Annotated in this window: 55 protein-coding genes; 27 read left to right on the top strand and 28 right to left on the bottom strand. The window is 71.2% G+C overall.

Going from position 1 to position 49,773, the window contains the following annotated elements; translation table 11 throughout:
• Positions 1–1,975, top strand: a 1,975-nt coding sequence (gene sucB / locus Q7T52_RS00200; RefSeq protein WP_304798279.1) for a 2-oxoglutarate dehydrogenase, E2 component, dihydrolipoamide succinyltransferase, incomplete at its 5' end; no start/stop codon positions are given.
• Positions 1,976–2,220: 245 nt separating this feature from the next.
• Here sucB and Q7T52_RS00205 read toward each other — a convergent pair.
• Positions 2,221–2,676, bottom strand: coding sequence for a tellurite resistance TerB family protein (locus Q7T52_RS00205; RefSeq protein WP_304798282.1), 456 nt, complete (start codon positions 2,674–2,676; stop codon positions 2,221–2,223).
• 134 nt (positions 2,677–2,810) lie between these two features.
• On the opposite strand from Q7T52_RS00205, the gene Q7T52_RS00210 reads away from it, so the two are divergent.
• Positions 2,811–3,716: a TIGR01777 family oxidoreductase gene (locus Q7T52_RS00210; RefSeq protein ID WP_304798284.1), complete on the top strand. Its 906-nt coding sequence runs from the start codon at positions 2,811–2,813 to the stop codon at positions 3,714–3,716.
• Here the strand turns inward: Q7T52_RS00210 and Q7T52_RS00215 are convergent.
• Complete coding sequence (locus tag Q7T52_RS00215) at positions 3,694–4,227, bottom strand: hypothetical protein (RefSeq protein WP_304798286.1); 534 nt, start codon at positions 4,225–4,227, stop codon at positions 3,694–3,696. The two genes, Q7T52_RS00210 and Q7T52_RS00215, sit on opposite strands and share 23 nt — an antisense overlap.
• Before the next feature lie 366 nt (positions 4,228–4,593).
• On the opposite strand from Q7T52_RS00215, the gene Q7T52_RS00220 reads away from it, so the two are divergent.
• Positions 4,594–5,442: an esterase family protein gene (locus tag Q7T52_RS00220; RefSeq protein WP_304798289.1), complete on the top strand. Its 849-nt coding sequence runs from the start codon at positions 4,594–4,596 to the stop codon at positions 5,440–5,442.
• 7 nt (positions 5,443–5,449) lie between these two features.
• On the opposite strand, the gene Q7T52_RS00225 is transcribed toward Q7T52_RS00220, so the two are convergent.
• Complete coding sequence (locus tag Q7T52_RS00225) at positions 5,450–5,668, bottom strand: hypothetical protein (protein WP_304798292.1); 219 nt, start codon at positions 5,666–5,668, stop codon at positions 5,450–5,452.
• 76 nt (positions 5,669–5,744) lie between these two features.
• On the opposite strand from Q7T52_RS00225, the gene Q7T52_RS00230 reads away from it, so the two are divergent.
• From Q7T52_RS00230 to Q7T52_RS00260, 7 genes are all read left to right on the top strand, one after another.
• Positions 5,745–6,650 carry an esterase family protein gene (locus tag Q7T52_RS00230; protein ID WP_304798295.1) on the top strand — a complete coding sequence of 302 codons (906 nt, stop codon included), beginning with the start codon at positions 5,745–5,747 and terminating at the stop codon, positions 6,648–6,650.
• Positions 6,647–7,378, top strand: a complete 732-nt coding sequence (gene lipB / locus Q7T52_RS00235; protein ID WP_304798298.1) for a lipoyl(octanoyl) transferase LipB — start codon at positions 6,647–6,649, stop codon at positions 7,376–7,378. Before Q7T52_RS00230 ends, lipB begins: the two co-directional genes overlap by 4 nt.
• 94 nt (positions 7,379–7,472) lie before the next feature.
• The gene (locus Q7T52_RS00240; RefSeq protein WP_304798300.1) at positions 7,473–8,408 is read left to right on the top strand and encodes an ABC transporter ATP-binding protein; all 936 of its coding nucleotides are present in this window, start codon (positions 7,473–7,475) and stop codon (positions 8,406–8,408) included.
• On the top strand, positions 8,405–9,412 hold the full coding sequence (locus Q7T52_RS00245; protein WP_304798302.1) for a hypothetical protein: 1,008 nt from the start codon (positions 8,405–8,407) through the stop codon (positions 9,410–9,412). The genes Q7T52_RS00240 and Q7T52_RS00245 overlap by 4 nt, the downstream gene beginning before the upstream one ends.
• A 33-nt stretch (positions 9,413–9,445) precedes the next feature.
• Positions 9,446–10,315 (top strand): NAD(P)H-binding protein, encoded by an 870-nt coding sequence (locus tag Q7T52_RS00250; protein WP_304798304.1) that lies wholly within the window; start codon positions 9,446–9,448, stop codon positions 10,313–10,315.
• A 29-nt stretch (positions 10,316–10,344) separates the two neighbouring features.
• Positions 10,345–11,298 carry a lipoyl synthase gene (lipA, locus tag Q7T52_RS00255; RefSeq protein WP_304798306.1) on the top strand — a complete coding sequence of 318 codons (954 nt, stop codon included), beginning with the start codon at positions 10,345–10,347 and terminating at the stop codon, positions 11,296–11,298.
• A gap of 50 nt (positions 11,299–11,348) precedes the next feature.
• Positions 11,349–12,089: a DUF4191 domain-containing protein gene (locus Q7T52_RS00260; protein ID WP_304798308.1), complete on the top strand. Its 741-nt coding sequence runs from the start codon at positions 11,349–11,351 to the stop codon at positions 12,087–12,089.
• 100 nt (positions 12,090–12,189) lie between these two features.
• On the opposite strand, the gene Q7T52_RS00265 is transcribed toward Q7T52_RS00260, so the two are convergent.
• The 5 genes from Q7T52_RS00265 to Q7T52_RS00285 form a co-directional block, all read right to left on the bottom strand.
• Positions 12,190–13,005, bottom strand: a complete 816-nt coding sequence (locus Q7T52_RS00265) for a hypothetical protein (RefSeq protein ID WP_304798310.1) — start codon at positions 13,003–13,005, stop codon at positions 12,190–12,192.
• Between the two features lie 45 nt (positions 13,006–13,050).
• Positions 13,051–13,668, bottom strand: coding sequence for a hypothetical protein (locus tag Q7T52_RS00270; protein WP_304798313.1), 618 nt, complete (start codon positions 13,666–13,668; stop codon positions 13,051–13,053).
• A gap of 1 nt (position 13,669) precedes the next feature.
• Entirely contained in the window at positions 13,670–15,073 is a 1,404-nt protein-coding gene (locus tag Q7T52_RS00275; RefSeq protein ID WP_304798316.1) for a hypothetical protein, read from the bottom strand.
• Positions 15,070–15,363: a hypothetical protein gene (locus Q7T52_RS00280; protein WP_304798317.1), complete on the bottom strand. Its 294-nt coding sequence runs from the start codon at positions 15,361–15,363 to the stop codon at positions 15,070–15,072. The genes Q7T52_RS00275 and Q7T52_RS00280 overlap by 4 nt, the downstream gene beginning before the upstream one ends.
• A 90-nt stretch (positions 15,364–15,453) precedes the next feature.
• Positions 15,454–15,885 (bottom strand): RDD family protein, encoded by a 432-nt coding sequence (locus Q7T52_RS00285; protein WP_304798320.1) that lies wholly within the window; start codon positions 15,883–15,885, stop codon positions 15,454–15,456.
• A gap of 218 nt (positions 15,886–16,103) precedes the next feature.
• On the opposite strand from Q7T52_RS00285, the gene glnA reads away from it, so the two are divergent.
• Positions 16,104–17,522: a type I glutamate--ammonia ligase gene (gene glnA, locus Q7T52_RS00290; protein ID WP_304798323.1), complete on the top strand. Its 1,419-nt coding sequence runs from the start codon at positions 16,104–16,106 to the stop codon at positions 17,520–17,522.
• A 512-nt stretch (positions 17,523–18,034) separates the two neighbouring features.
• Here the strand turns inward: glnA and Q7T52_RS00295 are convergent.
• Both Q7T52_RS00295 and Q7T52_RS00300 read right to left on the bottom strand, forming a co-directional pair.
• On the bottom strand, positions 18,035–18,757 hold the full coding sequence (locus Q7T52_RS00295; protein WP_304798326.1) for a VOC family protein: 723 nt from the start codon (positions 18,755–18,757) through the stop codon (positions 18,035–18,037).
• Between the two features lie 241 nt (positions 18,758–18,998).
• Complete coding sequence (locus Q7T52_RS00300) at positions 18,999–19,727, bottom strand: hypothetical protein (protein ID WP_304798329.1); 729 nt, start codon at positions 19,725–19,727, stop codon at positions 18,999–19,001.
• Between the two features lie 784 nt (positions 19,728–20,511).
• On the opposite strand from Q7T52_RS00300, the gene Q7T52_RS00305 reads away from it, so the two are divergent.
• Positions 20,512–20,814: a hypothetical protein gene (locus tag Q7T52_RS00305; protein ID WP_304798332.1), complete on the top strand. Its 303-nt coding sequence runs from the start codon at positions 20,512–20,514 to the stop codon at positions 20,812–20,814.
• A gap of 208 nt (positions 20,815–21,022) precedes the next feature.
• Here Q7T52_RS00305 and Q7T52_RS00310 read toward each other — a convergent pair whose 3' ends face one another.
• The gene (locus Q7T52_RS00310; protein ID WP_304798335.1) at positions 21,023–21,295 is read right to left on the bottom strand and encodes a CPCC family cysteine-rich protein; all 273 of its coding nucleotides are present in this window, start codon (positions 21,293–21,295) and stop codon (positions 21,023–21,025) included.
• Between the two features lie 70 nt (positions 21,296–21,365).
• Here Q7T52_RS00310 and Q7T52_RS00315 point away from each other — a divergent pair, with 70 nt between their 5' ends.
• From Q7T52_RS00315 to Q7T52_RS00325, 3 genes are all read left to right on the top strand, one after another.
• The gene (locus Q7T52_RS00315) at positions 21,366–21,707 is read left to right on the top strand and encodes a hypothetical protein (RefSeq protein ID WP_304798338.1); all 342 of its coding nucleotides are present in this window, start codon (positions 21,366–21,368) and stop codon (positions 21,705–21,707) included.
• A 288-nt stretch (positions 21,708–21,995) separates the two neighbouring features.
• A complete protein-coding gene (locus Q7T52_RS00320) occupies positions 21,996–23,951 on the top strand; it encodes a hypothetical protein (RefSeq protein WP_304798341.1) in 1,956 nt (651 codons plus the stop codon).
• A 143-nt stretch (positions 23,952–24,094) separates the two neighbouring features.
• Entirely contained in the window at positions 24,095–24,445 is a 351-nt protein-coding gene (locus Q7T52_RS00325) for a hypothetical protein (protein ID WP_304798344.1), read from the top strand.
• 93 nt (positions 24,446–24,538) lie between these two features.
• Here Q7T52_RS00325 and Q7T52_RS00330 read toward each other — a convergent pair whose 3' ends face one another.
• The 7 genes from Q7T52_RS00330 to Q7T52_RS00360 form a co-directional block, all read right to left on the bottom strand.
• Positions 24,539–24,856, bottom strand: coding sequence for a hypothetical protein (locus Q7T52_RS00330; protein ID WP_304798347.1), 318 nt, complete (start codon positions 24,854–24,856; stop codon positions 24,539–24,541).
• 176 nt (positions 24,857–25,032) lie between these two features.
• The gene (locus Q7T52_RS00335) at positions 25,033–25,302 is read right to left on the bottom strand and encodes a hypothetical protein (RefSeq protein WP_304798350.1); all 270 of its coding nucleotides are present in this window, start codon (positions 25,300–25,302) and stop codon (positions 25,033–25,035) included.
• Between the two features lie 117 nt (positions 25,303–25,419).
• Entirely contained in the window at positions 25,420–26,292 is an 873-nt protein-coding gene (locus Q7T52_RS00340) for a phosphotransferase family protein (protein ID WP_304798353.1), read from the bottom strand.
• 649 nt (positions 26,293–26,941) lie between these two features.
• Positions 26,942–28,090: an NDMA-dependent alcohol dehydrogenase gene (locus Q7T52_RS00345; RefSeq protein ID WP_304798355.1), complete on the bottom strand. Its 1,149-nt coding sequence runs from the start codon at positions 28,088–28,090 to the stop codon at positions 26,942–26,944.
• A 111-nt stretch (positions 28,091–28,201) separates the two neighbouring features.
• The gene (locus tag Q7T52_RS00350) at positions 28,202–28,345 is read right to left on the bottom strand and encodes a hypothetical protein (RefSeq protein WP_304798358.1); all 144 of its coding nucleotides are present in this window, start codon (positions 28,343–28,345) and stop codon (positions 28,202–28,204) included.
• Positions 28,346–28,504: 159 nt separating this feature from the next.
• Positions 28,505–29,299 (bottom strand): class I SAM-dependent methyltransferase, encoded by a 795-nt coding sequence (locus tag Q7T52_RS00355; protein WP_304798361.1) that lies wholly within the window; start codon positions 29,297–29,299, stop codon positions 28,505–28,507.
• A 71-nt stretch (positions 29,300–29,370) separates the two neighbouring features.
• Entirely contained in the window at positions 29,371–30,201 is an 831-nt protein-coding gene (locus Q7T52_RS00360; protein WP_304798364.1) for a hypothetical protein, read from the bottom strand.
• Between the two features lie 254 nt (positions 30,202–30,455).
• Between Q7T52_RS00360 and Q7T52_RS00365 the strand changes: the two genes are divergently transcribed.
• The 6 genes from Q7T52_RS00365 (at position 30,456) to Q7T52_RS00390 (ending at position 37,426) form a co-directional block, all read left to right on the top strand.
• The gene (locus Q7T52_RS00365; protein ID WP_304798366.1) at positions 30,456–31,667 is read left to right on the top strand and encodes a GAF domain-containing sensor histidine kinase; all 1,212 of its coding nucleotides are present in this window, start codon (positions 30,456–30,458) and stop codon (positions 31,665–31,667) included.
• Positions 31,668–31,991: 324 nt separating this feature from the next.
• Positions 31,992–33,140, top strand: coding sequence for an ATP-binding protein (locus Q7T52_RS00370; protein WP_304798369.1), 1,149 nt, complete (start codon positions 31,992–31,994; stop codon positions 33,138–33,140).
• A complete protein-coding gene (locus Q7T52_RS00375) occupies positions 33,137–33,568 on the top strand; it encodes a response regulator (RefSeq protein WP_304798372.1) in 432 nt (143 codons plus the stop codon). The genes Q7T52_RS00370 and Q7T52_RS00375 overlap by 4 nt, the downstream gene beginning before the upstream one ends.
• Entirely contained in the window at positions 33,565–34,764 is a 1,200-nt protein-coding gene (locus Q7T52_RS00380; RefSeq protein ID WP_304798375.1) for a cell wall metabolism sensor histidine kinase WalK, read from the top strand. The genes Q7T52_RS00375 and Q7T52_RS00380 overlap by 4 nt, the downstream gene beginning before the upstream one ends.
• A 74-nt stretch (positions 34,765–34,838) precedes the next feature.
• Positions 34,839–37,013 carry a PKD domain-containing protein gene (locus tag Q7T52_RS00385; RefSeq protein WP_304798377.1) on the top strand — a complete coding sequence of 725 codons (2,175 nt, stop codon included), beginning with the start codon at positions 34,839–34,841 and terminating at the stop codon, positions 37,011–37,013.
• Positions 37,014–37,222: 209 nt separating this feature from the next.
• Positions 37,223–37,426 carry a cold-shock protein gene (locus Q7T52_RS00390; RefSeq protein ID WP_148615953.1) on the top strand — a complete coding sequence of 68 codons (204 nt, stop codon included), beginning with the start codon at positions 37,223–37,225 and terminating at the stop codon, positions 37,424–37,426.
• A gap of 56 nt (positions 37,427–37,482) precedes the next feature.
• Here Q7T52_RS00390 and Q7T52_RS00395 read toward each other — a convergent pair whose 3' ends face one another.
• From Q7T52_RS00395 to Q7T52_RS00420, 6 genes are all read right to left on the bottom strand, one after another.
• The gene (locus Q7T52_RS00395; protein ID WP_304798383.1) at positions 37,483–38,052 is read right to left on the bottom strand and encodes an AAA family ATPase; all 570 of its coding nucleotides are present in this window, start codon (positions 38,050–38,052) and stop codon (positions 37,483–37,485) included.
• On the bottom strand, positions 38,049–38,399 hold the full coding sequence (locus Q7T52_RS00400; RefSeq protein WP_304798386.1) for a hypothetical protein: 351 nt from the start codon (positions 38,397–38,399) through the stop codon (positions 38,049–38,051). Before Q7T52_RS00400 ends, Q7T52_RS00395 begins: the two co-directional genes overlap by 4 nt.
• A gap of 62 nt (positions 38,400–38,461) precedes the next feature.
• Entirely contained in the window at positions 38,462–39,202 is a 741-nt protein-coding gene (locus Q7T52_RS00405) for a pentapeptide repeat-containing protein (RefSeq protein ID WP_304798388.1), read from the bottom strand.
• 31 nt (positions 39,203–39,233) lie between these two features.
• Positions 39,234–40,859, bottom strand: a complete 1,626-nt coding sequence (locus Q7T52_RS00410; RefSeq protein WP_304798391.1) for a DUF6345 domain-containing protein — start codon at positions 40,857–40,859, stop codon at positions 39,234–39,236.
• Positions 40,860–40,941: 82 nt separating this feature from the next.
• Entirely contained in the window at positions 40,942–42,030 is a 1,089-nt protein-coding gene (locus Q7T52_RS00415; RefSeq protein ID WP_304798394.1) for a C1 family peptidase, read from the bottom strand.
• Positions 42,031–42,108: 78 nt separating this feature from the next.
• The gene (locus Q7T52_RS00420) at positions 42,109–42,855 is read right to left on the bottom strand and encodes a BTAD domain-containing putative transcriptional regulator (protein WP_304798397.1); all 747 of its coding nucleotides are present in this window, start codon (positions 42,853–42,855) and stop codon (positions 42,109–42,111) included.
• 145 nt (positions 42,856–43,000) lie between these two features.
• Here Q7T52_RS00420 and Q7T52_RS00425 point away from each other — a divergent pair, with 145 nt between their 5' ends.
• A complete protein-coding gene (locus Q7T52_RS00425) occupies positions 43,001–43,990 on the top strand; it encodes a 5'-3' exonuclease H3TH domain-containing protein (protein WP_304798399.1) in 990 nt (329 codons plus the stop codon).
• Here Q7T52_RS00425 and Q7T52_RS00430 read toward each other — a convergent pair.
• Entirely contained in the window at positions 43,974–44,135 is a 162-nt protein-coding gene (locus Q7T52_RS00430; RefSeq protein WP_304798402.1) for a hypothetical protein, read from the bottom strand. The genes Q7T52_RS00425 and Q7T52_RS00430 overlap by 17 nt on opposite strands.
• 35 nt (positions 44,136–44,170) lie before the next feature.
• On the opposite strand from Q7T52_RS00430, the gene Q7T52_RS00435 reads away from it, so the two are divergent.
• From Q7T52_RS00435 to Q7T52_RS00455, 5 genes are all read left to right on the top strand, one after another.
• Positions 44,171–44,836, top strand: a complete 666-nt coding sequence (locus Q7T52_RS00435; protein ID WP_304798404.1) for an SDR family NAD(P)-dependent oxidoreductase — start codon at positions 44,171–44,173, stop codon at positions 44,834–44,836.
• 111 nt (positions 44,837–44,947) lie between these two features.
• The gene (locus Q7T52_RS00440) at positions 44,948–45,463 is read left to right on the top strand and encodes a hypothetical protein (RefSeq protein ID WP_304798407.1); all 516 of its coding nucleotides are present in this window, start codon (positions 44,948–44,950) and stop codon (positions 45,461–45,463) included.
• Between the two features lie 200 nt (positions 45,464–45,663).
• Positions 45,664–46,878 (top strand): ferredoxin reductase family protein, encoded by a 1,215-nt coding sequence (locus Q7T52_RS00445; protein WP_304798409.1) that lies wholly within the window; start codon positions 45,664–45,666, stop codon positions 46,876–46,878.
• Positions 46,879–46,882: 4 nt separating this feature from the next.
• On the top strand, positions 46,883–47,323 hold the full coding sequence (locus Q7T52_RS00450) for an FMN-binding protein (RefSeq protein WP_304798412.1): 441 nt from the start codon (positions 46,883–46,885) through the stop codon (positions 47,321–47,323).
• A 5-nt stretch (positions 47,324–47,328) separates the two neighbouring features.
• Positions 47,329–48,168 carry an FAD:protein FMN transferase gene (locus Q7T52_RS00455; RefSeq protein WP_304798414.1) on the top strand — a complete coding sequence of 280 codons (840 nt, stop codon included), beginning with the start codon at positions 47,329–47,331 and terminating at the stop codon, positions 48,166–48,168.
• On the opposite strand, the gene Q7T52_RS00460 is transcribed toward Q7T52_RS00455, so the two are convergent.
• Genes Q7T52_RS00460 through Q7T52_RS00470 form a run of 3 tightly spaced genes read right to left on the bottom strand, consistent with a single transcriptional unit; the run spans position 48,084 to position 49,680 of the window.
• On the bottom strand, positions 48,084–48,515 hold the full coding sequence (locus tag Q7T52_RS00460) for a hypothetical protein (RefSeq protein ID WP_304798417.1): 432 nt from the start codon (positions 48,513–48,515) through the stop codon (positions 48,084–48,086). The two genes, Q7T52_RS00455 and Q7T52_RS00460, sit on opposite strands and share 85 nt — an antisense overlap.
• Complete coding sequence (locus Q7T52_RS00465; RefSeq protein ID WP_304798420.1) at positions 48,515–48,646, bottom strand: hypothetical protein; 132 nt, start codon at positions 48,644–48,646, stop codon at positions 48,515–48,517. The genes Q7T52_RS00460 and Q7T52_RS00465 overlap by 1 nt, the downstream gene beginning before the upstream one ends.
• The gene (locus Q7T52_RS00470; RefSeq protein WP_304798422.1) at positions 48,643–49,680 is read right to left on the bottom strand and encodes an HNH endonuclease signature motif containing protein; all 1,038 of its coding nucleotides are present in this window, start codon (positions 49,678–49,680) and stop codon (positions 48,643–48,645) included. The genes Q7T52_RS00465 and Q7T52_RS00470 overlap by 4 nt, the downstream gene beginning before the upstream one ends.
• Between the last annotated feature and the right edge of the window lie 93 nt (positions 49,681–49,773).

Here is a 49,773-nt window from a genome sequence, read left to right on the forward strand (position 1 = left end):
CCAACTCAACCTCCCGCCACTCGGGGACTCCGACACCCAAGGCACCGTCACCCCCTGGCTCAAGCAGGTCGGTGACAGCGTCGCGGTCGACGAGCCGTTGCTGGAGGTCTCGACCGACAAGGTCGACACCGAGATCCCCTCGCCCGTCGCCGGCACGCTGCTCGAGATCAAGGCGGCCGAGGACGACACCGTCGAGGTCGGCGCCGTCCTCGCCGTGATCGGCGACGAGGGCGAGTCGGCCGGCGACGCCACCGAGTCCGCCGAGCCCGAGGCGCAGCCCGCCGACGAGGGCGAGGCCGAGAAGAAGGCCGAGCAGGAGGAGGAGATCGCCGACGACACGGGCGAGCTGCCCCCCGGCGACGAGACCCCCGAGTCCGAGAAGCAGTCCGCTCAGGCCGACACCGGTGGTGGCGGCGAGGACCTCGAGCAGGAGCGCGCCGAGGCCCAGGCGGCCGAGTCCGACGGCGGTGGCTCCGGCGGCGGCTCTGGTGGCGGCGGTGGCGGTACGGCCGTCTCCCTCCCGGCGCTCGGCGAGTCGGTCACCGAGGGCACCGTGACGCGCTGGCTCAAGAAGGTCGGCGACGACGTCGCCGTCGACGAGCCGCTGCTCGAGGTGTCGACCGACAAGGTCGACACCGAGATCCCGTCCCCGGTCGCCGGCACGCTGCTGGAGATCAAGGTCGAGGAGGACGAGACCGTCGAGGTCGGCGCCGAGCTCGCGATCATCGGTGACAAGAACGCCTCCGGCGGCGGCGCGCCCGAGAAGGCCACCCCCGAGGCGCAGCCCAAGGACGAGGAGCAGGCCGAGAAGAAGGCCGAGCAGGAGGAGGAGATCGTCGAGGACAAGGGCGAGCTGCCCGCCGGCGACGAGACCCCCGAGAAGGAGAAGGCCGCCGAGCCGGTCGCCGAGACCGAGCCCGAGCCCGACAAGGGACCCGAGCCCGACGCCAAGCCGGCCGCCGAGACCGCGCCGGCGCCGAGCGCGCAGTCGCCGTCGACCGGCGAGTCGTCCTCCAGCAGCGCTCCGTCGAGCGACGGCGGCGGCTACGTCACGCCGCTCGTCCGTAAGCTCGCCGCCCAGAACGACGTCGACCTGTCGTCGGTCACCGGCACCGGTGTGGGCGGGCGCATCCGCAAGCAGGACGTGCTCGACGCCGCCAAGGCCAAGAAGGAGGCCGCCGCGGCTCCCGCTGCTGCTGCTCCCGCCGCGGCGGCCCCGGCCGCCGCTGCCGCCCCCTCGGCTCCGTCGGTGACCCCGTCGCCGCTGCGCGGGACGACCGAGAAGATCAGCCGCCTCCGCAAGATCATCGCCGAGCGGATGGTCGACTCGCTGCAGACCAGCGCCCAGCTGACCCAGGTGGTCGAGGTCGACGTCACCAACGTCGCCCGCCTCCGCCAGGCCCGCAAGGACGACTTCCTCGCCCGTGAGGGCGTCAAGCTGTCCTACCTGCCGTTCTTCGCCAAGGCGGCGGTCGACGCTCTCAAGCAGCACCCCAAGCTCAACGCGACGATCGACACCGACGAGGGCACGATCACCTACTACGACCGCGAGAACATCGCGTTCGCCGTCGACACCGAGAAGGGCCTGATCACCCCCGTCGTCAAGGACGCCGGTGACCTCTCGATCGCCGGTCTGGCCAAGAAGATCGCCGACGTCGCCCAGCGCACCCGGACCAACAAGATCGGTCCCGACGAGCTCGGAGGCGGCACCTTCACGATCACCAACCTCGGCAGCGTCGGCGCCCTCTGGGACACCCCGATCGTCAACAAGCCGCAGGTCGCGATCCTCGGTCCCGGTGCGGTCGTCAAGCGTCCCGTCGTGATCGACGACCCCAACCTGGGCGAGACGATCGCGGTGCGCCACATGGTCTACCTCGCGCTGACCTACGACCACCGCCTGGTCGACGGCGCCGACGCCGGCCGCTTCCTCCAGGACGTAAAGAAGCGCCTCGAGGCCGGGGCCTTCGAGGTCTGAGCCACGCACGACAGCCCCCTCCCGCGAGCTCGCTCGCGGGAGGGGGCTGTTGCGTGTGACGCGAAGAGGTCGAGCGAGCGCGCGACCGAGCTCGCTCGGGCGCGACCGCGGGTCGAGACCTGCAGAGCCACGCTGACCCGTCGCGTTTACGCGACGGGTCAGCGCACCTCACGTCGAAATCACGCTGACCCGTCGTAGTTCTACGACGGGTCAGCGTGGTTTGGGTGTGCGGGGTGGTGCGTGGGTCAGAGCTCGAACTCCGAGGGGTCGATGCCGACGGCGTGGCAGGCCTCGCGGACGACGGCCTTCTCCTGGTCGTCGAAGTTGCCGTCGGCACCACCGATGATGATGCCGATCTGGATGACGGCACGCGCCTCGGCCGGCTTCTTCTTGGTCTTGCCGACGAGCTGGATCAGCTCGACCTTGCCGAGCTGGTAGTCGGCGGCGAGCTTGTTGCAGTTGTCGTCGAAGCGGCTGCTGAGGGTGTCGGGCGGGAAGTTCGACAGCGCGGCGTTGGAGGTGATCAGGCCGGAGACCTTCTGCCGCTCCGCCTGGTCGACGCTGCCGTCGGCTGCGGCGACGAGGGCGCACATCGCCATGCTGGCGTCGCGGAAGGACCCGCTCTGCAGCTCGTTCTTCTTGGCGAGCAGCTGGTCCTGCATCCCCTTCGTGGCCTGACGGAGCTGGTTCCAGATGGGCATGCGATTCCTTACGTGTGGGGACAGGGTTGGTCCTCTCATCGTGCCGTACGGCGAAAGCGCGGCCCGGTGCCGCCGGTCACACCCCTTCCACCAGGTGTCCCGCGACCCGGGCACGGTCTGCCAGGCTGCGGCTCATGGCCTCCCTCACGATCGTGCTCGCCGGCGGTTCCGGCTTCCTCGGCAGCCACCTGCGCACCGCCCTGACCGGGCGCGGCCACACCGTCACCTCGCTCGTCCGCCGCGAGACCAGTGCCGCCGACGAGTCGACCTGGGACCCGTACGCCGGGCAGGTCGACCGCACGCTCGTCCGCACCGCAGACGTCGTCATCAACCTGGCCGGCTCCCCCACGCTGGGAAACCCGCACTCGAAGAAGTGGGCGCACGAGCTGATGGAGAGCCGGGTGACCACGACCCGCCTGCTCGCTGAGACGATCGCGGGCGCCGGGTCGGGCCGCCCACCGGCCTACCTCGCCGGCAACGGCATCTCCTACTACGGCGACCACGGCGACGCCGTGCTGACCGAGGTCTCCGACACCCGGGGCCACGCGCTGCTGACCGACGTCGCGCGCGCCTGGCAGGAGGCCGCCGACCCGGCCGTCGCCGCGGGCTCGCGGGTCTGCGTGCTGCGCACCGCGCCGGTGATGGACCGCCGCGCCGCGCCGCTGCAGCAGCTGCGGCTGCTCTTCAAGACCGGGCTCGGCGGCAAGATCGGCAACGGCCGGCAGTACATGCCGATGATCTCGCTGCGCGACTGGGTGGGCGGTGTCGTCCACCTCGCCGAGCACGACGACGCGTCCGGCGCATTCAACCTCTGCCTGCCCGAGGCGCCGACCAACGCCGAGTTCACCAAGACCCTCGCGGCCGCCGTCAGCCGCCCGGCGTTCGTGCCGGTGCCGGCCCCGCTGATCAAGGTGGCCGGCGGCAAGATGTCGTCGGAGCTGCTCGGCTCGCTCAACGTGCGCCCGGCGGCGCTGCTCGCCTCGGGCTACGTCTTCGAGGACGCCGACGTCGACGCGCTCATCGCGACCGCCCTGCGCTGACCGACGCCACCTGCCAGTCGGTTCCTCGTCCGGCACGCACGAGCACGATCCGCCGCGTCGACGGCCGGTCGCGGGGCAGGTCGAGCCCGGCGGCAGACACCTGGGCGACCCGGTCAGTGACGACCAGCACGAGGCGGCGGTCGCGCTCGAGCTCGACGCGCAACCGCAGCACCTGGGTGGTGAGGCCCGTGACGCGGGCGCCACGGTCGGTCCACGCCCGCAGCATCGCCGCATCGCGCTCCCCCGCCACCGACCCCGGCGTGTAGAGCCGCGCCAGGGCCTCGGGGTCGCCCGACGTCCAGGCCCGGGCACGGGCGGCGTCCCAGGCGCGCAGCGCCTCACGGGCGCGGCTCTGGTGCTCCGACCCCGAAGGGCGCGCGACCGGTCGCGTCACGGCCACCTCGGCCTGCTCGGGCTCGTCGAGCACCAGCACCCCGCACGCCACCCCCACCCCGCACACCGCGCCCGCCAGCACGCTGAGCAGCACGCGCACGAGGACCCGGGACGACATGCGTCCCAGTGAAGCCGAAACCACCCGTACGTCGTCGGCGTCATCCACAGGCCCGCCCCACGGTGATCGAGCCGGGAGCCCGGGGCGAGGTTCCCGCAGCGTCCCCACGGTGATCGAGCCGGGCGAGCCCTCGGCGAGCCCGTGTCGAGATCCCCGCAGCCGACGTGGCCGAGTCGAGCTGGACCTGAGGTGGTCTCGACACGCGGTGACTCCGTCCCCGCGGCTCGACCACCGTGGGGTTGCGGGGGTTTCGACACGCGGTGACTCCGTCCCCGCGGCTCGACCACCGCGGGGTTGCGGGGGTCTCGACACGCGGTGACTCCGTCCCCGCGGCTCGACCACCGTGGGTGGTGCGATCCTTGCGCGGTGCTGACGCGACGGACCCTGCTGGTCGGAGGTCTCGTCGGGGTCGCGGCGAGCGGCTGCGGGGTCGACACGGTCCCCGTCTCACAGCTGCCGCCCACACCGGACGTCGCACCCGGTCCGGTCGTGCTCGGCGAGTTCACGTCGAGGCGTCGGCTCGGGGCGCGGGTGCGGTGGGGCGTGACCCGGCCACCGGGCGTGGACGGGCCGCTGCCGCTGGTGGTCGCGCTGCACGGGCACGGGGGCGGCGTGGCCCAGCTGTTCGGGCCCGACCTCGCCCTCCCCCGCTACGTCGCGGCCGCGGTCGCCGGCGGCATCCCCCCGTTCGCGCTCGCCGTCGTCAACGGCGGCAACGGGTTCTGGCACGAACGGCCGACGGGTGAGGACGGCGGCGCGATGGTCGTCGAGGAGTTCCTGCCGCTGCTGGCCGGGAGCGCCGACGCCGACGTACGCGCCGGCGCGGCCGACCGGATCGGACTGCTCGGCTGGTCGATGGGCGGGTACGGCGTCCTGCACCTCGCGCCGGTCCTCGGCGCCGACCGCGTCGCCGCCGTGTGCGCGTCCAGCCCGGGCCTCTACACCGACCCGACGCAGGCGCACCCCGACGGCTTCGCCGACCCCGCGGAGTACGAGCGGTTCTCGGTGATGGACCGCCAGGCCGACCTGTCCGGCATCCCGGTCCGGGTCGCGTGCGGCACCCGCGACTACTTCTTCGACGCCGTCGAGACCTACGTCGAGGGCTTCCCCGACGACGCCGACCTCGAGGTCGCCTTCGGCGACGGCGCGCACGAGCTGGCCTTCACGCGGCGCTCCCTGCCCGAGGACCTCGGGTTCGTGGCGTCGCGGCTCTGACGTCGCCTCAGGCCGCGGTGTACGCCCACGAACCGGCGAAGCGGGTCTGGCCGAGGGCGGGCGTGTTCCAGACGACCTGCACCCCGAACCTGGTCTGGGTGCTGAAGACGTGGGTGTTGTTCCCCAGGGACGGGTTGACGGCCTCGTGGGGATCGATGCACAGGAAGATCCCGATGGCGGCGATCGCCAGGGCGTCGTGGCGGAAGAAGTCGAGAGTCCTGCTCATCGGGATCCCTTTCGGGGGTGGCCGCAACGTAGGCGTGCCGGGGCCCGAGCGGAATGGCCTCACGTAGCCTCACGGCGTGCTCAGCCGTCGGACCCTCCTGCTCGGCGGAGGCGCCGCGACGGTCGCCGTGGCCGCAGGCGGCGTCGGGGTCTGGGAGGGCGCCCTCCCCGGACGCGTGTTCCTGCAGGCCGAGCTCGGCCTCAACGGCGAGGACGGCGTCGTGCCCGACGTGGCGACCGGACCGGTCGAGTCGGGATCGTTCGTCTCGCAGGCCCGGCTCGGCGCCACCGTGCGCTGGCACCTGCTGCTCCCGCCCGGCACCACGGTCGACGCCGACCTGCCGCTGGTCGTCGCGCTGCACGGGCTGGGCTGGGAGGTCGACAGCTTCCTGCCCGGCGACCTCGGCGTGCCCGAGCTCCTCGCCCAGGCCGTCGCCGACGGCGTACCGCCCTTCGCGATCGTCGTGCCCGACGGCGGCGACACCTACTGGCACGAGCGGCCGAGCGGCGAGGACGCCGGCGCGATGGTCGTCGACGAGCTGCTGCCGCTGATGGCTGAGCGGGGCCTGCGTGCCACACCCACGGACCGGATCGGGCTGATCGGCTGGTCGATGGGCGGGTACGGCGCCCTGAGGCTCGCCGGTCTCCTCGGGTCCGAGCGCGTCGCCGCCGTCGCCGTGGCCGGTCCCGCGCTGTGGTCGGACGCCGACGAGGCGAGCAGAAGCGGCTTCGACGACGCCGACGAGTACCGCGCATTCACGGTCTTCGGCCACCAGGACGACCTGGCCGGCATCGAGGTCAGCATCGACTGCGGCACCGGCGACCCGTTCTACCGCTCGGTCGAGGACTACGTCGACGGCTTCCCCGGCGACGCCGACGTGCGGTCGTCGTTCGAGCCCGGCGCGCACGACCGCGGGTTCTGGCGGCGCGTCATGCCCGCGCAGCTCGAGCTGCTCGGGCGCGCGCTAGCCTCGGAGACGTGAAGGACCTGACCTTCGAGGTCGCCGGCCTCGGCGCCGACGCGGTCGACTACCTGGCCGCGTGGGACCTCCAGCGCGACGTGCACGCCGGCGTCGTCGACGGCTCGCGGCCCCCGACGGTGCTGCTGCTCGAGCACCCGCCCGTCTACACCGCCGGCAAGCGCACCGACCCCCACGAGCGCCCGGCCGACCCCGGCGGCGCGCAGGTCCTCGACGTCGACCGCGGGGGCAAGATCACCTTCCACGGTCCCGGCCAGCTCGTCGGCTACCCGATCGTCCGGCTGCCCGACCACGTCAAGGTCGTCGACTACGTGCGCCGCGTCGAGGAGGCCCTGATCGCCGTCTGTCGCGACCTCGGCGTCGAGACCGCCCGTGTCCCGGGCCGCAGCGGCGTGTGGCTCCGCGCCGACGGCCCGCTGCCCGAGCGCAAGGTCGCCGCCATCGGCATCCGCGTCAGCCGCGGCGTCACCATGCACGGCTTCTCGCTCAACTGCGACGTCGACCTCTCCTGGTACGACCGCTTCGTCCCCTGCGGCATCGCCGACGCCGGCGTCACCACGCTCTCCGCCGAGGTGGGCCGACCGGTCACCGTCACCGACGTCCTGCCCTCGGTGGAGCGGCACTTGCGCGACTACCTCGCGTGGTCGCCCTACGACGCCACGCCCGACTACGAGCCCCGCCCCGAGCCCGGGCGCGGCCCGCGCATCGAGCTGGTCCGCCCCGGCGGCTGACCCCGCCCCCCACCACGCCGAGTCGGCGTACATATGCGCCGACTCGGCGTGAGGGCGTGGTCTGATGTCCGTTCCCCGACGCGAGGAGCGAGACATGGCCGAGCTGGTCATCGAGGCCACCGGCCTGCGCAAGGAGTTCCGCAGCCGCAAGGGCACGCGGGTCGCGGTGCACGACCTCGACCTGGCGGTGCCGGCGGGCGGGGTGCACGGGTTCCTCGGGCCCAACGGTTCGGGCAAGACCACGACGATCCGGATGCTGCTCGGGCTGGCCCGCGCGACGCGCGGCGAGATGCGGCTGTTCGGCCAGCAGGTGCCTGCCCACCTGCCCGCCGTGATCGACCGCGTGGGTGCGGTGGTCGAGTCTCCCAAGTTCTCGCCCAACTTCACGGGCCGTCGCAACCTGCTGCTGCTCGCGCGCACGATCGGCGTCCCGGACGCCCAGGTCGACCGGGCGGTCGAGACCGTCGGTCTCACCGGCCGTGACCGCGACCGCTACAAGTCCTACTCGCTCGGCATGAAGCAGCGCCTGGCCATCGCCGCGACGCTGCTCAAGGACCCGCAGCTGCTCATCCTCGACGAGCCGACCAACGGCCTCGACCCGGCCGGGATCCGGGAGATCCGCGAGACCATCCGCGACCTCGGCGAGCGCGGCGTGACCGTGCTGCTGAGCTCCCACATCCTCGCGGAGGTCCAGCAGGTCTGCACCTCCGCCACGATCATCGGCAACGGCCGGCTGCTCGCCTCGGGCCGGGTCGACGACCTCATCGGCAGCGCAGGGGCGTCGGCGTACGTCGTCGAGGTGCCCGACCCGGCCCCCGCCGGCGAGGCCCTCGCCGCCGCCGGGCTCGTCGCGACCCCCGCGCCCGACGGCCTCCGCGTCGAGACCGACGACCCCGCCCTCGTCACCCGCACCCTCGGCGAGGCCGGCATCTGGCTGACCGCGCTCACCCCGCAGCGGCGCGACCTGGAGTCGGTGTTCCTCGAGCTCACCGCCGCCGACACCCTCGGCCACGGCGAGGGGGCACGATGATCCGCCTGATCGGGGTCGAGCTCACCCGGCTGCGGTGGCGCCGCGCCGTGCTGCTCATGCTGGCCGCGATGCTCGTGGTCCCCGTGGTGATCGCCGTCATCGCCCTGGTCGACCAGCAGCCCCTCGGGCCCGACGCCTACGCCCAGGCCGAGCAGCAGGCCGCCGAGGAGGCGAAGCAGCCCTACGTCCAGGAGGGGCTCCAGGCCTGCCTCGACGACCCCGTCGACTTCGGGGTGGCGCCGGGCGAGGACGCCGAGCAGGTCTGCCGCGACTACAACGTCCCCACCGCCGACCAGTTCCTCGACTACAACCCGCTCGACCTGGCCCAGGCGCGCGACGACTCCGGGCTGGCCGTCGCGGTCATCGTGGGCCTGATCGCCCTCCTCGTCGGTACGACGTTCGCCGGCCACGACTGGAACACCGGCTCGATGAGCAACCAGCTGCTCTTCGAGACCCGTCGGGTCCGGGTCTGGTCGGCGAAGGCCGTCGCCGTCGTGCTCGTCACCGGCGTCGTCGCGGCCATCGGCTCCACCGTCTTCTGGCTGATGATCGCCGCGCGCTTCTGGCTCGACGACCTGGTCATCCCCGACGGGGTGCTCCTCGACAGCCTGCAGCAGGGTTGGCGCGGGGCCGGGGTCGCTGCCCTCGGCGCACTGGGCGGGTTCGCCCTGACGATGCTCTCGCGCAGCACGGTCTTCACCCTCGGCGTCCTGTTCGGGGTCTCGGTCGCCGGCGGGATCCTCATCAGCCTGCTCGTCGACGACCCCGGCTGGATCGACCCCACGGTCAACGCGGCCGCGGTCATCGAGGACGGCAAGCTCTACTACGTCGACGTCCCGGAGTCCTGCTACGCCGACGCCTCGGGCAGCTATGCCACCAGCGACTCCGACTGCTTCGGGGAGAAGACGCGCTCGCTCGGCGACGGCCTCATCTACCTCGGCCTGCTGTCCGCGGCGATCAGCGGCGCGTCGGTGGCGTCGTACCGCCGTCGCGACGTGCCCTGAGGAATATCCGCCCGGGGCGCCGGTTGCCCCGACATGGACATCTTGCTGACCGGAGCGACCGGATACGTCGGGAACGCCGTGCTGAAGCGACTCCTGGCCGCGGGCCACGAGGTCACCGCCGTGGTGCGCAACGAGGACAAGGCTGCGGAGGTCGAGGCCGTCGGCGTCACGCCGGTCGTCGGCGACCTCTTCGACCCCGCCTGGCTCGCCACGCAGCTCGAGACCGTGCAGGGCGCGATCCACACCGCGGCCGGCAGCGACGACCAGGACCCCGCCCTCAACGACTCGGTCATCGACGCGGTGGTCACGGCGTTCGGTGGCACCCCCAAGCCGTTCGTGCACACAGGCGGCGTCTGGACCTACGGCGACAACCCCGACATCGCCGACGACGACCCGCAGCAGCCGCCGGCCATCACCTCGTGGCGTCCGGCCGGCGAGGAGCGCCTGCTCGCCTCCGACGTCCGCGCGTCCGTCCTACGACCGGGCATCGTCTACGGCCACGGCCAGGGCATCCCCGCGATGCTGGCCGGCGGCCCGCGTGACGAGTCCGGTGCCCTGACGCTCATCGGCACCGGCGACCAGCACTGGGCCACGATCCACGTCGACGAGCTCGCCGACCTCTACCTCGTCGTCCTCGAGAAGGCCCCCGGCGGCCAGGCGTACGCCGGCGCCAACGGCACCAACCCGACGGTCCGCGAGCTCGGCGAGGCCGTCGTCGGGCCCGACGGAGCCGTCGTCGACGGCAGCACCGACGAGGCGGGCGAGCGGTTCGGTCCGGCCTTCGCCGAGGCGCTCCTGCTCGACCAGCAGTCCGCGGGCACGGCGGCCCGCGCCCTGGGCTGGGAGCCGTCGGCCCCCTCCCTGGTCGACCTGCTCCGCGCCGGCTACCCGGCCGACCGGTGAGTGCCGAGGCGGGTCGTAGGATCGACGGAGTGAGCACCACCTCCCCCGCACCAGCCAACCCCACCCCCGAGGGCCGCAAGCTCCTCCGCCTCGAGGTCCGCAACGCCGAGACCCCGATCGAGCGCAAGCCCGAGTGGATCAAGACGCGCGCCAAGATGGGGCCTGAGTACAAGGCGCTGCAGAAGCTGGTCAAGGGCGAGGGCCTCCACACCGTCTGCCAGGAGGCCGGCTGCCCCAACATCTTCGAGTGCTGGGAGGACCGCGAGGCGACGTTCCTCATCGGCGGCGACCAGTGCACGCGCCGCTGCGACTTCTGCCAGATCGACACCGGCAAGCCGCAGCCGCTCGACCGCGACGAGCCTCGCCGCGTCGCCGAGTCGGTGCAGAAGATGGAGCTGCGCTACGCCACCATCACCGGCGTCGCCCGCGACGACCTCGTCGACGGCGGGGCCTGGCTCTACGCCGAGACCGTGCGCGTCATCCACGAGATGAACCCCGGCACCGGCGTCGAGAACCTCATCCCCGACTTCAACGGGCGCCCCGACCTGCTGACCGAGGTCTTCGAGTCGCGTCCCGAGGTCCTGGCCCACAACGTCGAGACGGTGCCGCGCATCTTCAAGCGGATCCGACCGGCCTTCCGCTACGACCGCTCGCTCGACGTCATCACCCAGGCCCGCGACTTCGGCCTGGTGACCAAGTCCAACCTGATCCTCGGGATGGGCGAGACCCGCGAGGAGGTCTCGCAGGCGCTGCGCGACCTGCACGGCGCCGGTTGCGAGCTCATCACCATCACGCAGTACCTCCGCCCCTCGGTGCGGCACCACCCGGTCGAGCGCTGGGTCAAGCCGGAGGAGTTCGTCGAGCTCGCCGCCGAGGCCGAGGAGATCGGGTTCTCCGGGGTGCTCTCGGGGCCGCTCGTGCGTTCGTCCTACCGCGCCGGTCGGCTGTACCGTCAGGCGATGGACGCGCGCGCGTCCGTCTGACGTCCCGGACCCCACCCGGTCCACCAGCACGAAGCGAGGCAGCGACACCGATGGCCAAGGAGCCCAAGGCCCCCAAGACCCCCAAGGTCAAGGAGACCGACCCGACCAAGATGAGCCGGCGTCGGCAGATCATCGAGACCTACCGGATGTCGAAGGAGCACGACAAGCGGCTCGGGCTCTGGATGCTCGGGACGTTCCTCGTCTTCGGCGCCGTCGGCTTCGGGCTCGCCTTCCTCGCCTTCGGCGGCAGCACCTTCGGGATCATCGTCGCGGTCCTCCTCGCGATCCTCATGGGCTTCCTCGGGATGATGGTGGTCTTCAGCCGTCGTGCCCAGCGGGCGGCCTACCACCGGCTCGAGGGCCGGGTCGGCGGCGGCGCCCAGGCGCTGACGATGCTGCGCCGGGGCTGGAACACCGAGCAGATGGTCGGCTTCACCAAGCAGCAGGACATGGTCCACCGCGTGGTCGGCCCTCCGGGCATCGTCCTGGTCGGCGAGGGCAACCCCAACCGGCTGCGCGCGCTGATGATCTCCGAGCGCAAGAAGCACGAGCGGGTCGCGTTCGAGACCCCCATCCACGAGGTCGTGGTCGGCAGCGGCGACGGCCAGGTGCCGCTCCCCCAGCTCGTCAAGCACATCCAGAAGCTCGGCCGTCAGGTCAAGCCCGCCGAGATCACCGACGTCCTAGCGCGGCTCAAGGCCCTCGACGCCCAGCGCCCCCGCGTCCCGCTGCCCCGCGGGCCGGTCCCGACCTCGATGAAGGGCATGCGCGGCAACCTGCGCGGCCGCTGACCCGTCACCTGTAACTCACTGTTCACCGCACTACCCCGGTGCTGTGGCGCCGGGGTAGTGCTCGTAACAGTGAGTTGCAGCTGACGGCCGGGCGACCCAGTCAGCTGCTCGGCACCTCGACGGTGAACGGGTCGCCCCACCCGCTGTAGTCGGTGCGGAGCACCCGGTCGCCGTCGGCGAAGTCCTCGTCGACGCGCACCGGGAGGCCCGCCTCGTCTATCGAGAACGTCACCTCGACGGCGCCGGTCAGGTCGTCGGGCACCTGGGCGCTGGGCACGAGGTCGGCCGCGTCGGCGGTGAAGGTGAAGCTCTGGACCGGCGTGCCGTCCACGTCGCCGGGACCACCCGCGGCGAAGTCGGCGCCCTCACCCAGCACCGCGGCGAGGTCGCCCAGGACGTCCCACCCCGGGAGGGCGCCGATGACGCTGGTGTCGTCGGCCGCCACGTCGGCGGGGTCGATCTCGGTGAACGGCCCGTCGGTCGCGCTCTGGAGGTAGAAGGTGCCGCCCACGCGACGGGCCTCGACCGGCTGGTCAGCAATAGCGGTGATGACGGCGCTGTAGTCGCTGCCGCCGGAGAGGTAGTGGTGGTTGGCCTCGATCACCGACGGCTCGTCGGCGGTGCCGACCGCGAGGTGGACGCTGTCGAAGCCGCCCATGGCGCCGCCGACCTTGGTGAACAGGGCCTCGACGGTCGTGACCGATCCGCCTTCGCCGGGTGCGCCGGACGTGGTGTCTGGGGACGGCGACCCGACGACGGGGGTCGCGGCGTCCGTCCCGATCGTCACCGTCGAGCCGGGGATGACCACCGGTGTGGGGTCGGCACCCTCGGGTCCGCCCGTGGTCCCGCACCCGACGAGCCAGGTGCTCGTCGTGGCCAGCACCACGAGCGCAGCCGTACGGCGTCCCCATGACATGGCGGGACCGTACCCAGCCGGGAGACCCGGCAGACCCCGAACCGCTCAGTCGGCTGCGGGATCGGCGGTGCAGGGCGTGAGGAACGTGTCGCCGTTGCCGGCGGCCACGGCGGCGGGGTCGAGCCAACCGACGCCCTGGAAGAAGAACACGTCGGTGGGGTGGTCGGGCGACGCGGCCACGGGCTCGTCGAGGTCGACGGTCGAGCCCCACTCGAAGTCGGAGCCCTTGAGCTCGAAGGTGGCCGTGTCGGACTCCCGCCAGTCGAACCCCGACGGCAGGCCCTCCTCGACGGTGAATCCCGTGACCACCCCGGTCGGGTCGAAGGTCTCGACCGTCCGGCCGGGCTCGGTCGCGGTCAGGATCGTGTCGGTCGACCCGGCGGTGTAGGGGTCGAAGACGATCCGGATGCGCGTGACGTCGTGGCACGGCGTACCGGTGGAGAAGGTCAGCCGCTCGCCGTCGACGCGCGCGCCGAACGCCGGACGCAGCGACGGGGCGAACGGCGCGTCCGGGTCCCACTCGCCGCCGCCGGCCGAGCCACCGGCCGAGCCATCAGCGGAGTCGTCGGCGGAGTCGTCGGGGTCGCTGCACGCGACGGCCCCGACGAGCAGCAGGGCCACCGCCCCGGCCACCCGCACCCGCCGTCGGGGCGACGTCACCACGTCAATAGCCGCCGTCGGAGAGCCCGGCGTCCTTCTCGGTCTCGTCGTCGCCGAACACCTGCTCCCACACGTAGGACGACAGGAAGCCGACGTAGCCCTCGCGTGCCCACTGCTGGGAGTGGCGCTCCTCGTGGTGGAGCAGCCGGTCGAGGTCGAGGTTGCCCTGGTAGACGTTGCCGTCGTCGTCCTGGTAGGTCGCCTGGCCGGACCGGATGGCGTCGGCGAGCACCGCCCCCTCGTCGTCGACGTCGTCGACGTTGAGCATGAAGATGTCGCCGTACGTCGTGCCGCCGTTCTGGCTGTAGAGGTCTTGCAGCCAGTTGCCGCCGAGGCCCATCAGCATCCCGTTGGGCGTGGTCGCCAGCCGGCCGCCGTTGTCCTGGACGAACGCGACGTCGTCGTCATAGCTCCAGTCGTTGGCGTGCTGCCGGTCGATGATCCGCTGGACCTCGTAGGAGTCGTAGGGCTCGGGGTCGAAGTCGTGCTCGGTGCCGTCGCCGTAGCCGGTGCCGGCATTGAGGATGTAGGTCATCAGCACCGCCAGCTCGGCGTCGTCCCCGCTGGTGCCGTCGGGGAGGATGAAGAACGTCTTGCCGTCGGCGTCGGTGACCTCCTCCATGCCGTCGAGGATGCTGAAGTCCTCCGGCGTGATGCCGTGGGTCTGGGCGATCTCGAGGATGGTCTGCACGCTGACACCGTTGGCCTCGGCGTTCTCGAGCCAGTCGGCGTAGTAGCCGGTGGGGGTGGGCCCGGTGAGCAGGCCGGCCTCGCGCAGCGCGTACTCGTAGGGGGTGTCCCCCGTCAGCGAGAGGTTGGCGGCGGCCGCCTGGTAGGCGACCTGGTCGAGGCTCATGCTCGTCGGCGCGTCGGGCGCGAGCACCTCGATCGCCTCGCGCAGGGCCGTGACAGCGGGCGCGGCGTCGCTGCGCAGGTCGGCCTTGACGTCCTCGTACTCGGCCTCGAGCTGGTCGATCGTGGCCTGGTAGGCCGCCTGCACGCCGTCGCGGAACTCGCCCCGGAGATAGGTGTTGTCGGCCCAGTCGGGCGGGTGCTGCAGCTCCGTCGTACGGTCCTCGCCGGCCTGGTCGTAGCGGTCGCGCAGCACGTCGATGCGGTCGCGGGCGTGCTCGATGCGCCCGACGTAGGTCGTCATCGGGCCGATGGCCGCCTCGACGGCGTCGCTGTCGCCCTTCATCGCGGTCGAGAGCTTCTGGGTGTCGCCGAGCGCGGTGTACGCCGTGTCGGAGCGCCAGGAGTCACTGGCGGTCAGGACGCTGTCGTTGACGTCGGCGTGGCTGTCGAGCAGCAGGCGTCCGATGTTGTGCAGCGCCTTCTTCTGCGTCTCGACCGTCTCGGGGGTCTCGATCGGGTACTCGAACTTGGCCTGGGCCGCGGCGCTGCTCACAGCGTGTACTCCACGTCGATCTCGTTGGTGACGACGATGGTGTCGTTGATGAGCTCGGCGAGTGCGTGCAGCTCCACGCCGTAGGCACGCAGCCGGCCACTCGCCGCCATCAGCAGGTCGTCGGCCGCGGACTGCACCGGTGCGGTGCCGGCGCCCATCGGTCCCTGCATCCCGGTGACGGTTCCCTTGGCCCCGTCGACGGCGGCCGTCTCGAGCTCGGTGGCGCGACTGGCGAACCGGGACCTCGCGCTCCCGGCGCCGGCGTAGTCGAGGTAGAACTCGTCAGCCACGACCGGCACCTCCTTCGCTCGACGATGGTCGAGACCTCAGGCTAACCGCCGGGGAGCCCGCTCAAACCGACGCGAGCCGACCGGAACCGCTCAGCGCCGACCAGGGCGCGCACCGCCGGCGACCAGGGCGCGGAACACGTCGACCGGGACGGTGGCGGTGCCGGCCACCACGTCGTGCAGGCCGCGGCCGTCGGGGCGGAACACCAGCGGCGGGATCACGAGCGCGACCATGACCTGGCGCGCGATCAGCCGAAGCGGGTTGATGGGGCGCATCACGCCATCGGCCGGTACGACGCGCAGCCCGGTCGCGACCTTGCCGAACGACCCGCCGATGAGCCAGGTGAACAGCGCCGCCTCGACGACGTAGACACCCAGGGTGATGAACCCGGCCGGGCTCCCCGGCTCGAAGTAGGCCTCTCCCCCGCCGACGAGGACCACCGCGACCAGCGTCGAGGCGACCCAGTCGACGAGCAGCGCGGCGACCCGACGACCCCAGGAGGCAGCGGGGATGGCGTCGTTCACGCACCCAGCCTAGAGGGGGCCGGACCACCCTCGCGGGGAGCCACTCCTCGAACCACCTGTTACGCCGGTGAAACAAACCGGATACGGTCGAGAAACGCCCCGAGAGTTACCTAGCGGGCACCGACGGCGCAATGTCGCGCCCGGTTTTTCCTTGTCATCGTCACAGTCACCGCTAGCGTTCGGCTGCACCTGGGAGGGCTCGCAGCCAAGGAGGACGAATGTTCAGCAACAGCGACGACCTGCTCGCCTACATCAAGGACGAGGGCGTCGAGATGGTCGACGTCCGCTTCTGCGACCTGCCCGGCATCATGCAGCACTTCACCGTCCCGGTGTCGTCCTTCGACCAGAGCGTCTTCGACGACGGACTCGGTTTCGACGGCTCCTCGATCCGTGGCTTCCAGGCCATCAACGAGTCCGACATGGCGCTCTTCCCGGACCCGACCACGGCCTACATCGACCCGTTCCGCACCGCGAAGACGATGGTCATCAACTTCTTCATCCACGACCCGATCACCGGTGAGCCCTACTCGCGCGACCCGCGCAACATCGCCCGCAAGGCGCTGGCCTACCTGTCGACCACGGGCATCGCCGACACGGCGTACTTCGCGCCCGAGGCCGAGTTCTACATCTTCGACAAGGTGCGCTACTCGACCGGCGTCAACGAGAGCTACTACCACATCGACTCCGTCGAGGGCTGGTGGAACTCGGGCGCCGAGGGCGACAACCTGGGCTACAAGACCCGCCTCAAGGGCGGCTACTTCCCGGTCGCGCCCTACGACCACTACACCGACCTGCGCGACGAGATGGTCAAGAACCTCGAGGGCGTCGGCCTTACGGTCGAGCGGGCCCACCACGAGGTCGGCACGGCCGGCCAGGCCGAGATCAACTACCGCTTCGACACGCTGCTCAAGGCCGCCGACGACGTGATGAAGTTCAAGTACATCATCAAGAACACGGCGTGGGCCAACAACAAGTCGGTCACCTTCATGCCCAAGCCGATCTTCGGTGACAACGGCTCCGGCATGCACGTCCACCAGTCGCTGTGGAACGGCGACGAGCCGCTCTTCTACGACGAGACCGGTTACGGCGGGCTGTCCGACATGGCGCGCTGGTACATCGGCGGCATCCTCAAGCACGCCCCGTCGCTGCTGGCCTTCACCAACCCCACGGTCAACTCCTACCACCGTCTGGTGCCCGGCTTCGAGGCCCCGATCTCGCTGGTCTACTCCTCGCGCAACCGCTCGGCCTCGGTCCGGATCCCGATCACCGGCTCCAACCCCAAGGCCAAGCGAATCGAGACCCGCTTCCCCGACCCGTCGGCCAACCCCTACCTGGCCTTCGCCGCGCTCATGCTCGCCGGCGTCGACGGGATCAAGAACAAGACCGAGCCCGCCGCCCCGATCGACAAGGACATCTACGAGCTCCCGCCGGACGAGATGGCCGAGATCGACCAGGTGCCGACGTCGCTCGGCGCCGTCCTCGACGCCCTCGAGGCCGACCAGGACTACCTGCACCAGGGCAACGTCTTCACGCCCGACTTGATCGAGACCTGGGTCGACTACAAGCGCACCCAGGAGATCGCCCCCGTGCAGCTGCGCCCCCACCCGCACGAGTTCGAGCTCTACTACGACATCTAGTCTGTGCACCCCCCTGCGACCTGAGGTGTGAGGTTCTGGGGACGGTCTCAGTGCGCTAGGAGTCCGCAAGGAGGTCCGCCGACGAGGTTGTCGGCGGACCTTCTTCGTCGTTCGCCGACGCCTCGGCGACCTTGGCGGTCTACGTCCGCGGACATCAAGGGCCTGGGTCGCGCATGCGCCACACGGAGACATGGCGATCCGCGCTCGAGCAGGGCGCCGTGGTCGTCACGACGGACGAAGATTCTGCAGGGATGGTCGTCGCTGGCTGGGTGACGCCGACGGTCGTTGGGGAACACGCTGGCACCACCCGACGCGCCGCCCTCCCGCGAAGCTCGAGCCGCTCGTGGAGCACGTCGCCGACAGATCGGACTATCGCGATCGACTGATCGAACGTCGGCAGGTGCCGTGGCTGATGACCGCGTCGTGGGTGGCGACTTCTCGACCCGAGTCCCCCTAGATTTTCAGTCATGTGCCTCGACCCGCCCGAAACAGCCGATGAGCGGTCGTTCCTGCTATCTCATCCGCCGCATGGCCACGAGATGGAACTCGTTGCCATCGGGGTCACGGAGGACAGCCTCCGAGGACACAGGCCCTTCCTCAACGTGAGCGCCTAGGGACTTCAAATGCTCGATAGCTCCTGAGATGGAATCGGAAGTCGAAAGCTCGAAACGCAACCGGTCCCGGCCCTCGCGCGGCATCAGTGGCGGCCCACTCCACGTCACCTTGGAACCGCCTTCAGGCGACTGGATCGCCGTCTCTTCATCTTGATCCCATACCAAGGGCCACCCCAGCGCATCGCTCCAGAAGTAGCCAACAGCCTGCGAGCCGTCGCAATTGATCGCGCCAATCGCGCCGGTGTTGGCGAGGAACGTGCTCCCGGGAGGTATCACACAAAACTCGTTCCCTTCCGGGTCGACAAGCACTGTGTGTGGTTCATCTGGAGACTGGCCAATGTCTCCATCAGTAGCGCCGAGGCTGTAAGCGTGTGAAATCAACTGCTGCATCTCGTCCATCGACCCGGTTGTGAGGTCGAAGTGAATTCGGTTCTGGCTGCTTTTTGAACTACCCCCAGGACGAAGCATGAGGGGGTAACCAGAAGGGGCGTCTGGCAGGACGGCGACTGCCCCGTCTTCTTGATCCTCCGCTCTCCAGCCCAACACGTCCGCCCAGAAAGACGCCATGCGACGAACGTCTTGCACATCGAGTCGAAGCCCAACTAATGCCAAAGGTGCCATGCAGGCACGCTCTCATGTCGCTCGACCATGCCACGCTCCGAGCGCACATGCCGAAAGTCGGGCGCAGACGTTCGCGCGGAGATCATTGGCTCAGTATCAGGCTGGGGTGTGGGCTCCCAAAGCGTCGCGACTGGTCGCTGCCGCCAACATCGGCCCACCGGAGAGCGGCCCGAAGCGGCCGATGTGTTGATGACTTGTCGAGTCGCTCAACCGGGCGTCGCACCGCGGCCACTGAGACCTGTCAGCGGAGGTAGCCGCAGGAGTCCTCGGGCGTCAGGAACGTGCCGGAGTAGGAGCCGTCGGTCTCCGAGGAGCCGAAGTCGTAGTCAGAGCCGAAGTCGTCGGGAGAGTCGTAGGCCGAGCCGTAGTCGCCTCCGAAGTCGTAGTCGGAGCCGTATTCGGAGCCGAGTCCGAAGTCGGCTCCCTCGCTCGGGTGGTCGGCGAGGAACTCGCTGACGCACTGGTCGTAGCGGTCCTGGCGGGAGCCGTCGCCGTCGTCGTTGTTGGCCGCGGCCAGACCGGCTCCGCCGGTGCCTAGGGCGCAGCAGCCGGCGGCAACGCCGGAGCGGGCGCGTCCGGGCCGCCGTGACGAGCTCGATGAGCCGGACGAGGAGCTGCGGTAGCGGGACGACGAGCGCGCCGACGAGCGGCGCCGGCGCCATGAGGTCGGCAAGGTCGACGAGGACGACGAGGTCGGCGAGGACGAGTCCATGGTGCCGGTGCCGTCGTCCTCGGTGTCGAAGTAGGTGTCGTAGGCCGGCGACGTCGGGGGCTCGACCGGGGTGGGCGCGGGCGGAGACGTGCTCGAGGAAGTGGTCACCGCGCAGGCGCAGGAGGTGCAGGTGCCGCCGGCCACGCAGGCCCGGCAGGTGCCGCACGCCGGACAGGTACCGCAGGCGGCGGTGGGCCCGGGGTCCGGAGTCTCGTCGCCGGCGGCGGGCGGCTCGTAGGCCTCGTAGTCGTGGGTCACGACGGCAGCGTCCCCTCGGGGCCGGGCCTCGAAACGGCGGAACCGCGGTTTGGTGAGCGCGGGGGAATGGGGTCGCATGCACCTCGCGCGCACGGCTGCTGCCGTCGTTCGGCCACCGCGCTCGCTGCGTGTGGCGATCCCGAGCCTGACAGTCCGTCCCCACCCCGGCGACGTACCGACCGCGACGGCGGACCTCGAGCCGACGACGACGCAACCCGCGGCCGCCGCTGCCACGCTCGTGCCCGACGCCGGTGCAGGGCTGGCGCCGCGGTCGTTCAAGCAGTGGTGCACGGCGATCACCAGGAAGCAGGTGACCGCCCTGATGGGGATCGAGATCGAGGAGGTCCGCAGCACCAGCTATGTCGGTGCGGCAAGGGGTGCTCGGCCCCGCCGTTGCCAAGGAGCTGAGCGACCCGTCCTTCGGATCGGCTGGAAGACCGGCGCCGAAGACTCGCTCGAACCGTACGCACCCTCCGCCCGACGTTGCCGCTTCGAGGGCATTGCCGAGGCTGCCGGCATGACCTGGTCGAGGTCAGCGGTAGGCCGGGTCAGGGGTCAGCCTTGGACCGATCGCGAAGGCGATACGCCAACTACCTCGACCACCCTCCGGCCAAGTCTCCGGTCTACAGGTGCTCGCGATGTGGGCAGCCTCGTTCAGATCGGCGCTAGCGATCGACTCGAAGGCGCCCGGCCACGACGCGCTGCGGGCTGTGCCCGACAAGGCCGCGTCCCGCGCTCTGCCGAGTTGAGAGCGTGCGGTGGGGTTACGACTACGCTCCGCGACGTGCTTGAACAAGTCACCCCGCAATCACTAGCACCGGTGACCTCGGCGCAGGTCGTGATCCTTGCCGTCATCGTCATGGCGCTCACCATGGCGGGATCCTGGTTGTGGGTACTGATCGATCTGCTGACTTGGCCTTCCTCGACGTGGGACTCGTCCGGGCTGAGCAGGGCCAGGTGGGTTTCGCGGGTCTTCCTGCTGGGCTGGATCGGGGCCGTCTGGTACATGCACTCGGCACGACGTCACCTGAAGACCACCTACGCCGAGGTTCGATCGGCCAGGAAGGACCACCACAACCTGGGTTGAGGCGATCAGCCCGGCTCCCTCTGAGGTGATTGAGCGGTCCCCCGACATGCCGCCGAGCGGGCTCCGTCCGACCACATGCCGCGATCGGGGCGCTGTCGTGCCGAGAGTGGGCCCCGGACGCGAGTGCTTGACTCAGCAGGTGCACGCAAACGAGGAAAGCGGCCCTTCGCCAGACGCGTTCGAGGTCACGGTCGGGTCGCGACAGGCTTCATGCCTTGAATGGCTGCCAGGACGGGTCTTTCAGTTCATCGGCACGCGGTCGGCGCGCGCAGAACGCTGGCGGCGCATCATCGGCGGAGCGCCCCTCCTGTTGAAAGCGGACCTGACCTTCGACGAGGCTGATGCCGTTAGGGCCGCCGTAACGTTGGTCGGGGCTGATGCCGCCGTCGTCCTCCCATAGGCATACCGGGCACACCTCGTAACGGCCAGGCTCCTGCAAGGTGCGGAAGCCGCAGCAGCGGCACGTGGCATGCGTGGTCATGGGAGCATCGTGTCACCACCGAACGCTCCGCATGTCGATGAGCGGATGGATCGCGTGGCAACACCCAGACATGACGAACGGCCCCGCACGTCGAGCAACCGCTGAATCCGGCGACACCATCGATGACCCGTCCGAGGACGCCCTGTTCCTGACGCTGGACGACATCGAGGCAGGTGAAGGCACTCACCTCATTGTGGACGTGTTGGGGGACGTGACCAGTCGAACGTTCGCGCAGACCTCGCGAAACTCCGACGGGTCCTACATCGTCGAGTACCGCGACGGCGCGGCCGAACGGCACTTTGGCACGATTGCGCCGGATGTGCTCACGGCTCACGCCCTGTTAACCGGGTGGGCATTCGCGGTGCCTGGCTGGCGCGACAGTGCGGCGGAATGGGAGCAAGTGCACGTCTGAGGGTGCGATGCGCCCGACCGTGGCGCCCAGCGGGCTCCGCCCGTCCATCCCGCTGGTCTGGCTCGGCCCGCCCATGCCGAGTCGGGGGTCGTGTCCCAGCGTCACCCGACTGGGTGGCATCTGGTTGACAGGCCTCGTGGTGCGAGCGAACGACGTACGATCTGCGGACTCGTCAGACAGGGGTGGAGATCGTTGAGGGTGATGCGTCGTTGCGTTCCGGTCGTCGCTGCTGCGCTGGTGGCCGGTCTTGTTGCCGGGCCTCCCGCGTTGGCTGACCAGACCGAACCGGTGGGCGCCCCGACGTTCGCGACCACGGGCAGGTACGTCCACGCGACGTTCGACGGTGACCTCTACTTCGGTGCGAACGACGGGGTGCACGGCTACGAGCTGTGGCGTACCGACGGCACCGCCACGGGCACCAGGATGGTCACCGACGACTTTCCGGCCCGCGAGGACGACATGGACCTCTACATCGTCTCGGACCGGCTCTTCGTGGTCACCGGTAGCGGCCGGGCCTACGCCTACGACGGCACGCAGCCGCCGGTACGGATCACCGGATTCGGGACGATGCCGACTGGGGTCAACCGTGGCGTGACCGGGGTCGTGGCGGACCGGCTGATCCTCACCGGGAGCGGCTACGACCTGTACGCCGTCGACCCCGGTACGACGGTGGCGCGGCTCGTCGACAGCCCGGGCAGGAAGGCGTTCGAGTTCGCCGGGACGGACCTGGCCGTGCTCGGCGACTGGGCCTACTTCTCCGGCCGAGACCGCACCTCTGCCAACCCCACCGACCCGACCGACAAGGTGGGCGTCGAGCTGCTGCGCACCAACGGGACCGTGACCGAGCTGGTCAAGGACATCAACCCGGGTCCCGACGGCAGCTATCCCCAGGCGTGGATCACCGCCGGCGACACGTTGTTCTTCCAGGCCAACGACGGTGTCCACGAAGAGGAGCTGTGGACGACCGACGGCACGGACGCGGGCACCCACCTGGTCCGCGACCACCGCACCGACGGGAGCAGCGGGTTCGCCTACTCCCCGCTCGCGCACGGCGACGAGATCTACTACCTGCCCGGCGACGGTGGGCAGCTGTGGCGCTCCGACGGCACCGACGAGGGCACCCACCTGGTCGCCGACGTCTCGGCAGCTGACGGGGCGAGCCTCTTGCTGCTGGCCTCGGTGGGGTCCGAGGTGTACTACCTGAGGAGCTACTCGGACCGCAGCGTCCGGCCCGCAGTGCAGCGCGGCCTGTTGGTCCGCACCGATGGCACACCCGAGGGCACCCGGACCGTGGCGCAGCTGCCCGGTTCCATCTTCGAGGTGGGCCGGCCAGCCGTGGTCGGTGACCGGCTCTACTTCAGCGCCCCGTCGGCCTACGGCTCCGCGCTGTGGCGCAGCGACGGCACGGCGAACGGCACCTTCCCGGTCTCCTTGGGTGGCTTCGACGGCACCGGCACCGCGGGCGACCCCGACATCCACGAGGCACGGACGCTGGGCAACCGCGTCGTGTTCTCCTCCAGGTTCCGTCCCGAGCCTGGGTCCGAGCCGACCACGCAACGCCGCCTGTACGTCGTCGACCCCACCATCGCTGTCCCGCCTCGACGCGCCACTGCTGCACCGGAGCTCAGCTGGGACGACGTCACTGGCAAGCTCGCCGTCTCGACGGGCACGTGGACGCCGGGTACCGACACCTTCACCTACCAGTGGTTCCGCGACGGCGCAGCGATCCCAGAGGCGACCGGTCCGACCCTGCAGGTGAGGTCCATGTACGAACCGCGCCTGGGCGACCGGATCGCTGCCGTCGTCACTGGCGCAGGTGTTGGTTCGGCCTCGGCCACCGCATCCTCGCCCACCGTGCGTGTCACCCGCGCTGCCCTGGCACCGCTGCCCCCCATCGCACGACCGCGAGTCCAAGGACGCCCCGTGGTTGGACGCCACCTGGTGGCGGCCCCCGAAGAGCGCTACCCAGATTCGAGGACCTCCTACCGTTGGTTCGTCGGAAAGCACGTCGTGCCCCGCATCCACGGGCCCCGGTTACGTCTGGTCAGGGCCTACATCGGGAAGAAGGTGCAGGTCCAGATCATCATGAGCCGCACGGGCAACGACACCCGGCGAAGCAGGTCGCTCCCCACCGCCGCGGTCCGGGGAGCTCGACACCTACGCCCCGACGCAACACCTACGTCGGCGACCGGCGCCACGTCCGGTCATGACCAAGCCGACGGCAGATCGAGCAGTACCGCATAGAGCGCGTCGAAGACAAGCAGCCCGGCAAAGAACGTGCTGCACCTGTCCCGGCCCACCAATACGCTCGACCATGCCGATGACGGTGTGCGGAGATGTCGACAGCGAGGACGGCGCACAACTACTGACGAAGGTCCGATCGCGACGTGCCGCCCGGCTTGGGCTCGGCTTCTGGACCGACTTTCAGCAGTACTTGTGCTGCAGCGTCGACGACGCCCGACCCTGCCGAGTTCGTCGACGACCTGGTCTTCGGTGTCCGTCCGGACAACCGGATCTCGGTCGGCCGCGCCACCACGTCCCCGGCTGCCGGCACCGCCGCGCTCCCCGTCACGGTGCCCGGTATAGAGACCGCCTCGGTCAGCGGGCCCGGCATCGTCGGTGCGAGTCTCGACTCGGCGCGCAGACGCACGCACCGCTTCATGATTCGCGCCCGCGGGGCGGATGAACGGACGCTTCGACGCAAGGTGCGGGTCACCGTGCGGGTGACGATGACCTAACGCCCCAACGAGGGCATCGCGACAACCGTCGTCAAACCCGTGCCGCTCGTCCGCCGCCGCAGACGTCCGCCCGACCATGCCGTCCCGGGGGGCTCAGGGCGAGCGCAGACGACTGGTCGGTGCCTCATCGACGCTTGAGTCAGTCCGTCGGCTGGTTGCCCAAATCGTCAGCGGCACCAGGATGGTGACGCCGAGCAGCAAGGCACAGCCGGCGTAGAGGAAGCCGTTCGCCGAGGCTGTGTCGCACTCGCCCGCGAAGTCTGAACCGGAACAGTTCGCTTCGGTGAAGATGGCGGTAGTTGCGAGGAACACCGAGACCGGAACGACGACCAGCAGGCAGACGGCAATGGCCGTGAGCGAACCGGCCACCCTCGATCGACCTCCAAGCATCATCGTCTTCATCTCTTCCATGCCCGACGTATTGGCACTGCGGAGTGTCGCAGGATCGGAGCCAACCGACACGAGAACTCGAGCTCATGCCGCGCCGCGTCTCGTGGCCGCATCGGGCTCCGCCCGACCACGCCGAATCAAACACCTCGACTGAGTCGTCCAGGACTTGTGCCGTCAGCCCACCTGTCCGGACGCGTTCACTCCTTCCGTACCACGGTGGCCAGGACGGACTCGATCAGCTCGTCGCGCTCGGCCTTGGTGAGGACGCTCAGGGCGCCCTTGGCGCACGTGACAGACAGGTCGGCGACCTGGTCTCCGACGACTCGGCCGATCGAGTATCGGATGAGCGTCCGGTCACCCCCGGTGAAGACGAAGACCTGCTGCCCTCCCACGTCACGGTCGGGCTGTCGACTGTCGCCTCCCGCGCCCTGATGCTGCTGCGCGGCCCCTTCGAGGCCCTCGACCATCGTCTGACGAGAACCCCCGAGTGCGATCGTCGTAACCGTCAGCATCAGCGCCGCCGGTGCGGTCCTCCGTGATTGCCTAAGCCGACATCAAGCAGTGGGGTCACCTGTCTCGACGTGTCAGCGAAGCGCGTCTAGCTCGTCGAACGCTCGGTGGCCGCGGTCGATCACCTCGTTGACAGCTTCACTGCGCATGAGTCCGACGCGCCACTCGAGCTGCAGGAGTACCTGTGTGGCGGCGAGCGCCGCCACCCAGTCCCAGCCGACCAGGTCGAGGGCCTTGGTCCACAACCGGTGGCGGACGCCGTTGAGCGGATCGCGGAACGTGTGCCACTGGAGGGTGATGAGATCCGTCGCCCGCGTACCGCTTCCGGCATTCTCGATGTCGACAACCGCTAGCACGACTCCGTCGCGCGTCAGGACGTTGCTGGGATTGAGGTCGGCGTGGACCATGTCGGGGGCCCCGGGGGGCGGCCCCAGGTCTGCACAAGCGAGCAGCAAGCGCTCGACCAGGCCCGACGCCGCGGAGGAGTACGCGGAGAGCCCGGCGACGGTGGCACCCCGACGCGTGACGACTCGCCAGGCGTACCTCCAGTGATCAGGAGGCTCACTGGCCTGACCAGCCTGAAGGTCGTTGATCTCGCACAACTGCTCGACGAGGGACACAGTCAGCTCCGACGCAGGGACTGCATCGACGAAGTCCATCAGGTGCCACACGTGAGTAGCGGTGGCTCCCACTCCGAGCCAGGCCGGCGTCGGGTAGCCGCGTCCACGCATGTGCTCGACCACGCGCTGGGCTCGCAACACCTCGTCCAGTTGGCGAGGGTCTGTCCGCGGCACTGCCTTGAGCACAGCGTCTGCCCTTCCGGCCACCTGGACACGCACGGCACCAGCGTTCACGCCACCTGCGAGGCGACCAACGAGAGCGACGTCCGTCTCGACCGCACGGGCCACGTCGGCCAGGACCTCCGTCGGCACTTCCTCGGGTTGCACACCTCGCAGCATGCAGCAGACCCGTGCGGTAGCGCCTCTGTTCGACCACGCCGACGTGCGGGCGCACACGCTACGCCGAGCGTCAAGATGACCGGAACTGGAGCGGCGGCCCGTTCGCCGGCTCACCACGACTGCTGCGACCGATGAGTTCCGCAACGGGCACGAGTCCAGTTCTCGTGTCACACCACCTGGACCGCGGCGACCACTTCGACGGAGTCAAGATCGGACGACCCGCCACCGGTGCGTTGATCGACGCCGGCTACCTGTCGATCAGCGAACTCCCCTCAGACCTGGGCGACCTGGCCGCACTGCACGGGGTCGGGCCTGCTGCACTCCAACGCCTGGCAGACGCACGAGGCTAGGGTCCGCCCACCGCTACCGCCCGGAGTGCTCCCTCGTGCCGAAGCGTTCCGACCTGGCCGCTCCCGTGCGGCGGGCCACCGCCGAAAGAGGCGTCGGCGAGGGCGGGGCAGCGGGCGTCAGACTGCGCACCTACCGCCTGGTGCCGGTCGCCAACCCGTCGTACGCCGAGCTCTTCGGCACCACGCCGTGGTCATCGCAAAAGAGGTCCACCCTGACGAACCGGGTCAACCAGGTCTACGGCGACGCCTCTTGGTCCGGATGCTGCCGGTCGGGGCTGCCGGACGCCTCACTCGTACCTGATGACCCCTCGGATCGTCTTGCCGTCGCGCATGTCCTGGTAGCCCTGGTTGATCTCGTCGAGGGTGTACTCCTTGGTCACCATCTCGTCCAGCTTGAGCTTGCCGTCCATGTAGAGCGCGAGCAGGCGGGGGATGTCGTAGCGCGGGTTGGCGTTGCCGAAGATGCAGCCGACCAGCTCCTTGCGCTGCATCGACATGTCGAACAGGTTGAGCTTCACGTCGTCGGCCATCATGTTGGAGACCGAGGTGACCACGGCGCGGCCGGCCTTCTTGATCAACGACATCAGGGGCGCGATGTGGGCGCCCTCCGCGAGGCCGAGGGCGAGGATCGCCTTGTCGGCCATCGCGCCGTAGGTGATCTCCGACAGGAGGGGCTGAGCCTCCTCCATCGACGCCGCCGTGTGCGTGGCACCGAGGGTGAGGGCCTTCTCGCGCTTCCACTCGACGGGGTCGATGGCCATCACGAACCTGGCGCCGGCCATGGCGGCACCCTGGACGGCACTCATGCCGATGCCGCCGAGGCCGACCACGGCGACGGTCTCACCGGACCGCACGTCTGCGGCATAGGTCGCCGACCCCCAGCCGGTCGTGACGCCGCAGCCCACCAGGGCGGCCTTCTCGAGCGGGATGTGCTTCTCGATCTTCACGGCACTGTCGACCGAGACCACGGTGTAGGGCGAGAAGGTGCCGAGGCCGACCATGATCCCGAGGTCGGTGCCGTTCTCGGCGTGGTGGCGATAGCTGAAGTCGCTGAGCTGCATGCCGCTGAGCAGGAAGGCGCCGAGGTCGCACAGGTGGGTCTTGCCGGTCGAGCACGACGGGCACTTGCCGCACGACGGGATGAAGCTGAAGACCACGTGGTCGCCGACTTCGAAGCCGACCGTGTCAGGACCGATCTCCTGCACGACCCCCGCGCCCTCGTGACCGCCGATCACCGGGAACTGCCGGAGTCCGAACATCTCGGCCAGCTCGGGGTCGAGCACCATGTCGCCGGTGACCATGTGCTCGTCGGAGTGACACAGGCCCGAGGCGGCCAGCTTGACGAGGATCTCACCCTTCTTGGGCGGGTCGAGCTCGATGTCCTCCACGCTCCAGTCGGTGTGCGGCTTCCACAGGATGGCGGCGCGTGTCTTCATCGGGCTCCCTCGGGTCAGGTGCAGCGGCAAACTAGAACGTGTTCCAGAAGGTAGTGCGTCGGTGTGGCATGCGTCACGAGGTAGCGGCCATGTATTTCGGCGCCGAACCTGTCAGTCGCGGACGATGCGGCGGGACTCGCCGACGTACGAGATCGGTCCGAAGGACGTCGGCGCCCGGATGGCCGTCAGGGTGATCGCGTCACGACCGGGACATCGCGGCCGGGCCCAGCTGTCGACGCCGACCGGGCGGGTCACCCGGTGACGGCACCTCGTCCGAAGCTCCCCGTGCCGACGCGACACGTCCCACCTACCGCCTCACGGGCCGCGACCGTGGGCAGCGGGTTCTGTTCGTGTCACCTACGCGCGGCACGCCGGCGGTGAGGTCCTCGACGTCCTGCCGGACGGGCAACAGGCCTAGCTCGACTTCCTGGGTCGGAAGTACTGCCCGTTGGGCTTGTTGAAGGTCGCGCAGCACGTGGCGAAGGCCTGGCTGAGCGTGGCGCTGTAGTGCTCGTCCAGGACCCCTTGGACCTTGTCGACGACGTCCTCGGGGATCTTGCGGGTCAACGTCCAGGGCAGCGCGAAGGCGTCGAGGGCGATGCGCTCGATGCGCTCCGGGGGCAGGTCGAGCGACACCGCGAAGAGGTTGCCGCCCCCGGAGGTGAAGACCTCGCGGTGGGACTCGGGAAACTGGTCGAAGAGGAACTTCGGCCCCACCCCGCGACCGTTGGGCTGACGCCGGAACAGGGTGAGGTCGTCCTGCAGCACCAGCCGCGGGCCCGTCAGCACGACGTTGACGCACAGGGTGTCGATGAGCGGCCACGGATGGACGTGACCGCCGTCGACCAGCGCCATGTCGTAGGTGGCGCCCGCGGCCACGACGTCGGCGGCGGTCCACCCCGTCCGACGCTCGACGGCGACCTTCCCGTCCGGGTAGGCGAGCGGGATGACGAAGCCGGCCTCCCTGCTCGGGTCGGCGTAGAAGTGGTCGAGCAGGTCGACCGTCGTCAGACGCTCGCCACCGTGCTCCTCCAGCATGTGCGCGATGACGGCGGCGGAGAGCCCTGACGCCGTACCGATCTCGAGGAACGACGCCGGTCGGTGCGCGGCGATCAGCCCCTCGATCGAGACGAGGTCCTCCACCGACATGGTGCCGAACCCGGGCTCACGATGAGCCCCACGGATGCTGGCGATGGCGTCTCGGTCCATCGGGTGACCCTACGTGTGTGCGGCCGCGCTCTCGAGCGGACACCGGGCGACCCGTCAGGAGACCGAGGCGGTCAGGGGTAGTTGATGCGGTCGGCAATCGCCCAGAGCGACGTGCGGCGCGTGACGCGCAGGCACTCGATCTCGGCGTCGGCCAGGAGGTCGGCGGCGAGGTCGGCGCCGCCGGCGATCACGGTGCTGTCGTGGTCGACCTCGCTGTGCACGACCCAGGAGTGGTCCTCGGGCCACCAGTACGACGGTGACTGCACGAACCCCTGCTCCCGCGACCACTGCGCCCACCTCGTGCCGTCCGTGTGGGTGGGCTCCCTCCCGAACGTCGCCATCCCCGTCAGCCCGCCGGGAGAGTGCGCCTGCTCCTCCATGCCCAGGACCTCGAGCTCGACCGAGAGTGGTGGCACCTCGAGCACGGGGACGGCGGGGAACAGCCAGTAGCTCCGGAACGGCCGCCGGAACATCGGGAAGTCGTGCCATCCCTCGGGGGCCTTGCCCGTGCCGTTCCACAGCGCGGCGTGGCAGGCGTCGGGTGTGGTCGTGTGCCGGGCGAGGTGGTGGGCGAGCCGGCGAAGGGTCAGCGGGTCCAGCGAGCCGGTGAGGGGTTGGTCGCTCGGCGACTCCGGGTCCCCGGGGCGGTGGAGCGACAGGTCACGGCCACCGGCGATCGCCACCCACTGGGCTTCGGGGTGCAGGACGGTGCCGTGACGTCGCGCGACCTCGGCCCAGGACGCGGCGGACTCGTCGTCCGGCAGGCCCTGGTCGGGCCGGTGGAAGACGCGCAGGTAGGTCTCGAACCCGGCCGGCAGCAGCTCGCCGACCGTGCCACCGAAGTCGTCTGCGTCGACCGCGAGCCACGCCGCCGGCGTCAGGTCGGTGGTCGGGTGCAGCACCCGACCAACCTAGTCAGGGCGCCCCGGCACGGTGCCGCTCTCGGTCCTCGGACCAGCTGGTCTCGGCCGCCTCGGCGGGCCTCGGCGGGCCTCGGCGGGCGTCGGCGACGACAACGCGATGGTCGTCATCGTCTGTTGGGCGATTCTGCAGTCATGAAGTGACAGGTTCCATTACATTCCGTCACGCATCTCGCCATGGTCACCCCCCAGCCTTGTCGTGAGTGGACTCCCCTGTCGACGGAAACACGAGGACGATGGACCGATCCGCACATTCCTGGGCCCCCGACGCGACGTACGAGCGTTACGTACGACTCCTACGTCACACCATCGATGCGCCGATCGCTCTCGTCTCCGTCGTGGAGGCGGTCGAGCAGGTCGTCGAGCAGGCGGTGGTCGCGGCCGCGGGACTCCCCGGGGGTGGTGACCAACGCGACGAGTCACTCCTGCGGCGTGCGTTCTGCGACCTGGTGGTCGCGGAGGGTCATCCGGTGGTCGTGGGCGACGCACGGCAGGACAAGCGGCTGGCCGACAGCCCTGCGATCTCCGACCTCCAGGCCGTCGCCTGCGCGGGCTGGCCGCTGACCGGCGAGCACGGGCAGGTCGTCGGCTCGCTCTGCGTGGTCGACACGCGGCCCCACGACTGGACGCCCACCGAGCTCGCCGTCATCGAGGACCTCGCCGCTGCCTGCTCGGCCGAGCTGGCCCACGCCCGGCTGGCCGACGAGCTCACCGCCGCCAACACCGAGCTGCAGCGCAGCAACGGCCAGCTGACCGCGTTCGCGAGCCAGGTCAGCCACGACCTCCGCACGCCGCTGGTGACGCTGTCCGGGTCGCTCGAGCTCATCGAGGCGATCGGGGTGGGCGACGACGGTGGCTCGGGGCAGGTCGAGCGGCTGCTGAGCAAGGCGACCGCCAGCACCCGACGGATGATCGACCTGGTCTCGACCGTGCTCGACTTCGCCATGGTCGAGGGACGGCTCACCCTCACCGACCTCGACCTCCGGGTGCTGCTCGACGCGGTCCGCTACGACCTCGCCGACCTGCTGGGCGACGCCGACATCTCGCTCGCCGACCCGGCACCGGTGCGAGCCGACGCGGTGCAGATCAGCACCGTTCTGCAGAACCTCCTGGCCAACGCGGTGAAGTACGCCGCGGGGTCACCGATCGAGGTCGCCGCGACCCGCGACGAGGCCGGCTGGACCCTGACGGTCGCCGACCACGGGCCGGGCATCGCCGCGGCCGACCGCGAGCGCGTCCTCCAGCCCCTCATCCGGCTCCAGGACGACGCGCCGAGCCCGCAGCGCGGACTCGGCCTCGGGCTCGCGACCTGCCACCGGGTCGCTCTCGCGCACGGTGGCGCCCTCACCCTCGAAGAGACCCCCGGCGGGGGCACCACCGTCCGCCTCCGCATCCCGCAGCGACCCATCGCCGTCGCGCAGGGCGTGGTAGTCCGCCGGAAAGGGTGAGTTGACGCCGTGCGGAAGGTGCGACTCTCCTGCGCATGGACTGGTGGTCAATTGCTGTCACCCCCGGACTGGCGCTGGGGGCTTTCGCGTCAGCCCTCGTGACCGTCTGGTGGGCCCGGCGCCATCCGCTGGACTAGCCCTCCAAGATCCGTCGGCCGCGCGACCTGGCGGGTCCAGGTCCCGGCCCTCATCGAGGCGTAGGGTTCTGGCTGTTGCAGCCGGAACAAGGTGACAGGCCTGCGAGGGGACAGCTCTCGACGGCCGTTCGTCATCTCTCGGATGCGCCGTCCTGCGGGAGCGATGACAGCCCGGATCGAGCTGACCATGTGCGCACGACCGACTCCCGACGCGCACGCCCCCCGCTCCGTCATCGACGACTGGCAGCTGCTCGCCCAGATCGTCGAGGTCTCCGGCGACGCGATCTTCAGCGAGGACATGGCCGGCAGCATCACCAGCTGGAACGCCGCAGCCGAGCGGGTCTACGGCCGCGCGGCCGCCGACATGCTGGGGCGGTCGACCAGCGAGCTGCTGCCGGACGAGACCGCGCGCCAGCTGAGCTCGGTGCACGACATGGCGCTCTCCGGGCGGCGAGTCGACCGGTTCGACACCTGGCACCTGCGACCCGACGGCCGGCACATCGCCGTCTCCCTGACGGTCTCGCCGCTGCGGGACACCGCGGGGGCCATGGCCGGTCTTGCCACGAGCGTCCAGGACGTCACCGACCGGGTCCGGCTCAGCGCCGAGCTGGAGGACGCACACCGCACCCTCGAGAAGCAGCACGTCCTGCTGACCCGCTCCAACCGCGACCTGGAGCAGTTCGCCTACGTCGCCTCGCACGACCTGTCCGAGCCGCTGCGGGCGATGACCGGGTTCGTCCAGCTCCTCGAGAAGCGCTACGCGCCCCTGCTCGACGAGCGCGGCACCGGCTACATCGCCCACGTGGTCGACGGTGCGGCGCGGATGCGGACGTTGATCGAGGACCTGCTCGAGTACTCCCGGTTCCTGCTGACCGACACGGCCAGCGGCCGTGTCGACACCGCCGCGGCGGCCCGGCGCGTCGTGACGGTCCTCGGGCTCACCGGCGTCGAGGTCGGCGTGCTGCCCGACGTCTGGCTCGACGAGGCGTCGGTGCACGCCGTGCTGCACAACCTCGTCGGCAACGCCGCCAAGTTCCGACGGCCGGAGCGGGCCTCCCGGGTCGTCGTCTCGGGGAGCCGCGAGGACGGGAGCGTCGTGCTCCGCGTCGACGACGACGGCATCGGGGTCAGTCCCGAGCACCGCGACCGGATCTTCCGCATGTTCACCCGGCTGCACGTCCGCGAGGCCTACGCCGGCACGGGGATCGGGCTCGCCATCGTGCAGCAGATCGCGGAGCGGGCGGGCGGACGCGCCTGGGTCGAGGAGTCCGACCTCGGGGGCGCCCGCTTCTGCATCACCCTGCCGGCCGTCCCCGACCAGGTCGTGCTCCCGTGACGACACCGGACTCGGCACCGCTGCGGCAGATCCTGCTCGTCGAGGACAGCCTGAGCGACATCGAGATCACCCTCGAGGCGCTGGCCGAGGCGTCGGTGGCCAGCAACGTCGTGGTGGTGAGGGACGGCGACGCGGCCCTCGAGCACCTGCGCGCGCCGAGGGTCAGCCACCCGCACCTCGTCATCCTCGACCTCAACCTGCCCCGGCTCTCGGGCCACGAGGTCCTCGCGGCCATGCGCGCCGACCCCGAGCTGCGGATGATCCCGGTCGTGGTGCTGACGACCTCCGCCGCGGAGTCCGACGTGCTCAAGACCTACGACCTCGGCGCCAACTGCTTCCTGACCAAGCCGTTCGGGGTGGACCAGTTCATCGACGTCGTCCGCTCCATCGACGGCTCCTGGCTCAACCTGGCCCGGCTGCCGCGATGAACGACCTCCACCTGGCAGTGCTCGACCACAGCAGCGACCTGCGCTTCCTCCTCATCGAGGACTCCTCCGCCGACAGCGAGCTGGTGCTGGCCCTCCTCGAGCTCGAGTTCACCAACGCCGACATCCACACCGTGCGGTCCCTGGACGAGGCGCTCACCCGGCTGCGGGACGAGCCCTACGACCTGGTGCTGGCCGACCTGAGCCTGCCCGACGCGGACGGCCCCACGGTGGTGCGAGCGGTCCGGACCGCCAACCCCGGCACCGCCCTCATGGTGCTGACCGGGCGCAGCGACGGGGCGCTCGCGCTGTGGACCCTGGCCGAGGGCGCGCAGGACTACCTGGTCAAGGGCCAGCACGACGGCCCCCGGCTCGCGACGGCGCTGCTGCACGCGCTGCAGCGCCAGCGTGCCGAGCAGGAGGTGCACGGCCGCCTGGTGGCGGCGCTGCACCAGGAGAGCGACGCGGCGGACCGGCTGCGGGAGCTCAACGAGGCCAAGGGCGAGTTCGTCGCCACCGTGAGCCACGAGCTGCGGACGCCGCTCACCAGCATCGCGGGCTACGTCGAGCTCCTCCAGGAGGACGTCGGTGCCGGGGGCGTGAGCCCGAGGGCGGCGACGTTCGTCGACGCGATCGCTCGCAACGCCGAGCGGCTGAGCTCCCTCGCAGGGGATCTGTTGGTCCTGTCCGGCTTCGAGCCGCACGCGGCGCCGATCGAGATGGTCGAGGTGGACCTGTGTGACGTCGTCGAACGCGCTCGCGAGGTGCTCGCCACCCTCCGCCCGCACCGGCCCCTGGAGGTGCACTTCGTCCTGCCCAGGTCGCAGGTGGTCGTCCTCGGCGACGCCGAGCAGCTCGAGCGCGTCGTCCTCAACCTGATGAGCAACGCGTACAAGTTCAGCGAGGACGACGGGGAGGTCGTCTGCCGGTTGAGCAGTGAGGGTGACGAGGCGGTCCTCGCCGTCACGAACTCCGGGACTCCCATCCCCCCGGACGAGCAGGCCCGCATCTTCACGACGTTCTTCCGGGGATCCTCGGCGCGGGAGCGGGCGATCCAGGGCACCGGGCTGGGGCTGGCCATCGTCGCGGCGATCGTGGAGCAGCACCGCGGCGTGGTCTCCGTCGCGTCCGGCAGCGAGCGCGAGACGACCTTCAGCGTCCGGTTGCCTCTCACGACCACGGGTGGTGCGACCCGCTAGGGTGACGTCGGTCACGCGGTTCAGAAGTGCGAATCGTGTTCGACCAGTAGACCTCTCGCGAAAGGCCCGGCCCCATGACCCGTCTCCCGAGCACTCCCTCCCGCGTCCTGGGTGCCGCGGTCACGCTCCTCGTCCTCGTCGGCCTGCTCGCGGTCACCCGCCTGAGCCCCGACGCCGTCGCCGCCGAGCCGACCCGCACCTGGGTGGTCGACGCCGTCGACGACGGCCGGGGCAACCGGTGGGAGTCGGTCGAGACCGGTACGTCGACCGTGCGGGTAGCGATCGGTGACACCGTGGAGTGGCAGTTCGACCGCGCCGTCATCGACCACGACCTGACCTCGGCCACCGACTCCCCCACCGCCTGGCTCCCCCCGGTCGAGGAGTTCCGGACCCCGGGCGGGGCACCGTTCCGCTACACCTTCGACCGGCCGGGCACCTACTCCTACCTGTGCTCCATCCACGGCACGGTCATGACCGGCACGGTCGTCGTCGAGGAGCCGGGGCAGGTCAACCAGGCCCCCACGGCCGACCCGATGGTCGGCACGCTGACCGGCACCGCCCCGCTCGCCGTCAGCGTGATGGCCCACGCGGACGACGCCGACGACGACCCGCTGACCTACCTGTGGGACTTCGGGACCGGAGCCGAGGCCGACCGGTCGACGTTCGAGGACGCCAGCTTCGTCTACACGACCCCCGGCTTCTATCATCTCCGGCTCCAGGTCTCCGACGGCCGCGGCGGTGTCCTCGAGCGGACCTGGCAGGTGACCGTGGGCGGGGGCGGCGACGCACCGCTGGTCGACGCCGTCGCCGCGCCGACCTCCGGCCCCGCTCCCCTCCCGGTCGCGTTCACCGGGCGCGCCCACGACACCCAGGGCGGGACCCTCACCTGGGCCTGGGACTTCGGCGTCGCCGGCACCCAGGACGTCGCGAGCACCCCCGCCGCGACCTTCACGTACGACGCCCCGGGCACCTACACCGCGACCCTGCGCGTCACCGACGCCGAGGGCCACCTCGGTGTCGACACGGTCGAGGTCATCGTGACCGGCGACGGCGCGGCCGGGCTGCCCGAGGTCGTGGCGACCGCGGCGCCCCGCACCGGACGGGCGCCGCTCGGCGTCAGGTTCTCGACCGAGGTCACCACGGGGGGCGACGTCCGGGCCTACTCCGACGGGCTGACGAGCTATCCCGACCTCGCCGGCACCGCCACGCTCGTGCGGCGTCGCGGGGCGTCGTACGCCTCCATCGACGTGAGCGGCCTCAAGCCCGGCGCGGCCCACCAGGTGCACGTGCACGAGCGGTCGTGCGCCGACGAGCGGGGCGGCGTGCACTACCGGTTCGACGAGACCCAGCCGTTCGGCGAGGCCAACGAGATCTGGCTCTACTTCACCTCCGACGCCCAGGGGCGCAGCACGCTCGTCGAGTCGACCCGCCCGCTGCGGGCCGGACCCCAGGCCGCCGCGATCGTCGTCCACGACCCCGACAACCCGGCCCGGCGGATCGGCTGCGTCGACCTCGTGCCGAGCACCGTCGACCTCGCCTACGACTGGGACTTCGGCGACGGCACCACCGGCGAGGGACCCGACCCCGACCACGTCTATGCCGCCGACGGCACCTACACCGCGACCGTGACGGTCGCCAGCGTGCACGCCGGGCACGGCACGGGCCTCGACGCCACGACGTCCTCGTCGGTCGAGGTGGTGGTCGACTCCGTCGCGCCGCAGACCACGGTCACCGGCGGTCCGTCCGGTCCGGTCCGGTCCCGGAGTGCCCGCTTCCGGCTCACCGGCAGCGAGTCCGGCAGCACCTTCGCCTGCCGTCTCGACGGTGGGACGTGGGCCGCCTGCCCGACGGCGGCGACGTTCCGTGCCCTCCGCGACGGCCGCCACACGCTGCAGGTCCGCGCGACCGACGGGGCCGGCAACACCGACCCCACGCCGGCCGCACGCACCTGGACCGTCGACACCACGGGTCCCGTCGTCCGTGCCACCAGGCCGACCGGCACCACCCGCGACCGCACGCCCACGCTCCGGGTGACCGTCACCGACCGCGACTCGTCCGTGCGCCGTCAGGCCCTGGTGCTGCGTCTCGACGACAACCGCGTCGGCCCCGGCCGCTACGTCGCCCGCACCGGGGTCCTCACCTGGACCCCTACCCGCCCACTGGCCCGCGGACCTCACCGCGTGCGGCTCCAGGCCGTCGACGCGCTCGGCCACCGCACCGTCAGGACGTGGCGTTTCCGGGTCGGGTGAGACCGTCGACGCGGCAAAACGAGGAAAGTGGGGCGGAGGCACTAGGGTCGGTGTTGTTGAAGGGATGGCGCTGCAGGCCATCCGCGCCGCGCACCAAGTCGCGGCCCATGTTTCGTACTTCTGGTCTTCGGTTCGCTGGACATCAGCACAGTGGATGTCTTCAGCGCCAGGGAGCACAGTGCTCCCGGTACCGAACAAAGGAAATCATCATGGCTCAGGGAACCGTCAAGTGGTTCAACGCTGACAAGGGCTTCGGCTTCATCGCGCAGGACGGTGGCGGCGAGGACGTGTTCGTCCACTTCTCCGCGATCCAGACGAGCGGCTACAAGTCCCTCGACGAGAACCAGAAGGTCGAGTTCGACCTCGCCCAGGGCCCCAAGGGTCCCCAGGCCGAGAACGTCCGCATCGCCTGACATCACGTCACTGAGGAGCCCCGACCGCTTGCGGTCGGGGCTCCTTGCTGTCCGGGTCAGGTGAGCTCGGTCGGCGTCCACGCCGGCCAGTGCGCCTCGCCGACGAGCCGTCCCTCCTCGAAGCGAGCGACCTCCGCGAACGGGTCGGCCGCACGGCTGTTGTCGTAGCAGGTCGTCCGGTCGGCGACCTCGCGGGCCGCCACGACGAGCGGCCACAGCCGCGCGTGGCGTTCGCGGATCTTGGCCTCGGGGACGTCGTGGCCGCCGCGGCGGACGCGCTCGGACACGCGGGCCACGCTCAGGGCGACCGGCACGAGCGTGACGTGGAGGTGGACGAGGTAGCCGGCGGCGTCGGCGGCCCGCACCAGGTCGACCTTGCTCGGGTGGCTGAAGACCGTCTCGGTGACGTACGACGACCGCTCGGCCAGGAGCCGACCGCGCTCGGCGGCGGCGAGGCGGGAGGCCTCGTAGGCGTGCTCGAGCTCGGCGCCCGGCCACTCGCGTGCGGCGATGACGTCGGCGTTGACGAAGGGCAGGCCGGTGCTGGGCACCAGGACCCGCTCGGCGAAGGTCGACTTGCCGCTGCCGTTGGGCCCGGCCAGCAGGTGGAGGACCGGGGTGGTCACCCGGGGTGGCGAACGACCAGGTTGCCGGCGGCGTCGACCTCGGACCAGGACTCACCGGCCGCGGCGAGCTCGCTCTCGAGGTCGAGCGCGGCGCGCGCGGCGTCGATGCGCTCGTCCCACTCGGCACGGACGACTGCCTGCTCCGGGTCGCCGAGCGAGTCGTAGGGCTGGCGGCCGGCGAGGACGCGGGCGATGTCCTTGTGACTGACCTGGCGCGACGACTCGAGCTCGCGACCCAGGCGGGCCCAGTGGCTGAGCTGCTGGGCGGCGCTGCGGCTCATGAGCGCGCCGCTGGCCTTGGCCGCCTCGAACAGGTCACCGTCGATGCGGGTCGGCATCGTCGACATCTGACCACCTCCTGTGCTCGGTGCCACCACTGTAGCAACCTGCTACACCGCCGGAGCGGACCTCAGCGGACGGTCACCGCGACGGAGAACACTCGAGCGGGCTCGGAGGCGGGGTCCCAGGGCTGCGCGAGCTCGAGCCCGACGACGGCTCGGCCGGCCGCCCGGGCGACGAGCTCCACGACCCGGTGGCCGAGCGCCCCCGCCGCGCTCGTCGGCGCCACCTCGACGGCCGACGACAGCAGCTCCAGGCACGGGGCGGGGTCGGTGGTGATGCGCCAGCGGTAGCCGGTGGCCCCCTCGTCGAGCCGGATCCGCAGCGTCGCCCCCAGGGCCAGGGTGACCGCGCTCCCGTCCGCGGTCTCGTCGAGCACCGTCTCGTCGGGCACCGTCTCGTCGGGCACTGTCTCGTCGGGCGCCGTTGCCGGTCCCCCGGTGACGACGGCGCCCGCGAGGCCCGACGGCGGGAGCACGGCGCCGGTCAGGTCCGCCCCCGAGAGGTCGGTGCCGGTCAGCGCGGCCCCGTCGAGCAGCGCGCCGGTGAGGTCGGCTCCGCGCAGGTCGGCGGCGGTCAGGTCGGCGTCGCGCAGGTCGACGCCGACGAGGCTGGCCGACGTCGCGACGACCGACCACAGGTGGGCCGCCCGCAGCACCGAGCCATCGAGGCGCGCGTCCACCAGCGTCGCGTAGCTGAGGTCGGCCCCGCTCAGGTCGAGCCCCGACAGGTCGGCCCCCGCGAGCTCGGCGCCGTTGAGCTGCGTCGGCCCGCCCGCGGCCAGGGCCGCTAGGACGTCGTCGCGGTCCATGGGTCGACGCTCCAGCGAGTGGCGGCCGCCCTCACGCGATCGGGGCCTTGACGAGGTACCGCTTGCGGTAGCCCCCGAAGTCGACCTCCACGGTTCGCACCGCCACCAGCGACGCGCGGTCGCCCTGGACGTCGTAGCCGACCTCGGTCGTCCCGGGGACGGTCGCGAACCCGACCGGGAGATCGCCCTTGAGGGCCATGCCCCGGAGCCGGTCCGAGAAAGCCCGGGCCAGGAGGCGGTCGACGTCGGGCGCGCCGCCGTCGGTGGCCGTCTGCCCCGGGGGGACCGGCTCGCTCGCCGGCCCCCGGAGGGAGCGCTCGCTGAGGTCGTCGACCACCCGGGCCGAGGAGGTCACCGACGTGACGACGCCGTCGTTGTCGACCAGCACCTGGATGACGCCGGCGTCCGACGAGACCACCGGGATGCCGGCGATGGTCTGGCGGTACTGCACCAGGGTCTCGGTGGTGTACGGCCCGTCGATGCGCTCGGGGTCCCGGGCCGAGGTGCCGGCGCCGTTCACCGACGCGACCCGGTCGAGGACCATCGGGCCGACACCGTCGAGGCCGTACTGCGCCAGCGCGTCGGCCGCGACGCTCTGGGCCGTCTGGGCGTCGAGGACGGCGTGGTTCTCGAGGTTGGCCTGGGCCAGCTGCGCGACGACCGCACCGTCCGGTCCGACAGTGAGCAGCCGCCGGCCGTCGGACACCGTCGCTCCGGCCGCCCCGCTGCTCAGCGACGACGCGTCGAAGCCGAACTGCGCCGCCAGTCGGCCGGCCGACTGCGCGCTGGGGGGCGCGAACGCCGCGGTCAGCGGCTGGTCCGGCACCGCGCGGTTGAGCTCGCGGGCAGAGGCGGCGGCGGCGTACCAGCGCCACCACCAGTAGTTGCTGCTGACGGCGCCCCACTCGAACGACCGCTCGTTGTAGCACCGGGCCTGAGCCTCGGCGGCGGACGCGCCACAGGCGGCGGCGGTCGGTGTCTGGTGGGGCGAGATCGCCCAGCTGGCGTTGAGCCAGGCCGAGCTGAGGCTGTCCCCGGCGTTCCAGCGGTTGCCGAAGTTGCGGCCGTAGTTGGCGTTGTCATAGCTGACGGTCTCGAACCCGAAGAGCATCCTCAGGCCCTTGTTGGGCCCGGACCACGTGCGGTAGGGCGAGTGACCGTCGAAGACCCGGAGCGAGAAGCAGGTCGACCAGAACGCGTAGCGGCAGTACTCGTTGCCGATGGCCATGTTGCTGGAGACCACCGTGCAGTCGTTGCCGGCCCAGGCCGAGCCCATCGGGACGTAGAACACGCCGTTGTTGTCCATCCCGCCGTGACCGCTGTGATAGCTGATCAGCGCGGAGTCGACGCCGTAGGTGTCCTGCCAGTTGTCGAAGTCCTCGTAGTAGGCCCAAGCCTTGACGCCCGCGTCGGTGAGCCAGAAGTTGGGCGCCACGCCGAACCCGCCCAGCCACTGCAGGAACCCCTGCGCGTCGTCGTGGGTGAGCGAGAGGGCGCCCTGGTTGCAGAACGTCTCGATGCTGAAGGCGCCGACGGTGTGGCTGACGGCGGCGGCTGCAGCACCGGCGGACGGGGCGACCGGTCCCGTGGCCGGGACCTCGGTCGCGGGCTGGTGGGTCGTGTCCGGCGGGACGGTGGTCGGGACGGTGGGAGGCATGTGTGGCCCCTCCTTCGGGGAGCTGGTGACGGAGACGGAGCTGGTGACGGGTGCCGGGGCCGGCGGCCCAGGACGGGGCACTTCAGTAGACGTAGACCTCGACGATGCGGTCGTTGACGAGCCGGACGTCGACGGCGGTCTTGGACGCGCGCGCGGACTGCAGGGTGGTGAGGAGGGCGAGGTGCTCGGCGTCCGTCCCCCCGCCGACGTTCTTCCAGCCGGAGCCGACGACGAAGGCCGACGAGTTGCGCGGCTCCGCCACGGCCCAGGTCCCGGAGACCTGCTTGCGCTTGAGCCAGACGTCGTCGATCTGCGTCTCGGGCAGGTCGACGCCCCACATCTCGAAGTCGATGCCGCACTCGCCGTAGCCGATGCGGAAGAACCCACCGTCGCCCCAGGTGGTGCCCCAGCTGTTCTTGGCGATCCAGGCGCGCTGGTTGTCGTCGTACCCGATGATGCAGACGCAGTGCCCGCCCGCCGCGGCGCCGGTCTGGTGGCGGTAGACCCCGGTCTTGTAGGCGAAGAAGTCGTCGTAGACCTTGAAGCACCCGACGGCCGGACCCGCGGTGGCCAGCCAGTCCTTCATCTCCTCGATGCTGCCCAGGTGCTTCCAGGCCGTGATCTTGCTGGTCCGCTCGTCGGCGTCGGCGCAGGTCCGGCACTCCTGGTCGCCGGCGGTGTAGGGGAAGCACGCCTCGTCGACGACGCCCTTGTCCCTCACGGCGTCGAGCGCCCGGTCGGGCCACCAGCCGGTGCTGCAGGTGCGCCCGTCCGCCTTGGCGTGGCAGTAGAACAGCTGCGCCTCGGAGAGGTCGATGGCCAGGTTGGGGTCGCGGGCGCCGAACCGGGCGGTCCCCTCCATCGTCGCGATGGTCCCGAAGGACACGCAGGACCCGCACGCGCCCTGGTTCCTGATCGGCTGCACGTAGGGCGTCAGGTCCACCTTCGACGGGGCTCCGGCGCTCACGCCGGCCCCGAACGCGTGCGCCGCGGCGGCCTCCTCGCGGTCCTCGAAGCTGGCCACGCCGTCCGGCGGGTCCGCGCCCAGCCGGATCCGGCGCTCCTGGGTGCTGAGGACGGACATCGAGGTCTCCCCCGCTGTCCAGCTGGCTCCCTCGGCGGCCAGGGTCGCCTGGATCGCCGTGACGTCGACGCTGCTGTCTGCTGCCATGTGCCCACACCTCTGTCGTCCGCGGGACGCTCCGGACGGGACTTCCGAGCGTCGGGCGACAGCGTGGTGGAGAGGCCGTTACGCCGGCGTGAGCGCCGCGTGACTGCGGCGTCCGCCGGTGGCGAGGAACGGGCGCACCAGGTCGGTCATCAGGGTGGTCGGCGGGATGCGCAGCTCGTCGTGGAGCAGACGCTCGAAGTAGTGGTAGTGCCGCAGGGCCTCGACGACGTTGCCCTCCTGGAGGTGTACGCCCACGACGACGCGGTTGGAGCTCTCGCGCAGCGGCTCGATGTGCACCGCGGCGAGCGCGGCGTCCAACGCCTCCGCCGGCCGTCCCTGGTCGCGGCAGCCCTCGGCCACCGCCTCGAGGGCGTGGAGACGGAGCTGGCGCAGCCGCTCGCGCTGCGGGTGGACCCAGTCGTCGTACCACCCGGGGAGCAGGTCGCCCTGGGTGAGGAGGCTCATCGGGTCCGGGGTCGACGCGCAGGTGCGCCCCGCGACGAGGGCCGACGCGCAGGCTGCGACCTGGTCGACGTCGACGGTGACCTCCCTCGCGAGGGCGATCGACGACTCGGTGATGGACAGCAGGCCGCCCAGCTCGTCGCGTCGCCGGAGCCGGAAGAGCAGCGTGCGCAGGCTGCTGTGGGCGTGGTGCTCGGACTCCTCGGGCCAGAGCGTGCCCGCGACGTACTCCCGGCTCGGGCGTCGGCTGAGCGCGACCAGCGCGACGAGCCGCTGGGTCTGCTGGGAGACCGGCATCGGCGCGCGGTCGGCACCGGTGAGGTCCCACCCTCCCAGGAGGGTCAGGTGCAGGCTCTCGGTCACGACGCCCCCCATCGGTCGCTCGGTGCGGGCAGCCCTTGCTGCGGCCGACGTTACCGAGGTCTGACAGGCCGCACATGGTCACAACGGGGCAGATCCGGGCGGTTCCAGGACCGGGCGCGGAGCCGCCCTAGGCTGGTCCCCCGTCATGACCACGTCCGAGAGCACCGACCCGCGCCTGCTGCTGGTCGTCGACGCGCCCTCGCTGCTGCACCGCAACCACCACGCCCGCGTGGGCTCCGACCTCCGCGACCTGGGCGGCCGGCCGGCGTGGGCGCTGCACGGGATGCTGCGCCAGATCCTCGAGGCGGTCGACCGGTTCGCACCCGACCTGGCGGTCTTCGGCTTCGACGACCGCCGGTCGTCGGTGCGGGCGACGACCTACCCGGACTACAAGGCCGGCCGCGCCGAGAAGCAGCCCGACCTCGTCGACCAGCTCGACCGCGCCGCGGCGATGCTCGCCGCGATGGGCCTGCACACGGTCACCCCCGACGGGCTCGAGGCCGACGACGTCAGCGCCTCGGCCGCGGCCTGGGCGGAGCGCGAGCGGTGGCGGTGCGTGGTGGTCACCTCCGACCGCGACACCTTCGCCCACCTCAGCGCGACGACCCGGGTGCTGCGGCTGATCGACGGCGGGATCCACGGCTCTCCGCTGCTCGACCCCCAGCGCCTCTTCACGATGTACGGCGTCGCGGCCGAGCACTACCTCGACTACGCCGCGCTGCGCGGCGACGCCAGCGACAACCTGCCGGGCGTCTCGGGCATCGGCAAGAAGACGGCCGAGCTGCTGCTGGCGGGAATGGGCTCCATGCAGGAGGTGTGGGCCGACATCGAGCACGCCGCGGGCGCCAACCTCGTCGCCACCCTCGACTCGTTCGCCGCCGACGAGGGCGGCCGCCGGATCGGTGCCGGGGTGCTCAAGAAGCTGACGGCCGAGGGCGCCCGGGCGCAGTTCGAGTTCAACCGGTCCATGATGACCAGCCGCGACGACGTCGACCTCGGCATCAGCGCCGACGCCGACGCCGGGCCGAGCGGGCGGTTCCCGCTCGACCCCGACGTCGTGGCCAGGGTCGTCGGCTACCTCGGCAACGCCGAGACGACCGACCTGGCGCTACGAGTGCTCACCACCAGCGCCTGACCCGCTTGGCGAGCGAGGTCGCGCTCGCCGTGCCCCCGGCGCCGCGCACGGTGATCCGCACCGACTCGGCGTGGTCGGCGTACGTCGGTCCGTCAGCCGGGCCGTCGTCGTGCGGGTGCGCTGGGGGCCACTCACCCTTCAGCACGGAATGGCGGGCGCCTCCGGGCCGGTTGCCCTCCCATGACTTCCATCGCGATCATCGGAGCAGGATCAGGTCTCGGAGCAGCGGTGGCCCGGCGGTTCGGCCGTGAAGGCTTCACCGTCGGGCTCATCTCGCGCAACCAGGGCCGCCTCGATGCCCTCGCCGAGGAGCTGTCCCAGGACGGCGTGCGGGCGCAGGGCTTCGCGGCCGACGTCCGCGACCCGGCGTCGCTGACCGCCGCCCTGCGCGCGGTCACCGACGAGCTCGGGCCGATCGAGGTGCTGCAGTACTCGCCCCTGCCTGCGAAGGACTTCATGCGCCCCGTGCTCGAGACCACGCCCGAGGACCTCGTCGGGCCGATCGAGTTCTCGATCTACGGTCCGGTCGCTGCGGTGCACCAGGTCGTGCCCGGCATGCGTTTCCTGGGCGAGGACCGCGGGACCATCCTGTTCGTCAACGGCGGGTCCGCCGTCAAGCCCGGCCGCGCCGTCACAGGTACCTCGGTCGCCTTCGCTGGACAGGCCGCCTACGCCGAGCTGCTCCACGAGGTGCTCGGCGAGGAAGGCATCCACGTGTCGCAGCTCATCATCGGCGGTGCGATCAGCGAGGACGACGACGAGAAGAGCCCGGCTGCCCTCGCCGACAAGCTGTGGGACCTGCACACCGAGCGCGACACGTTCCGCTTCCAGATCAGCGCCGACTGAGCCGACGGGCGCCGGCGGGTTTGGGCCCACAGGTTCCTCACAAGGTCGCCCGAGGGACGACCCAGGTAGCGGCTCCATCGTGGTCCTCGACCCACCCCGAGGAGGCACCCAATGACCGACCAGTCCACCAGCGGCAACCGCTGGGAGCCTGAGACTCCCCCGTCCGCCCCAGCCGCCACACCCGCACCCGGTGCGACCGCTGTCCAGGACCCGCCGGCCCCGCCGGTCGGAGCCTGGGCCCCGCCGCCGGTTCCCCAGCGTCACGGACTCAAGGACCGCTGGCAGGGGGCACCCCGTGGAGCCCGCCTCGGTGCCGCAGGTGCCCTGGCGCTCCTGCTGCTCCTGGCCGTCGGCCTCGGCGGCTTCGCCCTGGGGCGCGGCACCGCCCCGGACGGGGGCGGCCAGCCGGACGGCCTCACCCCGGGTGGACGTCCAGGCGACCGTCCCGACGTCGACTTCGGCGGCGACGGCGGGCCCGGGCGCGGCGACTTCGCGCCACCGGACCAGGGCCTCGACGACGGCACCGGGACCGACGACGGCACCAACAGCGGGACGGGCACCGGGACACTGTCCTGGTACGTCGTCCCGAACCCTGCCGCGGGGTCAGCAGGCTCGACGGCCGCATGACCGTCCTGGCGTCGCCGCCGGTCGCGCGCTCGTCGCGGCCAGCGGGGCTTCCAGCGCTCGGGCGACGTGCCCGCCGTGACGCGGTGGTCCGCCACGCAGCAGGTTCGGCCCTGTGGCTGAGCCTGCTGCTCGTCTCGTACTGGTGGGTCTCCGGCGGTGGCGTCCGGGACCTCGCCGGGTGGGGTGAAGGGCTGACGTCCGTGGGACGCCTGACCGGTCTCGTCGCGTCGGTCCTGCTGCTCGCCCAGGTGCTGCTGATGGCGCGGATCCCCGCCCTCGAGGCGGCGTACGGACAGGACCGGCTCGCCCGGATCCACCGCTGGGTCGGCTTCACGTCGTTCAACCTGATGGTCGTGCACGTCGTGCTCGTGACGTGGGGCTATGCCGCGGGGTCGCTGCTGCGCATCCCGGCGATGCTCTGGGAGCTGACGGTCAACTACCCCGGGATGCTCCTGGCCGTCGCCGGGTCGCTGTCCCTGGTCATGGTGGTCGTCACCAGTGTCCGGGCGGCTCGCCGTCGCCTGCGCTACGAGTCGTGGCACCTCCTGCACCTCTACGCCTACCTCGGCGTCGGCCTCGCTCTCCCCCACCAGCTGTGGACCGGCCAGGACCTTGTCTCGTCGACCGCGCGCACCGTGTTCTGGTGGACGGCCTGGGGCGTGACCGCTGCCGCCGTCCTCGTGTGGCGCGTTGGGCTGCCGCTCACGCGGACGCTGCGCCACGACCTCCGCGTGACGTCGGTCGTCCCCGAAGCCCCGGGCGTCGTGTCGGTATACCTCACCGGACGACGTCTCGAGTCCCTCGGCGCCGAGGCCGGGCAGTTCCTGGTCTGGCGCTTCCTCGGCCGCCGCGGCTGGACCCGCGCCAACCCCTACTCGCTGTCGGCCGCACCCGACGGTCGCAGCCTGCGGATCACCGTGCAGTCCGTCGGCGACGGCAGCGCCGCGCTGGGCGTCGTGCGCCCAGGCACCAGGGCCGTGGTCGAGGGGTCGTACGGACGGCTCAGCGCCCGCTCGCGCAGCCGCCGCAAGGTCGCCCTGATCGGCGCCGGCGTCGGGCTGGCCCCGCTGCGCTCGCTCGCCGAGGGGCTGGCCTACCACCCCGGTGAAGCCGTGCTGCTGCACCGGCACAGCACGCATCCGCTGTTCGCCCGCGAGCTGGGTCAGCTGTCCGCCGAGCGCGGTCTCGGGCTCGTCCCGCTGCCCGGGCCCCGGCGCGGGCCGTCCTCCTGGCTCGGCGCCGGGATCCACCCGCAGGTCAGCGACCTCCAGGCGTTGCAGCACTGGGTGCCCGACATCGCGGAGCGCGACGTGTTCGTCTGCGGACCGCAGGCTTGGGCCGACCTGGTCCGCGCCGACCTCCGCCGTGCCGGGCTCCCGCCCGAGCACCTCCACCTCGAGACCTTCGGCTGGTGACCCGATGACCCGCATCACCCTGTGGGCCCTGAGCACGCTCAGCGTCCTCGTCCTGCTGTTCGGCTACCACACGTCGACCGCCGGGCCCTCCGGCACCGCGTCGCCGCCAGCGGCGTACTCCGGGAGCGTCGCCGGCGCTCCGGCGGCTGCCACGTCCGGCGGGACGACGGCCGGGACCTTCACCGGCGACGCCGCCGACACGCGGTGGGGACCGGTGCAGGTGGCCATCACGGTGGCCGACGGGACCATCACCGACGTCCAGGTGCCGGAGTACCCGACCGGCAACCCCAAGGACGAGGAGATCAACCAGTACGCGCTGCCGGTGCTCATCCAGTCGACCCTCGACGCCCAGGGCGGTGACATCGACATGGTCAGCGGCGCCACCGTGACCAGTGTCGGCTACCAGGAGTCGCTACAGAGCGCCCTCGACCAGGCGGGACTGTGAACGTCGTGAGCACTCGACCGTGGCGTGCCGTCGAACAGGTCATGGGCCTGCCGATCAGCGTCGCCCTGCGCGGACGGCACGCCGGAGACCGGCGCGGCCACGACGCGTGGTCAGCCGTGGTCGCCGAGCTCCGTGAGGTCGACCGCGTCTTCAGCACCTATCGCGCCGACTCGGTCGTGTCCCGCCTGGACCGCGGTGAGATGACGCCGGCCGCGGCGCCGCCAGAGGTCCGCGAGGTCCTGGCCATCGCGGAACGCGCGCGGGTCGAGTCGGGCGGCGCCTTCGACGTACGCCGCCGTGGCGACGACAGGGTTGTGCGGCTCGACCCGAGCGGGGTGGTCAAGGGGTGGGCGGTGCAGCGCGCTGCGGCTCATCTGGCCGCGCTTCGGGAGACCGACTACTGCCTCGGCGGCGGCGGGGACGTCGTCGCCCGCGTCGTCGATCCTCAGGCCCCGGCGTGGCAGATCGGCGTCGAGGACCCTCGCGAACCCAGACGTCTGGTCGCCCGGGTGCCCCTGCGGGACGGGGCGGTCGCGACCTCGGCCGAGACCCACCGCGGTCCCCACGTCGTCGACGCCCGGACCGGACGCCGACCGACCGGTCTCGCGTCGGTCACGGTGGTGGCCCCGGACCTCACGTGGGCCGACATCGACGCCACCGCGGCGTTCGCGATGGGCACCGACGGGCTGGCCTGGCTGGAGTCGCGTCCCGGTCGCAGCGGGCTCGTCGTGCTCGACGACGGCACGCCACGCGTCCTCGGTCAGCCGGCGCGGTGCCTGCCGTCGGCATCGTCGACGCCGTCGGCCGGGATGCCCTTCATGTCGGGGCCGACGATCGGCTCGTAGTCGGGGGCACTGGTGTCCACGCGCGGGTCCACCTCGTCGGCCCGGCGTACGACGTCCTCCTGCGCGGCCTGCTCCTGCGCGAGGTCACGGTGGGCGCCGGCTGCGGTCTGCTCGGCCTGGTCGGCCCGGGCCCGCGCCCGCTCGGCCTCGGCGTCCGCCTGCTGGGCCCGCTCCTCAGCGGAGCGAACGTCCGGCAGGTGGCCCGCCGCCCGGCCGCGCAGGTCATCGGCGTGCGCGAGCTGCTGCTGGCGCTGGTGGTCGGAGCGTCGCCGCAGGAGCAGCGCGACCAGCGCGACGACCGCCACGACGACGACCACCGCCACGACGATCCAGATGACGGTGCCCATCACTCGCCCTCGGGCTCGGGGGCGGGCTTCGTCTGCGGGTCGGCGTAGGGCTGGTCCGGGTCGAGGCTCGGGACGACGTCGGGGTGCTCGTCCGGCGTGGCCGGCTCGGGGTCCTGGGGCATCGTGGTCATCTCCCCACGGTGCCGCTCCCGGGCCCGGTGGTGTCCACCCGCTGAGGTGGTCTGGCCGCCACACACGGTGGTCGAGCCGCGGGGACGAAGTCACCGCGAGTCGAGACCTCCGCAGGCGACGTACTCAGGTCGACCACACGGAGGTCGAGGAGACCAGCCGCAGGGCTGGGATGGGCCGGGTGGGTCGGCTGCGGGGATCTCGACACGCCGGGCCATAGCCGGCCCGTCGGCTCGATCACCGTGAGCCGTCGCGGTGCTCCCAGGCCCACCACACGGTGGTCGAGCCGCGGGGACGGAGTCACCGCGTGTCGAGGCCGCGCAGCGACGTACCCAGGCTGACCACACGGAAGTCGAGGAGACCGCGACCGGCCGCGGCGGCGGGGTCGGGTCGGCGGAGTCGATTGCGGGGATCTCGACACGCCGGGCCGTAGCCGGCCCGTCGGCTCGATCTCCGTGGGAGTGCCGCCATGGGCATGCCAGCGACCCCGTCCTCTTGGTGGGTGCGGGGTCCTCGGGGCGTTCAGGGTCGTCGACGGCGGTGGTCGACGACGTAGCTGATCCCGGGTGGGGCTGGTCCACTCGTACAACCCGGGCTCGAGGACCCGGTAGGACCAGTGGCCGTGGGTCTTGGCCCGGTGGTGCCGCCGACACAACATCGCGAGGTTCTCGACGCTCGTCGGGCCGCCTGCGTCGAACGGGACGATGTGGTCGAGGTCGACGTGGCGGCGGTGGCAGCCCGGGAACACACACGTCCCGTCCCTGAGGCGCACTTGTTCGCGGATGGCCTCGGTCGGGCGGTAGGCCTCGGTCGAGAGGTTGGTGTTGAGATCGATGACCGGCTTCACCGTCACCTTCGTACCCGCGCTCTCGCACCAGTGCCGGATCTGCTCGAGCAAGACCGGGGACCACGTGTTCTCCACGAACCCCGGACGGGCGGCAGCTTCGGCGTCGAGGTGGACGTAGAGCGTCACCCCCCGACCCGACCCACTCGACTCGGGGAAGTCGAGGTCGAGGGCGAGCTGGTGGCGGCCCATCTCACCCAACGCATGAGACCGTCGTACGTCGAGGGTCTCGGTGGAGCCGAGGTCGGCCAACGCCTGGGCGCCGGACTTCAACGCGGCTTCGAG

This window comes from Nocardioides sp. (assembly GCF_030655615.1).
Lineage (GTDB): Bacteria > Actinomycetota > Actinomycetes > Propionibacteriales > Nocardioidaceae > Nocardioides.

Bases quoted from the DNA above. Each gene is read 5' to 3' on its own strand.
- Q7T52_RS00205 (WP_304798282.1), bottom strand. From the start codon at position 2,676: ATGCCCATCTGGAACCAGCTCCGTCAGGCCACGAAGGGGATGCAGGAC.
- Q7T52_RS00210 (WP_304798284.1), top strand. From the start codon at position 2,811: ATGGCCTCCCTCACGATCGTGCTCGCCGGCGGTTCCGGCTTCCTCGGC.
- Q7T52_RS00215 (WP_304798286.1), bottom strand. From the start codon at position 4,227: ATGTCGTCCCGGGTCCTCGTGCGCGTGCTGCTCAGCGTGCTGGCGGGC.
- Q7T52_RS00225 (WP_304798292.1), bottom strand. From the start codon at position 5,668: ATGAGCAGGACTCTCGACTTCTTCCGCCACGACGCCCTGGCGATCGCC.
- Q7T52_RS00240 (WP_304798300.1), top strand. From the start codon at position 7,473: ATGGCCGAGCTGGTCATCGAGGCCACCGGCCTGCGCAAGGAGTTCCGC.
- Q7T52_RS00245 (WP_304798302.1), top strand. From the start codon at position 8,405: ATGATCCGCCTGATCGGGGTCGAGCTCACCCGGCTGCGGTGGCGCCGC.
- Q7T52_RS00250 (WP_304798304.1), top strand. From the start codon at position 9,446: ATGGACATCTTGCTGACCGGAGCGACCGGATACGTCGGGAACGCCGTG.
- Q7T52_RS00260 (WP_304798308.1), top strand. From the start codon at position 11,349: ATGGCCAAGGAGCCCAAGGCCCCCAAGACCCCCAAGGTCAAGGAGACC.
- Q7T52_RS00265 (WP_304798310.1), bottom strand. From the start codon at position 13,005: ATGTCATGGGGACGCCGTACGGCTGCGCTCGTGGTGCTGGCCACGACG.
- glnA (WP_304798323.1), top strand. From the start codon at position 16,104: ATGTTCAGCAACAGCGACGACCTGCTCGCCTACATCAAGGACGAGGGC.
- Q7T52_RS00295 (WP_304798326.1), bottom strand. From the start codon at position 18,757: ATGGCACCTTTGGCATTAGTTGGGCTTCGACTCGATGTGCAAGACGTT.
- Q7T52_RS00310 (WP_304798335.1), bottom strand. From the start codon at position 21,295: ATGACCACGCATGCCACGTGCCGCTGCTGCGGCTTCCGCACCTTGCAG.
- Q7T52_RS00315 (WP_304798338.1), top strand. From the start codon at position 21,366: ATGACGAACGGCCCCGCACGTCGAGCAACCGCTGAATCCGGCGACACC.
- Q7T52_RS00330 (WP_304798347.1), bottom strand. From the start codon at position 24,856: ATGGAAGAGATGAAGACGATGATGCTTGGAGGTCGATCGAGGGTGGCC.
- Q7T52_RS00335 (WP_304798350.1), bottom strand. From the start codon at position 25,302: ATGGTCGAGGGCCTCGAAGGGGCCGCGCAGCAGCATCAGGGCGCGGGA.
- Q7T52_RS00345 (WP_304798355.1), bottom strand. From the start codon at position 28,090: ATGAAGACACGCGCCGCCATCCTGTGGAAGCCGCACACCGACTGGAGC.
- Q7T52_RS00355 (WP_304798361.1), bottom strand. From the start codon at position 29,299: ATGGACCGAGACGCCATCGCCAGCATCCGTGGGGCTCATCGTGAGCCC.
- Q7T52_RS00365 (WP_304798366.1), top strand. From the start codon at position 30,456: ATGGACCGATCCGCACATTCCTGGGCCCCCGACGCGACGTACGAGCGT.
- Q7T52_RS00370 (WP_304798369.1), top strand. From the start codon at position 31,992: ATGTGCGCACGACCGACTCCCGACGCGCACGCCCCCCGCTCCGTCATC.
- Q7T52_RS00380 (WP_304798375.1), top strand. From the start codon at position 33,565: ATGAACGACCTCCACCTGGCAGTGCTCGACCACAGCAGCGACCTGCGC.
- Q7T52_RS00385 (WP_304798377.1), top strand. From the start codon at position 34,839: ATGACCCGTCTCCCGAGCACTCCCTCCCGCGTCCTGGGTGCCGCGGTC.
- Q7T52_RS00390 (WP_148615953.1), top strand. From the start codon at position 37,223: ATGGCTCAGGGAACCGTCAAGTGGTTCAACGCTGACAAGGGCTTCGGC.
- Q7T52_RS00400 (WP_304798386.1), bottom strand. From the start codon at position 38,399: ATGTCGACGATGCCGACCCGCATCGACGGTGACCTGTTCGAGGCGGCC.
- Q7T52_RS00405 (WP_304798388.1), bottom strand. From the start codon at position 39,202: ATGGACCGCGACGACGTCCTAGCGGCCCTGGCCGCGGGCGGGCCGACG.
- Q7T52_RS00410 (WP_304798391.1), bottom strand. From the start codon at position 40,859: ATGCCTCCCACCGTCCCGACCACCGTCCCGCCGGACACGACCCACCAG.
- Q7T52_RS00415 (WP_304798394.1), bottom strand. From the start codon at position 42,030: ATGGCAGCAGACAGCAGCGTCGACGTCACGGCGATCCAGGCGACCCTG.
- Q7T52_RS00425 (WP_304798399.1), top strand. From the start codon at position 43,001: ATGACCACGTCCGAGAGCACCGACCCGCGCCTGCTGCTGGTCGTCGAC.
- Q7T52_RS00435 (WP_304798404.1), top strand. From the start codon at position 44,171: ATGACTTCCATCGCGATCATCGGAGCAGGATCAGGTCTCGGAGCAGCG.
- Q7T52_RS00440 (WP_304798407.1), top strand. From the start codon at position 44,948: ATGACCGACCAGTCCACCAGCGGCAACCGCTGGGAGCCTGAGACTCCC.
- Q7T52_RS00450 (WP_304798412.1), top strand. From the start codon at position 46,883: ATGACCCGCATCACCCTGTGGGCCCTGAGCACGCTCAGCGTCCTCGTC.
- Q7T52_RS00460 (WP_304798417.1), bottom strand. From the start codon at position 48,515: ATGGGCACCGTCATCTGGATCGTCGTGGCGGTGGTCGTCGTCGTGGCG.
- Q7T52_RS00465 (WP_304798420.1), bottom strand. From the start codon at position 48,646: ATGACCACGATGCCCCAGGACCCCGAGCCGGCCACGCCGGACGAGCAC.
- Q7T52_RS00470 (WP_304798422.1), bottom strand. From the start codon at position 49,680: ATGGGCCGCCACCAGCTCGCCCTCGACCTCGACTTCCCCGAGTCGAGT.